Origin of the sequence: Quadrisphaera sp. RL12-1S (assembly GCF_014270065.1) — a bacterium.
Taxonomy (GTDB): domain Bacteria; phylum Actinomycetota; class Actinomycetes; order Actinomycetales; family Quadrisphaeraceae; genus Quadrisphaera.
The window spans coordinates 56,866-112,275 of record NZ_JACNME010000013.1 but is presented as its reverse complement, the minus strand read 5'-3'; the positions used below and the strand labels follow the sequence as shown (position 1 = coordinate 112,275).

At 76.2% G+C, this 55,410-nt stretch carries 56 protein-coding genes; 23 read left to right on the top strand and 33 right to left on the bottom strand.

The window, feature by feature from the left end; all coding sequences use genetic code 11:
* Nucleotides 1–54 precede the first annotated feature (54 nt).
* The 9 genes from H7K62_RS18585 to infC all read right to left on the bottom strand — a co-directional run bounded on the left by H7K62_RS18585 (nt 55) and on the right by infC (nt 9,270).
* A complete protein-coding gene (locus tag H7K62_RS18585; protein ID WP_186721373.1) occupies nt 55–888 on the bottom strand; it encodes an SDR family NAD(P)-dependent oxidoreductase in 834 nt (277 codons plus the stop codon).
* A complete protein-coding gene (pheT, locus tag H7K62_RS18580) occupies nt 885–3,506 on the bottom strand; it encodes a phenylalanine--tRNA ligase subunit beta (RefSeq protein ID WP_186721372.1) in 2,622 nt (873 codons plus the stop codon). Before pheT ends, H7K62_RS18585 begins: the two co-directional genes overlap by 4 nt.
* The gene (gene pheS / locus H7K62_RS18575) at nt 3,506–4,567 is read right to left on the bottom strand and encodes a phenylalanine--tRNA ligase subunit alpha (RefSeq protein WP_186721370.1); all 1,062 of its coding nucleotides are present in this window, start codon (nt 4,565–4,567) and stop codon (nt 3,506–3,508) included. Before pheS ends, pheT begins: the two co-directional genes overlap by 1 nt.
* A gap of 78 nt (nt 4,568–4,645) precedes the next feature.
* Entirely contained in the window at nt 4,646–5,851 is a 1,206-nt protein-coding gene (locus tag H7K62_RS18570) for a sensor histidine kinase (protein WP_186721368.1), read from the bottom strand.
* A gap of 83 nt (nt 5,852–5,934) precedes the next feature.
* Complete coding sequence (locus H7K62_RS18565; RefSeq protein WP_186721362.1) at nt 5,935–6,315, bottom strand: ATP-binding protein; 381 nt, start codon at nt 6,313–6,315, stop codon at nt 5,935–5,937.
* On the bottom strand, nt 6,308–7,351 hold the full coding sequence (locus H7K62_RS18560) for a TrmH family RNA methyltransferase (RefSeq protein ID WP_370591848.1): 1,044 nt from the start codon (nt 7,349–7,351) through the stop codon (nt 6,308–6,310). The genes H7K62_RS18565 and H7K62_RS18560 overlap by 8 nt, the downstream gene beginning before the upstream one ends.
* Nucleotides 7,352–7,384: 33 nt before the next feature.
* Nucleotides 7,385–7,771 carry a 50S ribosomal protein L20 gene (gene rplT / locus H7K62_RS18555; RefSeq protein WP_186721360.1) on the bottom strand — a complete coding sequence of 129 codons (387 nt, stop codon included), beginning with the start codon at nt 7,769–7,771 and terminating at the stop codon, nt 7,385–7,387.
* Nucleotides 7,772–7,820: 49 nt separating this feature from the next.
* Nucleotides 7,821–8,015 carry a 50S ribosomal protein L35 gene (gene rpmI, locus H7K62_RS18550; RefSeq protein WP_109775618.1) on the bottom strand — a complete coding sequence of 65 codons (195 nt, stop codon included), beginning with the start codon at nt 8,013–8,015 and terminating at the stop codon, nt 7,821–7,823.
* A gap of 124 nt (nt 8,016–8,139) precedes the next feature.
* A complete protein-coding gene (gene infC / locus H7K62_RS24260) occupies nt 8,140–9,270 on the bottom strand; it encodes a translation initiation factor IF-3 (protein ID WP_370591847.1) in 1,131 nt (376 codons plus the stop codon).
* A 351-nt stretch (nt 9,271–9,621) separates the two neighbouring features.
* Here infC and H7K62_RS18540 point away from each other — a divergent pair, with 351 nt between their 5' ends.
* Nucleotides 9,622–9,987 carry a DUF1844 domain-containing protein gene (locus H7K62_RS18540; protein ID WP_186721357.1) on the top strand — a complete coding sequence of 122 codons (366 nt, stop codon included), beginning with the start codon at nt 9,622–9,624 and terminating at the stop codon, nt 9,985–9,987.
* A 30-nt stretch (nt 9,988–10,017) separates the two neighbouring features.
* Here the strand turns inward: H7K62_RS18540 and hrpB are convergent, their stop codons facing one another.
* Both hrpB and H7K62_RS18530 read right to left on the bottom strand, forming a co-directional pair.
* Nucleotides 10,018–12,699, bottom strand: coding sequence for an ATP-dependent helicase HrpB (gene hrpB, locus H7K62_RS18535; protein WP_186721430.1), 2,682 nt, complete (start codon nt 12,697–12,699; stop codon nt 10,018–10,020).
* A gap of 164 nt (nt 12,700–12,863) precedes the next feature.
* Entirely contained in the window at nt 12,864–14,615 is a 1,752-nt protein-coding gene (locus tag H7K62_RS18530; RefSeq protein WP_186721355.1) for a putative PEP-binding protein, read from the bottom strand.
* 227 nt (nt 14,616–14,842) lie between these two features.
* On the opposite strand from H7K62_RS18530, the gene H7K62_RS18525 reads away from it, so the two are divergent.
* From H7K62_RS18525 to H7K62_RS18510, 4 genes are all read left to right on the top strand, one after another.
* A complete protein-coding gene (locus H7K62_RS18525) occupies nt 14,843–15,607 on the top strand; it encodes a DeoR/GlpR family DNA-binding transcription regulator (RefSeq protein ID WP_186721353.1) in 765 nt (254 codons plus the stop codon).
* Entirely contained in the window at nt 15,604–16,593 is a 990-nt protein-coding gene (locus H7K62_RS18520) for a 1-phosphofructokinase family hexose kinase (RefSeq protein WP_186721351.1), read from the top strand. The genes H7K62_RS18525 and H7K62_RS18520 overlap by 4 nt, the downstream gene beginning before the upstream one ends.
* 98 nt (nt 16,594–16,691) lie before the next feature.
* A complete protein-coding gene (locus tag H7K62_RS18515; RefSeq protein ID WP_186721350.1) occupies nt 16,692–18,767 on the top strand; it encodes a PTS fructose transporter subunit IIABC in 2,076 nt (691 codons plus the stop codon).
* 58 nt (nt 18,768–18,825) lie between these two features.
* Complete coding sequence (locus H7K62_RS18510) at nt 18,826–19,083, top strand: HPr family phosphocarrier protein (RefSeq protein WP_186721348.1); 258 nt, start codon at nt 18,826–18,828, stop codon at nt 19,081–19,083.
* Nucleotides 19,084–19,245: 162 nt separating this feature from the next.
* Here H7K62_RS18510 and H7K62_RS18505 read toward each other — a convergent pair whose 3' ends face one another.
* Nucleotides 19,246–19,689, bottom strand: coding sequence for an SRPBCC family protein (locus H7K62_RS18505; RefSeq protein ID WP_255480764.1), 444 nt, complete (start codon nt 19,687–19,689; stop codon nt 19,246–19,248).
* A gap of 167 nt (nt 19,690–19,856) precedes the next feature.
* Between H7K62_RS18505 and H7K62_RS18500 the strand changes: the two genes are divergently transcribed.
* From H7K62_RS18500 to H7K62_RS18480, 5 genes are all read left to right on the top strand, one after another.
* Nucleotides 19,857–20,783, top strand: a complete 927-nt coding sequence (locus H7K62_RS18500; RefSeq protein ID WP_186721346.1) for an ABC transporter ATP-binding protein — start codon at nt 19,857–19,859, stop codon at nt 20,781–20,783.
* Nucleotides 20,780–21,619, top strand: coding sequence for an ABC transporter permease (locus H7K62_RS18495; protein ID WP_186721345.1), 840 nt, complete (start codon nt 20,780–20,782; stop codon nt 21,617–21,619). Before H7K62_RS18500 ends, H7K62_RS18495 begins: the two co-directional genes overlap by 4 nt.
* A complete protein-coding gene (locus H7K62_RS18490; RefSeq protein WP_222437856.1) occupies nt 21,619–22,968 on the top strand; it encodes a sensor histidine kinase in 1,350 nt (449 codons plus the stop codon). Before H7K62_RS18495 ends, H7K62_RS18490 begins: the two co-directional genes overlap by 1 nt.
* The gene (locus H7K62_RS18485) at nt 22,965–23,582 is read left to right on the top strand and encodes a response regulator (RefSeq protein ID WP_186721344.1); all 618 of its coding nucleotides are present in this window, start codon (nt 22,965–22,967) and stop codon (nt 23,580–23,582) included. Before H7K62_RS18490 ends, H7K62_RS18485 begins: the two co-directional genes overlap by 4 nt.
* Before the next feature lie 122 nt (nt 23,583–23,704).
* Nucleotides 23,705–24,139 (top strand): protein-tyrosine phosphatase family protein, encoded by a 435-nt coding sequence (locus tag H7K62_RS18480; protein ID WP_255480730.1) that lies wholly within the window; start codon nt 23,705–23,707, stop codon nt 24,137–24,139.
* Nucleotides 24,140–24,192: 53 nt separating this feature from the next.
* On the opposite strand, the gene H7K62_RS18475 is transcribed toward H7K62_RS18480, so the two are convergent.
* The 4 genes from H7K62_RS18475 to priA all read right to left on the bottom strand — a co-directional run bounded on the left by H7K62_RS18475 (nt 24,193) and on the right by priA (nt 28,622).
* On the bottom strand, nt 24,193–25,017 hold the full coding sequence (locus H7K62_RS18475) for a nucleotidyltransferase domain-containing protein (RefSeq protein ID WP_186721343.1): 825 nt from the start codon (nt 25,015–25,017) through the stop codon (nt 24,193–24,195).
* Nucleotides 25,018–25,053: 36 nt separating this feature from the next.
* Nucleotides 25,054–26,712: an alpha-amylase family glycosyl hydrolase gene (locus H7K62_RS18470; protein ID WP_186721342.1), complete on the bottom strand. Its 1,659-nt coding sequence runs from the start codon at nt 26,710–26,712 to the stop codon at nt 25,054–25,056.
* Between the two features lie 57 nt (nt 26,713–26,769).
* Nucleotides 26,770–27,780: an SseB family protein gene (locus H7K62_RS18465; protein WP_186721341.1), complete on the bottom strand. Its 1,011-nt coding sequence runs from the start codon at nt 27,778–27,780 to the stop codon at nt 26,770–26,772.
* Nucleotides 27,781–27,854: 74 nt separating this feature from the next.
* Nucleotides 27,855–28,622, bottom strand: coding sequence for a bifunctional 1-(5-phosphoribosyl)-5-((5-phosphoribosylamino)methylideneamino)imidazole-4-carboxamide isomerase/phosphoribosylanthranilate isomerase PriA (priA, locus tag H7K62_RS18460; protein WP_186721339.1), 768 nt, complete (start codon nt 28,620–28,622; stop codon nt 27,855–27,857).
* 84 nt (nt 28,623–28,706) lie between these two features.
* On the opposite strand from priA, the gene H7K62_RS18455 reads away from it, so the two are divergent.
* Nucleotides 28,707–30,158 (top strand): DUF2252 domain-containing protein, encoded by a 1,452-nt coding sequence (locus H7K62_RS18455; protein ID WP_222437855.1) that lies wholly within the window; start codon nt 28,707–28,709, stop codon nt 30,156–30,158.
* Nucleotides 30,159–30,198: 40 nt separating this feature from the next.
* Here H7K62_RS18455 and H7K62_RS18450 read toward each other — a convergent pair whose 3' ends face one another.
* The 3 genes from H7K62_RS18450 to hisH all read right to left on the bottom strand — a co-directional run bounded on the left by H7K62_RS18450 (nt 30,199) and on the right by hisH (nt 33,401).
* Nucleotides 30,199–30,726, bottom strand: a complete 528-nt coding sequence (locus H7K62_RS18450; protein WP_186721337.1) for a hypothetical protein — start codon at nt 30,724–30,726, stop codon at nt 30,199–30,201.
* 309 nt (nt 30,727–31,035) lie between these two features.
* Entirely contained in the window at nt 31,036–32,703 is a 1,668-nt protein-coding gene (locus tag H7K62_RS18445; RefSeq protein WP_186721335.1) for an amidohydrolase, read from the bottom strand.
* Complete coding sequence (gene hisH / locus H7K62_RS18440) at nt 32,700–33,401, bottom strand: imidazole glycerol phosphate synthase subunit HisH (protein ID WP_186721333.1); 702 nt, start codon at nt 33,399–33,401, stop codon at nt 32,700–32,702. The genes H7K62_RS18445 and hisH overlap by 4 nt, the downstream gene beginning before the upstream one ends.
* A 162-nt stretch (nt 33,402–33,563) precedes the next feature.
* Between hisH and H7K62_RS18435 the strand changes: the two genes are divergently transcribed.
* Nucleotides 33,564–34,976 (top strand): D-arabinono-1,4-lactone oxidase, encoded by a 1,413-nt coding sequence (locus H7K62_RS18435; RefSeq protein WP_186721331.1) that lies wholly within the window; start codon nt 33,564–33,566, stop codon nt 34,974–34,976.
* Nucleotides 34,973–35,845: a glycosyltransferase family 8 protein gene (locus H7K62_RS18430; protein WP_186721329.1), complete on the top strand. Its 873-nt coding sequence runs from the start codon at nt 34,973–34,975 to the stop codon at nt 35,843–35,845. Before H7K62_RS18435 ends, H7K62_RS18430 begins: the two co-directional genes overlap by 4 nt.
* A gap of 51 nt (nt 35,846–35,896) precedes the next feature.
* On the opposite strand, the gene H7K62_RS18425 is transcribed toward H7K62_RS18430, so the two are convergent.
* The 3 genes from H7K62_RS18425 to H7K62_RS18415 form a co-directional block, all read right to left on the bottom strand.
* Complete coding sequence (locus H7K62_RS18425) at nt 35,897–36,205, bottom strand: DUF427 domain-containing protein (RefSeq protein WP_186721328.1); 309 nt, start codon at nt 36,203–36,205, stop codon at nt 35,897–35,899.
* 208 nt (nt 36,206–36,413) lie between these two features.
* Nucleotides 36,414–36,956: a DUF1440 domain-containing protein gene (locus tag H7K62_RS18420; protein WP_186721326.1), complete on the bottom strand. Its 543-nt coding sequence runs from the start codon at nt 36,954–36,956 to the stop codon at nt 36,414–36,416.
* Between the two features lie 100 nt (nt 36,957–37,056).
* On the bottom strand, nt 37,057–38,091 hold the full coding sequence (locus H7K62_RS18415) for a potassium channel family protein (protein ID WP_186721324.1): 1,035 nt from the start codon (nt 38,089–38,091) through the stop codon (nt 37,057–37,059).
* A gap of 163 nt (nt 38,092–38,254) precedes the next feature.
* Between H7K62_RS18415 and H7K62_RS18410 the strand changes: the two genes are divergently transcribed.
* The 3 genes from H7K62_RS18410 to H7K62_RS18400 are packed head-to-tail and all read left to right on the top strand — an operon-like array spanning nt 38,255 to nt 41,534.
* A complete protein-coding gene (locus H7K62_RS18410; RefSeq protein ID WP_222437854.1) occupies nt 38,255–39,454 on the top strand; it encodes an acyl-CoA dehydrogenase family protein in 1,200 nt (399 codons plus the stop codon).
* A 53-nt stretch (nt 39,455–39,507) separates the two neighbouring features.
* Nucleotides 39,508–40,758, top strand: a complete 1,251-nt coding sequence (locus tag H7K62_RS18405) for a CaiB/BaiF CoA transferase family protein (protein WP_222437853.1) — start codon at nt 39,508–39,510, stop codon at nt 40,756–40,758.
* Nucleotides 40,755–41,534: a crotonase/enoyl-CoA hydratase family protein gene (locus H7K62_RS18400; protein ID WP_186721322.1), complete on the top strand. Its 780-nt coding sequence runs from the start codon at nt 40,755–40,757 to the stop codon at nt 41,532–41,534. Before H7K62_RS18405 ends, H7K62_RS18400 begins: the two co-directional genes overlap by 4 nt.
* Before the next feature lie 28 nt (nt 41,535–41,562).
* Here the strand turns inward: H7K62_RS18400 and H7K62_RS18395 are convergent, their stop codons facing one another.
* From H7K62_RS18395 to H7K62_RS18370, 6 genes are all read right to left on the bottom strand, one after another.
* A complete protein-coding gene (locus tag H7K62_RS18395; RefSeq protein WP_186721320.1) occupies nt 41,563–42,465 on the bottom strand; it encodes a LysR family transcriptional regulator in 903 nt (300 codons plus the stop codon).
* The gene (locus H7K62_RS18390) at nt 42,462–43,370 is read right to left on the bottom strand and encodes a LysR family transcriptional regulator (protein WP_186721319.1); all 909 of its coding nucleotides are present in this window, start codon (nt 43,368–43,370) and stop codon (nt 42,462–42,464) included. Before H7K62_RS18390 ends, H7K62_RS18395 begins: the two co-directional genes overlap by 4 nt.
* Nucleotides 43,367–43,873: a hypothetical protein gene (locus H7K62_RS18385; RefSeq protein ID WP_186721317.1), complete on the bottom strand. Its 507-nt coding sequence runs from the start codon at nt 43,871–43,873 to the stop codon at nt 43,367–43,369. The genes H7K62_RS18390 and H7K62_RS18385 overlap by 4 nt, the downstream gene beginning before the upstream one ends.
* A 7-nt stretch (nt 43,874–43,880) precedes the next feature.
* Complete coding sequence (hisB, locus tag H7K62_RS18380; protein WP_186721315.1) at nt 43,881–44,501, bottom strand: imidazoleglycerol-phosphate dehydratase HisB; 621 nt, start codon at nt 44,499–44,501, stop codon at nt 43,881–43,883.
* A complete protein-coding gene (locus H7K62_RS18375) occupies nt 44,498–45,727 on the bottom strand; it encodes a histidinol-phosphate transaminase (RefSeq protein ID WP_370591846.1) in 1,230 nt (409 codons plus the stop codon). The genes hisB and H7K62_RS18375 overlap by 4 nt, the downstream gene beginning before the upstream one ends.
* 68 nt (nt 45,728–45,795) lie before the next feature.
* Nucleotides 45,796–46,635 (bottom strand): DUF2127 domain-containing protein, encoded by an 840-nt coding sequence (locus H7K62_RS18370; protein ID WP_222437852.1) that lies wholly within the window; start codon nt 46,633–46,635, stop codon nt 45,796–45,798.
* A 141-nt stretch (nt 46,636–46,776) separates the two neighbouring features.
* On the opposite strand from H7K62_RS18370, the gene H7K62_RS18365 reads away from it, so the two are divergent.
* A complete protein-coding gene (locus tag H7K62_RS18365; RefSeq protein WP_370591845.1) occupies nt 46,777–47,700 on the top strand; it encodes a DUF3626 domain-containing protein in 924 nt (307 codons plus the stop codon).
* Between the two features lie 21 nt (nt 47,701–47,721).
* Here H7K62_RS18365 and H7K62_RS18360 read toward each other — a convergent pair whose 3' ends face one another.
* Nucleotides 47,722–48,612, bottom strand: a complete 891-nt coding sequence (locus tag H7K62_RS18360; protein WP_186721309.1) for a hypothetical protein — start codon at nt 48,610–48,612, stop codon at nt 47,722–47,724.
* A 303-nt stretch (nt 48,613–48,915) separates the two neighbouring features.
* Entirely contained in the window at nt 48,916–49,530 is a 615-nt protein-coding gene (locus tag H7K62_RS18355) for a helix-turn-helix domain-containing protein (RefSeq protein ID WP_370591844.1), read from the bottom strand.
* A 78-nt stretch (nt 49,531–49,608) separates the two neighbouring features.
* On the opposite strand from H7K62_RS18355, the gene H7K62_RS18350 reads away from it, so the two are divergent.
* The 4 genes from H7K62_RS18350 to H7K62_RS24255 all read left to right on the top strand — a co-directional run bounded on the left by H7K62_RS18350 (nt 49,609) and on the right by H7K62_RS24255 (nt 52,915).
* A complete protein-coding gene (locus H7K62_RS18350; protein ID WP_186721307.1) occupies nt 49,609–50,628 on the top strand; it encodes an FAD-dependent oxidoreductase in 1,020 nt (339 codons plus the stop codon).
* Entirely contained in the window at nt 50,625–51,356 is a 732-nt protein-coding gene (locus H7K62_RS18345) for a class I SAM-dependent methyltransferase (RefSeq protein ID WP_222437850.1), read from the top strand. The genes H7K62_RS18350 and H7K62_RS18345 overlap by 4 nt, the downstream gene beginning before the upstream one ends.
* 84 nt (nt 51,357–51,440) lie before the next feature.
* Nucleotides 51,441–51,728, top strand: a complete 288-nt coding sequence (locus H7K62_RS18340; RefSeq protein ID WP_186721305.1) for a YciI family protein — start codon at nt 51,441–51,443, stop codon at nt 51,726–51,728.
* Between the two features lie 110 nt (nt 51,729–51,838).
* Nucleotides 51,839–52,915: a GNAT family N-acetyltransferase gene (locus H7K62_RS24255; RefSeq protein WP_186721303.1), complete on the top strand. Its 1,077-nt coding sequence runs from the start codon at nt 51,839–51,841 to the stop codon at nt 52,913–52,915.
* A gap of 13 nt (nt 52,916–52,928) precedes the next feature.
* On the opposite strand, the gene H7K62_RS18330 is transcribed toward H7K62_RS24255, so the two are convergent.
* Both H7K62_RS18330 and H7K62_RS18325 read right to left on the bottom strand, forming a co-directional pair.
* Complete coding sequence (locus H7K62_RS18330; RefSeq protein WP_186721301.1) at nt 52,929–53,438, bottom strand: hypothetical protein; 510 nt, start codon at nt 53,436–53,438, stop codon at nt 52,929–52,931.
* Nucleotides 53,435–53,704, bottom strand: a complete 270-nt coding sequence (locus tag H7K62_RS18325) for a helix-turn-helix transcriptional regulator (protein WP_186721299.1) — start codon at nt 53,702–53,704, stop codon at nt 53,435–53,437. Before H7K62_RS18325 ends, H7K62_RS18330 begins: the two co-directional genes overlap by 4 nt.
* A 153-nt stretch (nt 53,705–53,857) precedes the next feature.
* Between H7K62_RS18325 and H7K62_RS18320 the strand changes: the two genes are divergently transcribed.
* Nucleotides 53,858–54,793, top strand: a complete 936-nt coding sequence (locus tag H7K62_RS18320) for a GmrSD restriction endonuclease domain-containing protein (RefSeq protein WP_186721297.1) — start codon at nt 53,858–53,860, stop codon at nt 54,791–54,793.
* A gap of 42 nt (nt 54,794–54,835) precedes the next feature.
* Entirely contained in the window at nt 54,836–55,135 is a 300-nt protein-coding gene (locus H7K62_RS18315; RefSeq protein ID WP_186721295.1) for an antibiotic biosynthesis monooxygenase family protein, read from the top strand.
* Between the two features lie 16 nt (nt 55,136–55,151).
* Here the strand turns inward: H7K62_RS18315 and H7K62_RS18310 are convergent, their stop codons facing one another.
* Nucleotides 55,152–55,403, bottom strand: a complete 252-nt coding sequence (locus H7K62_RS18310) for a hypothetical protein (protein ID WP_186721287.1) — start codon at nt 55,401–55,403, stop codon at nt 55,152–55,154.
* Nucleotides 55,404–55,410: the final 7 nt, after the last annotated feature.

The following is a 55,410-nucleotide window of genomic DNA, read 5'->3' as shown; positions in this document are numbered from 1 at the left end:
GGACCGGGGCCACCCTGAGCCAACGAGGGACGGGACCAAGTCCACCCAGCGCGGTCAGCGCAGCGGGTCGTCGGCGCCCCACGGGCGCAGCCGCAGCGTGCGGTCGTCGTCGCCGAGACCGGCGGCGGCGCGCTCGGCGAGCGAGGCGGGGGTGTCGACCCCGGCACGGACCATGCGGCCCGAGAAGGCGTCGAGCTCGCCGCGGGCGAAGGCCACCGCCAGGGCGTCGACCTCGGCCTGGGAGGTCCACTCCCCGCGCTGGCGGCGCTGCTCGTGGGTGGCCATCGCCAGGGTCATCGGGGTCCGCACCACGCCCGGCGCGAGCTCCAGCACGGTGATGCCGTGCGCGGCGCCAGCCGCGTGCAGGTTGCCACCGAGGCGGAAGAGCCCCGCCTTGGCCGCGTTGTACGCCGAGTAGACGGCGGAGTCCTTGATGCCCGCACCCGAGTCGAGGTTGATGACGCGGCCGCCGCCGCGCGCCACCATGCCCGGCACGACCGCCCGGACGGCGTGGAAGGCGCCGACGAGGTCGACGTCGATGACGCGGCGCCACTCCTCGGGGTCGGCCTCCCAGACGGGCACCTCGCTCGCCTCGATGATCCCGGCGGCCGAGACGAGCAGGTCCGCGGGACCCAGCTGCGACTCCAGGTGGTCGACCGCCTGCTGGAGCGCGGGCAGGTCGACGACGTCGGCCGGCACGGCGGCGGCCCGAGCGCCGGTGCGGCGCACGGCCTGCAGCGCCTCGGCGAGGCGCTCCCCGTCTCGGCCCAGCAGCCCGACCGCCAGGCCGGCGGCCCCGAGGGCCTCGGCGAGGCCGCGCCCGATGCCGCTGGTCGCGCCCGTGACGAGCGCGACGCGGCTGGGCGCGGAGGACGACGCGGCGGTCATGCGCCGCGCAGCACGGCGCCGTGGCGGCGTGCGGCCTCGGCGACGGCGGCCTCGCGCACGGCCGCGGCGTCGGCCGCGGTGAGCGTGCGGTCCAGCGCCCGCAGGCGCAGGGAGAACGCCAACGAGCGGTGCCCCTCCGGGACGGGCGCGCCGGTGTAGACGTCGAAGAGGCGGACCTCCTCGACGAGGTCGGCGTGGCCGGACCCAGCGGCGCCCGCGAGCAGCGCCTGGCGGACGTCCTCGGCGGGCACGGAGGCATCGACGACGAGGGCGACGTCCTCCTTGCTCGGTGGGAACGGCGACAGCCGCGGTGCGGGCACCAGCTCCGGCGCGGCGACGACGAGCGCGTCGAGGTCCAGCTCGAACGCCACCGTGCGCGCCGGCAGGCCCAGCGCGGCGACCACCGCGGGGTGCAGCTCACCGGCGTGCCCGACCACGGCGCCGGCGGTCCCACCGGCGGCGCCGCCGGAGGCGGGCAGCGAGAGCTGCGCGCAGCGACCCGGGTGCCACGGCGCGAGCGCCCCGGCGCTCACCGCCAGCTCCACGCGCAGCGCCTGCGCCACCAGCTGCGCGGCGGCCACCGCGTCGGCGGCGTCGGCCACCCGGCCGGCGCCCCACCAGCCGTCGGGCTCCGCGCGCCCGGCGAGCACGCCGGCGACGTGCACGGGCTGCGGCGGCACCGCGGCGAGCAGGCCCGCCAGCTCGGCGTCGGAGGGGCGGCGGTCCACCCGCAGGCGGCCCGCCGCCCTGGCTCCCGCCACGGGGTTGACGACGCCGCCGACCTCGAACAGCGCGACGTCGGCGGCGCCGCGGGAGGTGTTGCGGCGCAGCACGTCGAGCAGGGTGGCCAGCACGCTGGTGCGCAGCAGGGGCTGCTCGTCGGACAGCGGGTTGGCCAGCCGCAGCGCGGCGCGCCGCGGGTCGTCAGCGGGCAGGCCCAGCTCGTCGCTGCGCGCGGCGGACGTGAACGGGTAGGACCGCACCTCGACGAACCCGCCGGCCGCGAGGGCGTCGGCGGCGCGCCGGCGCAGGCGCTGACCGCTGGTCAGGCCACGACCGGGCGGGGCCGGAGGCAGCTCAGACGGGACGGCCTCGTAGCCGTGCAGCCGCACGACCTCCTCGACCAGGTCGACCGGCTGCACGAGGTCGGGCCGCCACGTCGGCGGGACCACGGCGAGCACCCCCGTGGAGCCGGAGGACACGACGCAGCCCACCTGCTCCAGCAGCTCGGTCACCCGCGCGGCGTCGAGCTGCTCCGCGGGCACGCCAGACAGGCGGGACGGCAGGCCGACCGGCAGCGCGATCGCGGCGGGCTCCACCGCGGCGCCGGCGGCGACGACGTCGGTGGCGGCGTCGTCGGCCACGCCGCCGCCGTGCTCCACGAGCAGGCGGACCGCCAGCTCGGCGGCCGCGGCCTGCAGCGCCGTGTCGACGCCGCGCTCGAAGCGGCGGCTGGCCTCGCTGGGCAGCTTGTGGCGCCGGGCGGTCCTCGCGATGGACACCGGGTCGAAGCGGGCGGCCTCGACGAGCACGTCCCGCGTCGTCGTCGTGACCTCGGTGTCGCGGCCTCCCATGACGCCCGCGAGCCCGATGGCGCGCTGGCCGTCGGGTCCGTCGGTGATGAGGAGGTCCTCGGGGTCGAGCGTCCTGTCGACCCCGTCGAGGGTGACGAGCCGCTCCCCCGGGCGCGCGCGGCGGACGACGAGCGGGCCGTCGACGGCGGCGAGGTCGTAGGCGTGCAGCGGCTGGCCCAGCTCGAGCATCACGTGGTTGGTGACGTCGACGGCCAGGGAGATCGGCCGCATGCCGGCCTGCTGCAGGCGGCGCTGCAGCCAGAACGGCGACGGCGCCGTCGGGTCGACGCCGCGCACGACGCGCGCCACCAGCCGGGTGCAGCCGGGCGCGCCGTGGACCGGGGCGTCGTCGCGCAGCTCGACGCCGTGACCGGCCGCCGAGCCGGAGCCGCCGGCGGCGGGCACCTCGACGTCGGCTGGGTCGCGGAACGCGGTGGCCACGTCGAGGCCAGCACCGTGCGCGTACTCGCGGGCCAGGCCGCGGACGCTGAAGCAGTAGCCGCGGTCGGGCGTGACGTTGACCTCGACGACCTCCTCGGTGAGCCCGAGCAGCGCGAGCGCGTCCTGGCCCGGCTGCAGCTGCGACGCGGCGGAGTCACCGAGCAGGCGGGACAGCACGATGATCCCGTCGTGGTCCTCGCCGAGGCCCAGCTCGCGGGCGGAGCAGATCATCCCGTCGGAGACGTGGCCGTAGGTCTTGCGCGCGGCGATGGGGAACGGGCCGGGCAGCACCGCCCCCGGCGTGGCGACGACGACGAGGTCCCCGGCGGAGAAGTTGTGCGCTCCGCAGACGACGCCCCGGGGCTCCTCGCCGCGGGCGAGCTCACCGGTGTCGACCGAGCACCAGTTGATGGTCTTGCCGTTCTTCTGCGGCTCGGGGGCCAGGGACAGCACGCGGCCCACGACGACGGGGCCGGTGACGTCACCGCCGTGCAGGCCCTCCTCCTCCAGGCCCACGCGCACCAGCGCGGCGGCGACCTGCTCGCCGGTGGCGTCCGCGGGGAGGTCGACCCACTGGCGGATCCAGCTCAGGGGCGCGCGCATCAGAGGGCCGTCCCGAGGCCGGTGCCGAAGGCGCGCGAGAAGCGCACGTCGCCCTCGACCATGTCGCGCATGTCGGCGACGCCGTTGCGGATCTGCAGGATCCGCTCGATGCCCATGCCGAACGCGAAGCCGCTGTAGCGCTCCGGGTCGACCCCGCAGGCGCGCAGGACGTTCGGGTTGACCATGCCGCAGCCTCCGAGCTCGAGCCACCCGCTGCCCGAGCCGTCGGGACGCTCGAACCACACGTCGAGCTCCGCGGACGGCTCCGTGAAGGGGAAGAAGGACGGGCGCAGGCGCGTGCGGGCGCTCGGGCCCAGCAGCGCCGTCGCCAGGCGGTCCAGGGTGCCGCGCAGGTGGGCCATGGTCAGGCCCTCGTCCACGGCGATGCCCTCGACCTGGTTGAAGACGGGGGTGTGGGTGGCGTCGAGCTCGTCCGTGCGGAACGTGCGGCCCGGGCACACCACGTACAGCGGCGCCCCGCGCTCCAGCAGGGAGCGAGCCTGCACCGGCGAGGTGTGGGTGCGCATGACGAGACCGGACGAAGGCGGGTCGACGAAGAAGGTGTCCTGCATCTGGCGGGCCGGGTGGTCCACGCCGAAGTTCAGGGCGTCGAAGTTGAACCACTCCGCCTCGACCTCGGGCCCCTCGGCCACCTCGTAGCCCATGGCGGTGAAGACGTCCTCGACGCGCTCGGCCACGAGGGCGAGGGGGTGGCGGGCGCCGGCGCGGGTGCGCTGGACCGGCACCGTGAGGTCGACGGTCTCCTCCACGAGCACCCGGGCGTCGCGCTCGGCCTCCAGCTCGGCGGTGCGGGCCTCCAGCGCGGCGCGCACGCGGCCGCGGGCGCCGCCGATGCGCTTGCCGACGACGGCGCGGTCGGCCGGCGGCACGTCGGCCATGGCGCGGTTGGCCAGGGCCAGGGGGCTGCGGTCGCCGGCGTGCGCGAGGCGCACCTCCTTGAGGGCGTCCAGGTCGGGCGCTGCGGCCAGCGCGGCCAGCGCGTCGGCGACGGCGCTCTCGACCCTCCCCTCGCTGAGCGGGTCGTTCTCCAGTTCGGGCACCGGGCAAGCCTGCCAGAGCGGGCGCGGTGGTCCCCCCGTCGGCCCCGTCCCCCAGCGCAGGAGCCGCGGCGGGCGGCGTCAGCGACGGGGCTCGGGCGCGTCCGTCGTCGTCCCGCTCGCCGCGTCCGCCCTCGTCCGGGTGGCCGCACCGCGCTGGTCGACGCCCTCGGGCAGCTCCACGAGGAGCTGGCGGCGGTCACCACCGGAACGCCGGTCCAGCAGCGGGGTGCCCGGCAGCTGGACGAAGTCCGGGACGGACGCCGGCAGGGTGAACCGGAACCGGGCCCCGCCCGAGGGGGCGGCGCTGACCGTGATGCGCCCCCCGTGGGCGTCCACCAGACCGCGCACCACGTACAGACCCAGGCCGGTGCCGCCGCGGCGGGACCCGCGCCAGAACTTCGTGAAGACCACGCCGAGGTGCTCGGCGGGGATGCCCTCGCCCTCGTCGTCGACGACGACGGCCACGCCGTCGCCGTCCGGGTCGGGCGTCACCGAGATGTCGATCTGGCCGGCGCCGTGGCGCACGGCGTTGCCGACGAGGTTGCTCACCACCTGCTCGAGGCGGTCGGGGTCCGCCCACACCTCCGGCAGCGGGGAGGCGATGGCCACCCGGAACCGCTCGGCGGGCTGGCCGGTGGCCACCATCCGCTCCACCTGGCCGCGCACCAGGCCCGCCAGGTCGACCACCTGGCGCTTGACCTCCAGGCGGCCGGCGTCCATGCGGGAGATGTCGAGGAGCTCGGCGATGAGGCGGGTGACGCGGTCCGCGTCCGCCTCGACGGTCTCGAGCATGAGGCGCTTCTGGGCGTCGGTGAGCCGCTCCCAGCGGCGCAGCAGGGTGGACGTGAATCCCTTGACCGACGTCAGGGGCGAGCGCAGCTCGTGGGCGACGGTGGAGATGAGTCCGGCGTGGTCGTTCTCGAGGCGGCGCCGGGCCTCGGTGTCGCGCAGCTGCAGCACCACCCGCTCCACGGGGGCGCTGCGCGCCGGCCGCACGTAGCGCGCGGTGACGAGGACCTCGTGGTCTCCGGGGAGGACCAGCAGCCGCTCGCGGTGACCGGTGCGCGTGGCCAGGCCCGTGAACGGGTCGGTCATGGACCACCAGTCGCGGCCCGTGGTGTCCTGCAGCGGCAGCGCCGTGCGGACGTCGCGGCCGAGCAGGAGGTCGCGGGAGATGCCCGTGCAGCGCTCGGCGCCGGCGTTGACCAGCTGCACGCGGGCGTCGCCGCCCACGACGACGACACCGTCCGGCAGCTCCTCGAGCAGCCCCTGCGCGGCGTCCACGCTGCCGACCGTACCGCCAGCGCGCCCCTGGACGTCACTCCCGGTGACTGATCCACGGCTGTCGGTGGCCGGGGGGCGCTCGTTCACCCGGTCACGGGGTCGGCGCGGAGCTCGAACCAGACGACCTTGCCGATGCTGTCGTCCCGGACGCCCCACCGCGTGGTGAGCAGGTCGACGATGAACAGGCCCCGCCCGTCGAGCGCGCCGTCGTCGGCGGGCTGCAGCTGGGGGTGGCGGGAGTTGTCGTCACCGACCTCGATGCGCAGCCACCCGCTGTCCGTGCGGATCCACAGCCTCACGTCGGAGCGGCCGTGGACGATGGCGTTGGTCACCAGCTCGCTGGTGCACAGCAGGGCGCTGTCGCAGGCGTCGGGCGGCAGGGCGGCCGCGGTGCACGCCTGCGCGACCAGCCGCCGGGCCTGGCCGGCGGCCTCCGGCCCGCACGGCAGGACGGTCTCAGTCATGGGCCACCGCGGGGGTGCCCGAGGCTCCGCCGGCGCCAGCCCACGAGCGGGACGTGCGGTGCTCCACGGCGCCAGTGTGGCTGACGGTGCCCGCGGGGGCGACGAGGGGCTGCGGCGCGGCGCCGTCCCGGCCCCTGCGGCGGTGCGCGCGGGCGCTCGCGTAGAGGCAGACGGCGGCGGCCGTGGCGAGGTTGAGGCTCTCGGCCCTCCCGTGCAGCGGGACCCGGACGGCCAGGTCGGCCAGCTCCCGCTCGGCGGGGTCCAGGCCGCTGGCCTCGTTGCCGAACAGCCAGGCCGTGGGACCGGCCAGCGGCCCCGCACCGGTCTCGGCCTCGTCCAGGAGGTCGTCGAGGTCGGCGCTGCCGCGGCCGGGGACCCCGTCGGTGGCGAGCACCGCGACACCGGCGGCGCGCAGGCGCTCGACGGCCACGCCCAGCTCGACGCCCTGCACGACGTCGAGGTGGAACAGGCTGCCCGCGGTGGACCGGACCACCTTGGGGTTGTGGACGTCCACGCTGGCGCCGGTGAGCAGCACGGCGGAGGCGCCCGCCGCGTCGGCCACGCGCACCACGGTGCCGGCGTTGCCCGGGTCCTGCACGCGCGCCAGCAGCGCGACCAGCGCCGGGGGGCCCGCGCCGAGCACGTCGTCCAGACCGGTGCGGACGGCGTCGCAGACGGCGACGACGCCCTGCGGCGTGCGGGTGCCGGACAGCACCGCCAGCACCTCGTCGGTGCACTGCAGCAGCTCGGCCCCGGCGCGCTGCGCGCCGGGGCCGAGCTCGGGGTGCCTCTGCAGCGCCGCGGCCGTCGCGATGACGGTGCGGACGCGGTGCGGGGCGGGTGCGTCGAGGGCCTCGCGGACGGCCTGGGGGCCCTCCGCGAGGAAGGCGCCGGCGCGGGCGCGGCCCGAGGGCGTCGCGAGGCGCGCCAGCGCCCGCACGCGGTCGGCGCGGGGGTTGGACAGCCGGCCGGCCGCGGGGGCCGGGGCCGCCGCGGGGCGAGCACCGCTCCGGTGGTCCACCGGACCGGTGCTCACGCCGCTGCCCACGCCCCCGCTACCGGACCGGTGTCAGGCCGCCGAGCCGGCGGCGGCCGGCGTCGCGGGCAGGGCCTCGCGAGCGGTGGTGACCAGCGCCGTGAAGGCGCCCGGGTCGTTGACGGCCAGCTCGGCCAGCATGCGGCGGTCCACCTCGACACCCGCGGCCTTGAGGCCCTGGATGAAGCGGTTGTAGGTCATGCCGTTCTCGCGGACCGCGGCGTTGATGCGCTGGATCCACAGGCGGCGGAAGTCGCCCTTGCGGGCGCGGCGGTCGCGGTAGGCGTAGACGAGGGAGTGGGTGACCTGCTCCTTCGCCTTGCGGTAGAGCCGCGAGCGCTGGCCGCGGTAGCCGCTGGCGCGCTCGAGGACGGTGCGGCGCTTCTTCTGGGCGTTGACTGCCCGCTTGACGCGTGCCACGGGGTGCTCCTGGGTCTTCTAGAGGTCGGTGGGGAGGGGGCTCAGGCGCTCAGCGGCCGAGCAGGCGCTCGGCGCGCTTGGCGTCGGCCGGGGAGAGCTGCGCGTCGACGGACAGGCGGCGCGTGCGGCGGGTCGACTTGCCCTCCAGCAGGTGGCGCAGGTTGGTGCGCTCACGCATGAGCTTGCCGCTCCCGGTGACCTTGAAGCGCTTCTTGGCCCCGCTGTGGGTCTTCATCTTCGGCACGGCTGCCGTCCTCCTCGTTCCGGGCGGGCGCGCTGGCCCGCCCGCGTCTGGTCTGCGCCCGGAGGGGTCCCTCCGGGCGTCACGGGTGCTCGGTGTGTCTGGTCTGACCGACGGTTCCCGGCGCTCAGTCGCCCGAGGGCGGCGGAGGCGTCGGTCGAGCCGGACGGGGGGTCGGCCGCGGGGCGGCCGGGGTGGGGCGGGGCCCCGGTGCGGCGCCCGGGCGGGCGGCCGCGGGACGTGCCGCCGGCGAGGGGCCGGGGCTCGGGACCGGAGCAGCGCCCTCACGGGCGGGTGCGGCCGGAGCGGGCCGGGGACCGGGGGACGCCGAGCCCGGGGCGACCGCGGGACGCGGCATCGCCGGGCGGGCCGGGCGCACGGCCGGCGGGGGGCCGGACGGGCGCGACGGCGCGGACGTGGGCCGCGGCGGGCGGGCGCCGTCGCGGTCGCCACCGCGGTAGCCGCCGTCGCGGTCACCACCGCGGTCCGGACGGTCGCCGCCGCGGTAGCCGCCGTCGCGGTCACCACCGCGGTCCGGACGGTCACCACCGCGGTAGCCGCCCTCGCGGGCGGCCGGGGCGGACGCGGGCTGCGGTGCGCGGCGCACGAACAGCGGCTCGTCGCCCTCGGCGATGAGCGGGGACACCTGGGGCGCCTGGGGCGCCTCGGGGGTCGCCGCCTCGCGGCCCGCCTGCTCTTCGCGCTCCCGCTGGGTGCGCTCGGCGCGAGCGGCGCGGTCGGCGTCGCGGCGGCCGCGCTGCTCGGCCTTCTGCTCGGCCTTGACGTCCGCCTTGCGACGGGTCGGGCCGATGACCATGACCATGTTGCGGCCGTCCTGCTGCGGGCTCGACTCGATGGCACCGAGCTCGGCGACGTCGCCGGCGAAGCGCTGGAGGAGGCGCAGACCCATCTCCGGGCGCGACTGCTCGCGACCACGGAACATGATCATGACCTTGACCTTGTCGCCGCCCTCGAGGAACTTCTCGGCGAAGCCCTTCTTGGTCTCGTAGTCGTGCGGGTCGATCTTCAGGCGCAGCCGGACGGTCTTCAGGACGGTGTTGGTCTGGTTCTTCCGAGCCTCGCGGTCCTTCATCGCGGACTCGTACTTGAACTTCCCGAAGTCCATGAGCTTGCAGACCGGGGGCTTCGCCTGCGGGGCGACCTCGACCAGGTCGAGGTCTGCCTCCTGCGCGAGGCGGAGCGCGTCCTCGACGCGCACGATCCCGACCTGCTCACCGTTCGGCCCGACCAGCCGCACCTCGGGGACGCGGATGCGGTCGTTGATGCGCGGTTCGCTGATGTGCCTTGCTCCTCTGCGACGTGCTCGGAACCACCGTCGCGGGAGGGTCTCCCCCGGCGGACGCGTCGCGAGGGCCTGACCCGGCTCGTGCGCCGCGGGCGACGCTCGAGAGCCGCACGCCCCCTGGTGCTCACCAGGGCGGTGCGGTGGACCGGGGACCCGGCGGCCGGTGAGGGCCGACGCGGGTGGGAGGAGGCCTCCACTTGGCGCACCGGGCCCCGTTCTGCGGCGCCTCCGGCGCCCGGCGGGGCCGGGCAGAGGCGTGCGCGGTCACGGAGCCGCGGTCGGTCAGTCGCCTAATGTACCAGCGTGAGCACGTCCGAGACCAACGCCGACTCCGCCACCACCGTCAGCGCCGCCAGGGACCTGGCCGAGGTCCCCGCCGTGGAGGTGGTGACGGCCGCGGCGGTCCACCTCATGAGCGCGGCGGCCGTGAAGTGCGGGCTCGCGGAGGACGCCGAGGAGGGCGGGCACCTCGACCTCGGCGAGGCCCGCGTGCTCATCACCGCGCTGGCCGGGCTCGTCACCGCCGCCTCCCCCGAGATCGGCGACCACCACGCCCGCCCCCTGCGCGACGGGCTGCGCTCGCTGCAGCTGGCCTTCCGCGAGGCCTCCCCGTTCCCCGACGCGCACGGCGCCGGGCCGGGCGAGAAGTACACCGGCCCCGTCCGCTGACCCCTTGGGGCGTGCGCAGAACGCCCATGATCACGGTGGGGTGAGGGGGTCCTCGGGCCAGGCGTGCTTGGGGTAGCGGCCGCGCATCTGCGCCCGCACCTCCCGGTAGGCCCCGCGCCAGAAGCCGGCCAGGTCCGCCGTCACCGCGAGCGGCCGCCCGGCGGGTGAGAGCAGGTGGACGACGACGGCGACGCGCCCGTCCAGCACCCGCGGCGCCCCGGTCCAGCCCAGCACCTGCTGCAGCCGGACGGCGAGCACGGGCGCCGCGGGGTCGGACCAGTCCAGCCGGGCGCTGCCCTGGTCGGGGCCCCTCTGCTTCCCTCCGGCGGGCAGCGGCAGCCGCTCGGGGGCGAGCTCGTCGAGCCGGGCGGCCTCCGGCCACGGCAGCAGGCGCCGCAGCGCGGAGGTCGTGTCCACCCGGGCGAGGTCGGCCCGGCGGCGGGCGGCGGCGAGCTCCGGGCCGAGCCACTCGGCGGCGCGGGCGAGCAGGGCGTCGTCGTCGACGGCGGGCCACGGGTCGCCCAGGGCCGCGCGGCACGCGGCGAGGCGCTGCCGCAGCCGCACCGCCCCCTCGGACCAGGGCAGCAGCGCCAGGCCCGCCTGGGCGAGCCCGTCGGCGAGGGCCCGCGCCACGAGGGCGCGCTGGCGGTCGTCGAGGGAGCCGGTGAGCGGACGGCTGGACAGCTCGACGGCGCCGAGGCGCTCCACGCGCCGCGCCACCACGTCGCCGCCCGCGCCGCCCTGCCAGGCCACCTCCTCGACCTCGGCGAGCAGCTGGGGCGCGGCGGCCCGGGCGCCGTCCTCGTCCAGGGCCGCGGCAGCCCGCACCCGGGCCTCCGGGTCGCTGCCGGACCTGTCGGCCACGGCCACCGCCAGCCACGGCGCCCCGCGCAGCGCCGATCCGGGCGCCAGGCGCACGGCCGTCCCCCCCGTCGTGAGGTACGACTCCTCCGCCGACCCCGCCGACCCCGCGGGACGGGCGCGGGCGAGGCGCTCGGGGTGGGCCAGCCCGACCACGAGGGCCGCCGCCGCGTCGTCGGTCAGGCGCGCCGCCCGCACGGCCGCGGGAGCTCGCTGGCCGGGCGGCAGGTCCGCCAGCGCCCCGGCGAGGCGCCGCACCTCGGCGCGCCAGCGGGCCGAGCGGCCGGGGTCGTCGTCGCGGCGCAGGGCGCGCCAGCTCGCGGCCACGTCGTCGCCCCCTCCCCCGGGGCCGCCACCTCCCGGGCCACCACCGCCCACGAGGCCGTCCTCGCTGAGCAGCGCGACCACCTCGGCGGCGGTCCGCTCCCCCACCAGCGCCGCGCCGTCGAGCAGCGCGCGCCCCCACCGCGGTTCCAGGCCCAGGGACGCCACCGCCAACCCGCGCGGCGTGGGGCGGGCGGCGGCGGGGTCGTCGTCGTCGAGCAGGCCGAGGTCGTGCAGGACGCGGGCCGCGGCGGCGGTCGCGCCGGCCGGCAGCGGGTCGAGCAGCGGCAGGCCGGCGCCGTCGGCGCGCGACCAGGTGGCCAGCGCGAGCACGGCGCCGGTGAGGTCGGCGGTGGCCACCTCGGGCTGCGGCTGGGGCGCGAGGCGCTCGTGCTCCAGCGCGCTCCAGCAGCGGTAGACCGCGCCCGGGGCCTCGCGGGCGGCGCGTCCGGCGCGCTGCTCGGCGGCGGCGCGGCTGACGCGCACGGTGGCCAGGCCCCCGAGGCCGCGGGCGTGGTCGGTGCGCGGCACCCGGGCCAGGCCCGCGTCGACGACGGTCCGCACGCCGGGGACGGTGAGGCTCGACTCGGCGACGGCGGTGGAGACCACCACGCGCCGCCGGCCGGGCTCGGAGGGGCGCAGCGCGGCGTCCTGGGCGTCGGTGGACTGGCGGCCCGACAGGGCGAGGACGTCGACGGCGCCGCCGTCGCTGCCACCGCTGAGAGAACGCTCCAGCCGGGACCGCACCCCGCCCACCTCGGCGGCCCCGGGCACGAACACCAGCACGTCGCCATCGCGCTCAGCCAGCGCGCGACGGGTGGTCGCGGCGACGTGGTCGAGCAGCGCCGGATCGGTGCGAGTGCCCTCCGGCGGGCGCACGGGACGGGTGGGCGGGGCCCACACCACCTCGAGGGGGTGGACGGGCGCGGTGGCGACGACGACGGGCGCCGGCCGCGCTCCGTCGTCGTCGTCCTCGCCGGTGGAGGAGCCGAGGACGGCGGCGAGGCGGGCGGTGTCGGGGGTGGCCGAGGCGGCGAGGACGCGCAGGTCGGGGCGCAGCGCCGCGCGGGCGTCGAGGAGCAGCGCCAGGGCGAGGTCGGCGTCGAGGTGGCGCTCGTGGACCTCGTCGAGGACGACGACGGCGACGCCCGGCAGCTCCGGGTCGCGCTGCAGCCGGCGCAGCAGCAGGCCGGTGGTGACCACCTCCACGCGGGTGGCGGCGCTGGTGCGGCGCTCACCGCGGACGCTCCAGCCGACGCGCTGCCCGACGGGCTCGCCGACCAGGGAGGCCATGCGGCGGGCGGCGGCGCGCACGGCCACGCGGCGGGGCTCGGCGACCACCACCCGGCCGGCGCCGTCGGGGAGGCCGTCGGCGAGGGCGAGCGGCACGAGCGTGGTCTTGCCGGTGCCGGGAGGGGCCACGAGCAGGGCCGTGCCGCGGTCGGCGAGGGCGGCGGTGAGCTCGTCGAGGACCTCCCGGACGGGGAGGTCGGCGCCCGAGCCGGGTCGGCCGACGGGCGGCAGCATCACGCCGCCCATCCTCCCCCGCCCCCTTCCCGCACTCGCGAACCCCAGTGCGCGTTCACGGCCCCCTCATCCCGCACTCGGGTGCGCGAGTGCGGGATGAGGGGGCGTCGATGCAGCACTCGGGTGCGCGAGTGCGGGGTGACTCCGGGGCGGTGTGGGGTGGGTCAGCCGAGGAGGACCTCGCGGGCGGCGGCGCGGGCGGCGGCCGGGTCGTCAGCCTCGACGGCGGCGCGCGCTGCCTCCTGGCAGGCGGCCAGCTGCACCTGCGCCAGGCGCGCACCGACCGCGGAGACCGCGCTGGCCGCGCACGACAGCGACGTGATGCCCATGCCCGCGAGCACCGCTCCGAGCAGCGGGTCCGCGGCGGCCTCGCCGCACACGCCCACCGGCTTGCCGGCGGCGACCCCGGCAGCCGCGGTCAGCGCCACGAGCTGCAGCAGCGCCGGCTGCCACGGGTCGTTCAGGTGGGCGAGGTCGGCGGAGAGCCGGTCGGCGGCGAGGGTGTACTGCGCCAGGTCGTTGGTGCCGATGGAGAGGAAGTCGACCTCGCGCAGGATCCGCTCGGCGTGCAGCGCGGCAGCGGGGACCTCCACCATGACGCCGGCGGTCAGGCCGCGCGAGCGGACGCGCGCGGCGAAGTCCCGGGCCTCGGCGGCGGTGGCGACCATCGGCGCCATCACCCACGGCGACGCGCCCGTCTGCTGGGCGGCCAGCGCGATCGCGTCGAGCTGGCGCTCGAGGATCCCCTCCTGCTTCCAGGCGATGCGCAGGCCGCGCACGCCGAGGGCGGGGTTCTCCTCGTCCGGCGCGGTGGCGAACTTCAGGGGCTTGTCGGAGCCGGCGTCGAGGGTGCGCACGACCACCTTGGAGCCGGCGCCCGCGCCGGCCGGGCGGTCGGCGAAGGCGGCGAAGACCTCGCCGTAGATGCGGGCCTGCTCGGCGACGGACGGCTCGGAGTCCGCGTCGAGGAAGCACAGCTCGGTGCGGAACAGCCCCACGCCCTGCGCCCCGGTGGCGGCGGCCCTGCGGGCGCCGGCGCCGTCCTGGACGTTGGCGAGCACGTCGACGGTGTGGCCGTCCGCGGTGGCGCCCGGCCCGGTCCACGCCGCGACGGCGGCGGCCTCGCGCTCGGAGGCCTCCACCCGGGAGGCGGCGTGCGCGCGGTCGGGCTCGACGGCCACCTCACCGGAGGTGCCGTCGACCAGCACGAACTGGCCGGTGGCGACGTCGTCGAGACCGCCGACGGCCACCACGCAGGGGATGCCCAGCTGGCGGGCGATGATCGCGGTGTGGCTCGTGGGGCCGCCGCGGGTGGTCGCGATGGCCAGCACCAGCTCGGGCTGCAGGCCCGCGGTGTCGGCGGGGGCGAGGTCGTCGGCGAGCAGCACCGAGGGGTCGGCGGGGACCGGCACGCCGGGCTCGTCCTGGCCGGTGAGCTCGGCGACGAGGCGGTCGCGCAGGTCGGCGAGGTCGGTGACGCGCTCGGCCATGACCCCGCCGAGCTGGGTGAACATCGCGCTGAACTGCTCGGCGGCGCCGACGACGGCCACGTCGGCCGGGGCGCCGGCCTTGACGCGCTTGGCGACGGCAGCCAGCAGCCCGCGGTCTCGGGCGAGCCCGGCGGTGGCCTCCAGCACCTCCGCGGCGGCGCCGGAGGCGCGTGCTGCGCGCCCCTCCAGGCGCTCGGCGACGACGCCGGCGGCGGCTTGGAAGCGCTCGACCTCACCGGCGCGGGCCTCCTCGGCCACGGACGCCTCGCCGGTGACCTCCGGCAGGCGCGGCCGGTCGGCCGGGCGCACCACCGGCCCGGCACCCACGCCGGGCACGACCGGGATGCCGACCAGGGAGCGGCCCTCCGGGCCGGTGCCCGCGGACAGGCCGGTGGAGGCGGACGGAGGGGTGGCGACGCTGCTCATCGTGACTCCTGCGCTGGAGCGGGACCCGCCGCGGAGGCGGGCTGAGGGGTGGTGTCCGGGACCAGCGTGCACTGAACCCACCCCTTGACACAACAACATGAACGGGCGTAGAACCACACATCACAAAGTTGTTTCCCACACAAGCCCACATCGCAGCGGGCTCGGGACGCAGCTCCCCCACCGCGTCACGGCGGGGGTCCCACACGCAGGCACGAGGGAGTGCGCCGTTGTACGCGACAGAGCGCCACGAGGCGATCGCCGGGCTGGTCCGCCAGCACGGCCGCGTCGCCGTCACCGACGTCGCCGCCCAGTTCGGCGTCACCACCGAGACCGTCCGCCGCGACCTCGCCGCCCTCGAGAAGGCCGGCCTGCTGCGCCGCGTGCACGGAGGCGCCGTGCCCACCACGTCCCTGACCGTGGTGGAGCGCGCGGTGGCCGACCGCGACGTCGAGCGCGCCGACGCCAAGGACCGGATCGCCCGCGCCGCGCTCGACCTCGTCCCCTCCGGCGGCTCCATCGCCCTGGACGCCGGGACGACGACGGTCCGCCTGGCCCGGCTGCTGCCGGTGGACTCCCCCCTGCTGGTGGTGACCAGCGCCGTGCCGGTGGCCGCCCAGCTGGCCGGCGCCGGCCGCATCGACCTCCACCTCGTGGGCGGCCGCGTGCGCGGCACCACCCACGCCGCCGTGGGCCCCGACGCGCTGGCGCAGCTCGGCGCGCTGCGCGTCGACACCGCCTTCGTGGGCACCAACGGCATCTCCGCCGACCACGGCCTCACCACCCCCGACCACGACGAGGCGGCCCTCAAGCGCGCGCTCGTCGCCGCCGGCCGCCGGGTGGTGGTCCTCGCGGACGCCTCCAAGCTCGGGCAGGAGCACCTCGTGCGCTTCGCCGGGCTGGACCAGGTGGACGTCCTCATCACCGACGCGAGCGCCCCCCGGCGCGAGCTCAAGTCCCTCGAAGCCCGTGGAGTGGAGGTGCTGGTCGCGTGATCGTCACCCTGACCGCCAACCCCAGCCTGGACCGCCTGGTCTCGCTGGCGGGCCCGCTCGAGCGCGGCGCCGTGCTGCGCTCGGCCGCCGCCGTCGACCAGCCCGGTGGCAAGGGCGTCAACGTGGCCCGCGTGGTCTCCGACGGCGGGCGCACCGCCGTCGCCGTCCTGCCCGGCCACCCCGACGACCCGCTGCTGCTGGCGCTGCGCGAGCTGCACCTCGTGCACCGCGCGGTGCCCATCGCGGCGCACGCGCGGGTCAACCTCACCCTCGCCGAGCCCGACGGCACCACCACCAAGGTCAACGCCCCCGGCGCCCCGCTGGACGCCGCCGCGCGCGCCGGCCTGGTCGAGGCGCTGCGCCGCGAGGCCGCCGGCGCCCGCTGGGTGGCGCTGTCCGGCTCCCTGCCCCCCGGTGTCGACGACGACTGGTACGGCCAGCTCGTGGCCCGGCTGCGCCCCACCGGCGCGCGCGTGGCGGTGGACACCTCCGGCGCGGCGCTGCTGGCGACCGCCGGGCCGGACGCGGCGTCGTCGTCCTCGGGTCGCCCGGCGGCCCTCCCGCACCTGCTCAAGCCGAACGCCGAGGAGCTGGCCGAGCTCACCGGCCTGGCAGCACCCGGCCGCGGCGGCGCGGCCGGGGCCGAGCTGGAGGCCGACCCCGTGGCCGCCGCCAAGGCGGCGTCGACGCTGGTCGACCGCGGTGTCGAGGCGGTCCTGGTGACCCTCGGCGGGGCGGGCGCACTGCTCGTCACCGCCGACGGCGCCTGGCACGCCGTGCACGAGCCCGTGACGCCGGTGAGCACCGTCGGTGCCGGTGACTCCACCCTCGCCGGCTACCTGCTGGCCGAGCTGGACGGCGCCGACGAGGCCGAGCGCCTCGCCGTCGCCGTCGCCCACGGCACCGCCGCCGTGCAGCTGCCCGGCTCGACCCTGCCCGGGCCCGAGCACGTGCAGCGCGACCGGGTCACCACCCGGCGCCTCTGAGCCCTTCCCCAGCAGCACCCAGATCTCCCCGCAGCACCCAGATCTCCCCCCAGCACGGACCGCCGACGCCGTCGGCCAGACCAGGAGGACCGGACCGCATGTCCACCGACACCACAGCGCCGGCGCAGCTGATCACGCCGCAGCTCGTGCGCCTCGACGCCGACCTCGGCTCCCGCAAGGAGGACGTCATCGCGGCCCTGGCCGCGACCGTCGCCGCCACCGGACGCGCCACCAGCGCCGAGGGCCTCCAGCGCGACGCCATGGCCCGCGAGGCCCAGTCCGCCACCGGGCTGCCCGGCGGCATCGCCATCCCCCACTGCCGCTCCGAGGCCGTGTCGACGGCGACGCTGGCGTTCGCGCGCCTGGCGCCCAAGGTCGACTTCGGCGCCCCCGACGGCGGGGCCGACCTGGCCTTCCTCATCGCCGCCCCCGCCTCCGGCGGCCAGGAGCACCTCAAGCTGCTCACCGCCCTGGCCCGCGCGCTGGTCAAGCCGGCGTTCACCACCGCGCTGCGCGAGGCGACGAGCGAGCAGGAGGTCGTGGACCTCGTCTCCGAGGTCGTCACCCCGAAGCCGGCCGCCAAGCCGACCGCGGCCGCTGCCGCGACGACGACGACGGCCGCCGCGGGCGCCGGGGCCGCTGCCGCGAGCGCTCCCGCCGCGACGGGGAAGGTCGTGGTGGCGGTCACCGCGTGCCCGACCGGCATCGCCCACACCTACATGGCCGCCGACTCCCTCGTGGCAGCGGCCGAGCGCGCCGGCATCACGCTGAAGGTGGAGACGCAGGGCTCCGGCGCCACCACGCCGCTGCCGGCCTCGCTCATCGCCAGCGCCGACGCGGTGATCTTCGCCACCGACGTGCCGGTCAAGGGCCGCGAGCGCTTCGCGGGCAAGCCCGTCGTCGCCTCCGGCGTGAAGCGCGCGATCAACGAGCCCGACGTCATGGTCGCCGAGGCGCTCAAGGCCTCGACCGACCCCTCGGCGGCCCGCGTGGCCGGCGGTGGCGCCGCCGCTGGTGCTGCGACCGCGCAGACCGGGCAGGGCGACGTGTCGTTCTGGGTGAAGGTGCGCCAGGTGCTGCTGACCGGCGTCAGCTACATGATCCCGTTCGTGGCGGCCGGCGGCCTGCTCATCGCCCTCGGCTTCCTCTTCGGCGGCTACATCATCACCAAGGTCGCCGACGACGTCGTGGTGCAGAACTCCCTGTGGAACCTCCCCGACGTCGCCGCCCTCAAGGCGTCCGACCCGACGCTCGTCGACTTGTCCAACAGCGCGCTCGCGGTCTACCTGGGTGCCGTGCTGTTCAAGATCGGTGCCCTCGCCTTCAGCTTCCTCGTGCCGGCGCTGGCGGGCTACATCGCCTTCGGCATCGCGGACCGGCCGGGCATCGCCCCCGGCTTCACCGCTGGGGCCGTGGCGGTCTTCGCCGGCGCGGGCTTCCTCGGCGGCATCGTCGGCGGTGTCCTGGCCGGCCTCGTGGCCTACTGGATCAGCAAGAGGGACGTGCCTCGCTGGCTGCGCGGCCTCATGCCCGTCATGATCATCCCGCTCGTCGCGTCGATCGTGGCCGGTGGCCTGATGTTCCTCGTGCTGGGTCGTCCGCTCGCCGCTGCCACCACCGGCCTGACCGACTGGCTGAACGGCCTCTCGGGCAGCTCCGCGATCATCCTCGGCGTCATCCTCGGCCTGATGATGTGCTTCGACCTGGGTGGCCCGGTCAACAAGGCCGCGTACGCCTTCGCCACCGCCGGCCTGGCGGCGCAGACCCCGGCCTCGTTCCAGGTCATGGCGGCCGTGATGGCTGCGGGCATGGTCCCGCCGCTGGCCATGGCGCTGTCCACCGCCGTCCGGCCGAAGCTGTACTCGGCCGCCGAGAAGGAGAACGGCAAGGCGGCCTGGCTGCTCGGACTCTCCTTCATCTCCGAGGGCGCGATCCCGTTCGCCGCGGCCGACCCCGTGCGCGTCATCCCGGCCTCCATGGTTGGCGGTGCGGTCACCGGCGCTCTCACCATGGCGTTCGGGACGCAGCTGCGCGCGCCCCACGGCGGCGCCTTCGTCTTCTTCGCGATGAACCCGATCTGGAGCTTCTTCCTGGCGCTCATCGTCGGCACGATCATCTCGGGCGTCCTGGTGACCGTCCTGAAGAGCACCGCCAAGCGCCCGGTCGCGGCCTGACCGCGGCTCTGATCGACTCCTCCCCGGACCCCGCGACCCCCTGAAGAAGGAGAGCACCGTGCCCAGCACCACCGTGACCGTCGGCTCCGCCGTCGGCCTGCACGCCCGTCCCGCCGCCGTCATCGCCCAGGCGGCGACGGACACCGGCGCCGAGGTGACCCTGACCGTGGACGGCCAGGAGCCCGTCGACGCCGGCTCGGCCCTGCTGATCATGACCCTCGGCGCCGCCAAGGGCGACCAGGTCACCGTCGAGTCCGACGACGAGGCCGCCATGAAGACCGTGGCGGACCTGGTCGCCAAGGACCTCGACGCCTGACGCACCCGCTCCACCTGACGAGGGCCCCCGCCGATGCCGGCGGGGGCCCTCGTGCGTCAGGAGGTCACGACGGCCGATCGCGGCGGCGACCGTGGACGCTGTGCTCCGGTCTGGGGCGCCAGACCGGAGCACAGCGTCCACGGTCGGCCGGCGTGCGGGCGGTCAGGCTGCGGTGCGCTCCGCGAGCAGCACCAGGCGCTCGAGGCGGCGCTGCTGGCCGTAGCCGGACAGCGGTGCGGCGAGGCGCTGCACCAGCGGGCCCAGCGGTCCGTGGACGGTGGCGGTGAAGACCACGCGGCTGCCGCTCCCGGGAGCAGCGCTGACCAGCTGGGCGTACCGCAGCTCGTGCCCGAGCGCCCGGGTGCGCCAGCGCATGCCGCCGCCGGGCAGCACCTCGGTCACCTCCATGGTGGTGGCGGGCCCGAACCACGGCTTCACGCGGCCGCGCCAGCCGGGGTGCACGCGGCCGGAGGCCGGGTCGTTCCGGACCACGTGCGGCGACCACAGCGGCCAGGACGCCACGTCGACGAGGAGGTCGTGGACGACGGCGGGGGCCGCCGTCGTCGTCCGCTCCCGGGTGATCGGGGGCGCCGGGCGCAGGAGCATCACCGCTCCACGGTGGCAGCGCAGGTCCCCCGCCGCGAGGTGGCGCGCAGCTGCGTGGTCGTCGCGGCGGGGTGTGACGGATGTCAGGGGCCGGGCCGTGAGGGACGCACCTGGACCGGTGAGCGCGCGCACTGCCGGGGGCGCTCCCGCGGCGGGAGCGTGGAGCCATGACCACGACAGCAGCCACCACCGGGGCGCAGACCGCTGCCGGCGCCGGCGACCTCGTCGTCGACGTCCGCGGGCTCGTCGTCGCCTACGGCTCCTTCCGCGCCGTGGACGGCGTGGACCTCGACGTCCGCCGCGGAGAGGTGTTCGCCCTGCTCGGCACCAACGGCGCCGGCAAGACCTCCACGCTGGAGGCGCTGCAGGGGTTCCGCCCGCGCGCCGCCGGCACCGTCGACGTGCTGGGCGACGACCCGGCGGTCTCCACCCGCCGCCTGCGCGCCGCCTCCGGCGTCATGGTGCAGGAGGCGGGCTTCGTGCCCGAGGCGACGCCCGTCACCGCGCTGCGCCTGTGGGCGTCGCTGAGCAGCCGCGTCGACGACGTCGACGCCGTGCTCGAGCGCGTCGGGCTGGCCCACCGCCGCGCGGTGCTGGTCAAGGACCTCTCCGGCGGCGAGCGGCGACGGCTCGACCTGGCGCTCGCCGTGTGGGGAGCCCCGGACCTCATCGTGCTCGACGAGCCGACCGCGGGCCTGGACCCGGAGTCGCGCGCCACGCTCTGGGGACTGGTCCGGGAGCTGCGCGACGGCGGCACCACGGTGCTCATGACCACCCACCACCTCGAGGAGGCCGAGCAGCTGGCCGACCGGGTCGCGATCATGCACCGCGGCCGCATCGCGGTGCGGGGCACGCTCGCCGAGGTGCTCGACCAGCGACCGGCGCGCATCACGGCGGTCCGCCGCGCGGGCGGCAGGCCGGACGAGCCGCTCGACGTCCGCACCCACGACCTCCAGGCCGACCTGCTCGCGCTGCTCCTCGACGCCCAGCGCACCGGCACCGAGCTGCACCGGCTCCGCGCCACCCCGGCCTCCCTCGACGAGGTCTTCCACTCCGTCGTCCGCTCCACCCCCGAGCAGGAGGCCTCCCGATGAGCACCACGAGCACGACGACGACGACGGCGACCGCGGCGGCGCCCGCCCGCCAGCGCCGGGCCGTGACGCCGACGCAACGCGTCCTGCGGCTGGCCCGCTTCGAGACGCAGATGCTGGTCCGGCAGCGCACCACGCTGCTGACCCTGCTCTGCGGCCCGCTCGCGATCCTCTTCCTGGTCTCGGTCTCCCCGGGCAGCTCCCCGGCGGCGCTGGCGGCGCTCACCGGCATGGGCGTGCTGGTGGTCATGGCCGTCACCACGCACCTGGCCGCCGTGATGCTCACCGTCAACCGCCGCGAGGCCCAGGTGCTCAAGCGCCTGCGGACCTCCGAGCTCAGCAGCCGCGAGCTGGTGGCCGGCGTCTACCTGCCGCTGGTGGTGGTCGGCGTGGTCGAGGCGCTCGCGGTGCTGGCCGTCGTCGTCGGCCGCGGTGGTCCGCTGCCCGACGCGCTGGGCTGGCTGCCGTGGGCGGCCGGGGTGCTGCTCGCCTCCGTGGGCCTGGTGGCGGCGGGCGTGGCGGTGGCCGGGATGGCGGGGAACGCCGAGAAGGCCAACTGGGCCGCGGTGCCGCTGCTGTTCGTCATCTCGGTCGCCGGGAACCTCCTCACCGTGCCCGGGATGCCCGAGGCCGCCCGCCAGGTGCTGCTCCTGCTGCCCTTCACCAGCGCCGTGGACCTCCTCGCCCGCACCGGCGGGGTCGGCGAGGGGCTCGTGACCGCTCCGCTCGTGGGCGGCGCGCTCCCGGCGGTGCTGGTCGACCTGCTGCTGCTCCTGGCGTGGACCGCCGTCTCCGCGTGGCTGGCGCGCCGCCTGTGGCGCTGGGAGCCTCGCGGCTGATGAGCAGCACGCACAGCGCAGCGCCACCACCGCGGACGGCCCACGACGGCCGGCCGCGGTGGTGGCGCTCCCCGCGCGCCTGGTGGGACTCGCTGGACCAGGTGCAGCGGGTGGAGGTCTACACCGCGCAGATCCTCTACTGGCTCGGCGCGATCTCCCCCGTGCTCCTGCTCCTCGTGGCCCGCGGGGCGGTGCCGGGGCCGCTGCTGGCGCTGGTCGTCGTCGTCTCCGCCGCGCAGGGGGTGGCCGCGTTCGTCGTCCTGCGCGCCGGCCTGGACCCGCGGCGCGCGGGGCAGCGCCGCCCGGGGCTCGTCGCGCTGGCCTCCACCACCGCCGGGCTCCTCGCGCTGGCCGCCGCGGTCCGGGCCGGCGAGTCGCTGGCGGGCTCGCCCCGGCAGGCCGTCGTGCTCTACACCGTGATGTTCTCCCCCGCCGCGGTCGCCGTGGTGCACCGCCGGGTCGGGTGGCTCGTACCGCTGGGAGCGGGCGCCGCCGTCCTCCTCTCCGCGGTGCTCTCGGGCCAGGACAGCGCCACGGGGGCCGGGGTCGGGGTGGTGACGGTCGTGGCGTCGGGCTTCATCGTGGTGACGCTGCGGCTGTCCGTGTGGCTGCTCGACGTGGTCCGCCAGCTCGCGGACGCCCAGGGCGACCGCGCCCGGCTCGCCGTGGCGGAGGAGCGCCTGAGGTTCGCCCGCGACCTGCACGACGTGGTCGGCCGGGACCTGTCGGCCATCGCCCTCAAGAGCGAGGTGGTGGCGCGCCTCGCCGAGCGGGGCCGCCCCGAGGCCGTGGCGGAGGCGATGGCCGTGCGCGAGCTGGCCCAGGCGTCGCTGGCCGAGGTCCGCGCCGTCGTCCGGGGCCACCGGCGCGCCGACCTGCTCACCGAGCTGGCCGGCGCCCGGGCGCTGCTCGCCTCCGCGGAGGTGGCGTGCGAGGTGCGCGTCGACGAGGCGGTCGCCACGGCCCTGCCCGCCCCCGCGCAGGAGGCCCTGGCGTGGGCGCTGCGGGAGGCGGTCACCAACGTGGTGCGGCACGGGCACGCCCGCAGCTGCGCGGTGTCGCTGGCGGTGGTCGGCGGTGCGGCGGTGCTCGTGGTCCGCAACGACGACGGCGACGGCGCGTCCGACGGCGCGTCCGACGGCGCGCGCGACGGCTCCGGCAGCGGGAGCCTGCGCCCCGGTGCGGGGCTGTCCGGGCTCCGCGAGAGGCTGGAGGCGCGCGGCGGGTCGCTCGACGTCCGCCGCGAGCGCAGCCGGGTGGTGCTGACCGCCACCACGCCGGCCGACGCCCGGACCGGCCCCTCCACCGGACCCCGCACCCGACCCCAGGAGCAGGAGGCGCACGCGTGACCCCGCCGTCCATCCGGGTGCTGCTCGCCGACGACGAGCAGCTCATCCGCACCGCCCTCGCCACTCTCGTCGACCTCGAGGACGACGTCGAGGTGGTCGGCCAGGCGGCGTCCGGGCCGGAGGCCGTGGCCGTGGCGCGGGCGGTGGAGCCCGACGTCGCCGTCCTCGACCTGCAGATGCCCGGCCTGGACGGCATCGAGGTGGCGGCGGCGCTGAGGGACGCGGTGCCGGGGTGCGGCGTGGTCATCGTCACCGGTCACGGGCGGCCCGGTCACCTCAAGCGGGCGCTGGCCACGGGGGTGCGCGGGTTCCTGCCCAAGACGACGTCGGCGGCGGTGCTGGCCTCCGTCATCCGGACGGTGCACGCGGGTGGACGGCACGTGGACCCGGAGCTGGCGGCTGACGCCATCGCCGCCGGGGACTCCCCGCTCACCCCCCGCGAGGCCGACGTGCTGGAGCTGGCGGCCGGCGGGGCGAGCGTGGAGGAGATCGCCGTGCGCGCGTCGCTGTCCCCGGGGACGGTGCGCAACTACCTCTCGGCGGCGGTGCAGAAGCTCGGGGTGGCCAACCGGCACGAGGCCGTGAGCCGGGCCCAGGCCGCCGGCTGGATCTGACCCGTCCTCACGTCTCCCGCGCCCCCGCCCCCGCCGCCGCCGCGGCGACGATCAAGGAATCCACGAACACCGGAGCGGTTGCGGATTCCTTGATCGTGGGGGCCCGGGGGGAGGATCAGCGGGTGGGAGACCGGCACGCGGCCTGGCCGCTGGACGCCCCCGACGTCGTCGTCCTTCCCTCGGGACGGCGGGTGCGGGGGCGCGGTGTGCGCCGCGGCGCTCCCCCGGCGGGTCTGGAGCCGGACGTGTCGTTCCAGTGCACGTGGGAGCGCCCGGCGCCGCAGCCGTGGCCGGTGCGGTGGGTGCGCTGGCCCGACTTCGGGCTGCCGCTGGTCCCCTCCGACGCCCGTGCCGCGCTGCGCGAGGCCTGGTCACGGGCACCCGAGGAGCGCGTGGAGGTCTGCTGCGGCGGCGGCCACGGACGCACCGGGACGGCGCTCGCGGTGCTGGCGGTGCTCGACGGGGTGCCGCCGGCAGAGGCGGTGGGGTGGGTGCGCGAGCACTACCGGCCGTCCGCCGTCGAGACGCCGTGGCAGCGGTGGTGGGTGCAGCGCTGACAGCACCGGGCGCTGAGCCGCCGCCGACGTCGCCGTCGTCGTCCTGCCCGACCTCAGCCGAGCAGGTCGTGCTCGGCCCAGTACCGCAGGTGCTCGGCGGTGGACCAGGCGCTGACGGCGTCGAGGTCGGGGTGCTCCGGCAGCGGCGAGCGACCACTGGCCAGCAGCTCCTCCAGCTCCGCCCCCCGGGCGTCGATGAGCGCGAGCGCCTCCTCCTGCGTGCGCTCGCCGCGCTTGACCTCCAGCACGAGCGTGCGCTCGGGCTCGGGCATCGGCAGCGTCAGCCGCCCGTGACGCACGACCTCGACGCCCTGGACGGCGAGCCGGAGGGCGTGGCTCGCGTACTTGGTGTCGTAGCCGTGGGCTGCGACGAGCTCAGGCCGGTTCGGTGCTCCGGACGCTGCGCCGAGCATCCGCTCCCGCTGGCTGCGCAGGTAGCCCGAGAAGCGGTGACCGGCGCGCTGGCTGAGCAGTGCGGGGCCCTCGGCGCGCAGGCGCTCCCCCAGCGGGGTGGTCAGGACGACGTCGGCGGCCGGGGTGAACAGCGGCAGCAGCGCGGTGGGGTTGCCCGTCAGCACCAGCGCCAGGTAGCGGCGCAGGGAGTAGAGGACCAGGTCGACGTCGCCGTGGTGGCTGCGGTGGCCCTCCGGCACCGTCCGCGCCACGTAGTGCCCGTCGACGTGCCCGACGCCGAGGACCGCCCGCGGGTGCTCGAGGTAGACGCCCATCTCGTCGTGGTCGTCGGTGCCCGCGAGGGCGATGCCGTGGACGCCGGAACCGACGACCGTGCGCAGGACCTCGCGCTCGGTGGCGGTGGGGTCACCGTGCTCGGTCAGCCAGGTGCGGTCGGCGTCGACGTCGTCGGTGCTGGTGGCCATCCGCCCATGATCACAGCGAGGTCAACAGGGTTGTGCTCACGTGTCGCCCAGCCAGGCCCTCCCGTAGCGGGGCAGCTCCACCTCGAAGGGGCCGTCGGGCACCGTGCGCGGCGTCGAGGTCAGCAGCTCCACCAGCTCCGCGCCGGGCGCCACGACCCCGTCGGGCACCGTCACGGTGACCGGCTCAGCGGAGAGGGAGTGCAGCGCCAGCACCGTGCGGCCCCGCCACGTCACCGTGTGCGCCAGCACGGACGGCTCCCCCACGTCCACCAGCCGCACGTCACCGCGCCCCAGCTCGGGGCGGCCGCGGTAGGCGCGCAGCATCCGGCGGAAGAAGTGCAGCAGCGACCCGGGGTCGCGCTCCTGGTCGGCCACCACCGGGCCGGGGCCGGCGTCGCCCGCCGCCCAGGCCATCGGCGTGCGCACGGACAGCCGTCCCGGCAGGGACAGGTCCTCCAGCTGGCCGACCTCCTCCCCGTAGTACAGGACCGGCGTGCCCGGGACGCTCCACGTCAGGCAGTAGGCGAGCTCCACCCGGTCGCGGTCACCGCCCACCATCGTCGGCAGGCGCAGCCGCAGCCCGCGCCCGAAGAGCTGGACGTCGGGGTCGGGGCCGAAGGCCGCGAAGACCTCGCCGCGCTCGTCGTCGTCGAGCTGGTCGAGGGTCAGCTCGTCGTGGTTGCGGACGAACAGGCCCCAGCTCTTGCCCTCGCTCAGCTCCGGGCGGGACTCCAGCGCGGCGCGCAGCGGGGCGGCGTCACCGCGGGCCATGGCCAGGTACAGCGCCTGGTTGAGCGTGAAGTCGAAGCACAGCGTCATCCGCTGGCCGCTGCCGCCGAAGAACGGCGCGACCTCGTCGCGGGGCAGGTTGACCTCGCCGAGCATCACCGCCTCGGCGCTGCGCCGGGACAGGAACGCGCGCATGACGTCGAGCATCGCCAGCGACTCGTCCAGGGCCGTGCTGTCACCAGGGCCGTCACCAGGGCCGTCACGAGGGCCGTCACGAGGGCCGTCGCGGGGGTCGGTGACGTCGTCGGCGTCACCGTCGCGGGTGGCGGTCTCGGCGAGGAACGGCGCGGCGTCCACGCGGAAGCCCGCCACGCCCAGCTGCAGCCAGAACCCCATGATCCGGCGGATCTCGTCGCGGACCTCCGGGTTGGAGGTGTTGAGGTCCGGCTGGTGGCGGTAGAAGCGGTGGCGGAAGTACATCCCCGCCGCCTCGTCGAACGTCCAGACGGAGTCCTCGGCGTCGGGGAAGATGATGTCCGCGTCGTCGTCCTCCGGGTCCGGCTGCTCGCGCCACACGTACCAGTCGCGGTACGGCGAGGCGGGGTCGGAGCGCGCCGAGCGGAACCACGCGTGCTCGGAGCTGGTGTGGTTGACCACCAGGTCCACGATGACGCGCATCCCCCGCTCGCGGGCGGCGCGCACCACCTCGACGAACTCCCCCAGCGTGCCCAGGCCGTCATCCACGCTGTAGTAGTCGGAGACGTCGTAGCCGTCGTCCCCCTCCGGCGAGGCGTAGAACGGCTGCAGCCACAGGAAGTCCACCCCGAGGTCCACGAGGTGGTCGAGGTGGCTGCCGAGGCCCGCGAGGTCGCCGCGCCCGTCGCCGTCGGAGTCGGTGAAGCGCTTGACGTCCAGGCAGTAGCCGACACCGGTCGCCCACCACTCGTCAGCGGTCGTGGTCAGCACCCCCGCGACGGTAGGGGGGCACGGGCCGCGCGGCACCCCGGAGATCAGCCCCGCACGTCAGCCCGCCAGACCGGCCCCGCACCACCGGCAGCCCGTCCCCCCGGGAGCGGGCTCGTGCCCGCCGTCCTCCGCGCACCACTGCGCCGCCGCCGCGCGGGCCGCGGCCTCGCTGCGGTGCGACGTCGTCGTCCTCGGCGGCCGCCCGGGGGTGGTGCCGACCGGGTGCACCGACCAGCGCCGCAGCACCCCGCCCTCGCGGGGCCGCACCACCAGCAGCGCGCGAGGGAGCTCGCGCGCCACCAGCTCCACGGAGTCCACGCGCTGCGCGAGGAGCTCGTGCTGCCCGAGCCGCTGCGCCACGGCACCGCGCGCCGCGTCGGCGCGCTCGCCCGCCCCCGCCGCGAGGTGCACCACCACGCGCAGCTCCCGCCCGGCGGCCGCGCCGGCGCCGGGCTCGGCGGTGACCTCGACGACGCCGTCGAGCCCGTCGCCGAGCCGGGCGACGGCGGCGGCGACCTCGGGGTCACGGGGCGAGGGGGTCCACGCCTCGCCCTGGGCCAGCGCCCACAGCGCAGGACGGGGGACGACGACGGAGCCGCCCGGCCCGGTGACGCCCGGGTCGAGCACGAGCAGCTGCTGGCCCTCCTGGACGGCGCTGACCGCGGCGCGGCGGGCCTCCACGGGCACCGGGCGGGCCGTGGCGCTCCAGGCGGTCAGCGTCGCGACGGACGTGAAGACGGGCAGGGCGTCGCGCCCGTCGGGCGAGCGGAGCGTGGGGATGGCCATGTCGGCCCCCAGGTCTCCCCCGGTGGCCTCGTCCGTCCCGGCGGAGACGGCGGTGACGGGCACGAACAGCCGGGCCCCCGGCAGGGCCGCCACCAGCGCCGCCACGTCGACCGGCGTGTCCTCGGCGCGGGCGGCGTCGAGCAGGGACGCGACCGCGGGGGCCACCGCGCCGTCGTCGCCCGCGAACGGGCTGTCGGTGAGGGTGCGCCCGGCCCAGGGGGTGCCGGCGGAGTCGCCGTGGGCGTCGCCGTGACGGCCGGGGAGGTGGCTACCTGGGGGCACCTCCCGCTTGTGGGGGTCCATGATCACGGCTTGAAAGTGCTTCGGAGGTCCATGATCACGGTCGGGGGGGCGGGTCAGGGGCGGCCGGCGACGTCGAGCGCCTCGGGCAGCGTGAACGCCCCCGCGTACAGCGCCTTGCCGACGATCGCGCCCTCCACGCCGTCACCCACGAGGGCGCGCAGCTCGCGCAGGTCGTCCAGGGAGCTGATGCCCCCCGACGCGATGACCGGGGCGTCCGTGGCGGCGCACACCTGGGCGAGCAGCTCGGTGTTCGGGCCGCGCAGCGTGCCGTCCTTGGTGACGTCGGTGACCACGTAGCGGGAGCAGCCGTCGCGGTCGAGGCGGGCGAGCACCTCCCACAGGTCGCCGCCGTCCTTGGTCCAGCCGCGCGCGGCCAGCGTGGTGCCGCGCACGTCCAGGCCCACGGCGATGCGGTCGCCGTGGCGGGCGATGGCGCTGGCGGTCCACTCCGGGTCCTCCAGGGCGGCGGTGCCGAGGTTCACGCGGCGGCAGCCGGTGCTCAGCGCGCGCTCGAGGGAGGCGTCGTCGCGGATGCCGCCGGACAGCTCCACGTCCACGTCGAGCGCGCCGACCACGGACGCGAGCAGCTCGGCGTTGGAGCCGCGGCCGAAGGCGGCGTCGAGGTCGACGAGGTGGATCCACTCCGCGCCGCCCTCCTGCCAGGCGAGCGCGGCGTCGAGCGGAGCGCCGTAGTGGGTCTCCGAGCCGGCCTCCCCCTGCACCAGGCGGACGGCCTGGCCGTCGGCCACGTCCACGGCGGGCAGCAGCTGCAGGCGGGCGGCGCTCGAGGGGAGGGTGGTCTCACTGCTCACGGGCGCCATCCTCCCAGCCCCGCGGGTGCCGCCCGTCCACGGGCCGGGCTGGTCGGGTGGTCGGCGGCGGCGGACGCCACCAGGCTGGGCGCCGTGTCCAGAGACAGCGACGCGCCCGCCCCCCAGACCGCCTCGCAGCAGGACCACCCCGTCGTCGCCGCGGTGCGCCGGCGCGAGCCGGAGGAGCGCCGCGAGCACGTCGTCGCCGTCCTCCTCGACGCCTTCGCCCCGCTCATCGAGGGCGACCCGGTGGCCTTCCGCAAGCGGTTCCGGAAGATGGCGGGCAGCCCGTGGACCTTCTACCGCGGCAGCGCGTGCCTGTTCTACGCCGACGTCGCCGCCCCGGAGGTCGCGGGGACGGACCGGTGGGCCGACGAGCGCACCAGCCGGGTGTGGATCCAGGGGGACCTGCACGCCGAGAACTACGGCACGTACATGAACGACCAGGGCCAGCTGGTCTTCGACGTCAACGACTTCGACGAGGCCTACCTCGCGCCGTTCACGTGGGACGTGTGGCGGATGGCGGCGTCAGTGGCGCTGCTCGGGGTGGCCAAGGCGTTCGCCGACGCGGACATCCAGCGGATGGTGGAGGCCTACTGCGGCGCCTACACCGCGCAGGTGCGCGCCTTCGCCACCCGCGACGACGACTCGGCCTTCGCCCTGCGGCTCGACAACACCACCGGCCCCGTCCACGACGCGCTGGAGGAGGCGCGCGCCTCCCGGCGGATCGACCTGCTCGACGCCGAGACGGAGATCGCCGACGCCGGGCCCGAGGCCACGGTCGACCGGCGCTTCCGCGACACCGCGCTGCACCGCCGCCTCGACGACGCCGAGCGCGCCACCGTGCTGGAGGCCTTCGACAGGTACCTCGAGACGATCCCGGAGGCCAAGCGCGGCGAGCGGATCGAGTACCACGTCAAGGACGTCGTCGGCCGCTCCGGCATCGGGATCGGCAGCGCGGGCCTGCGCACGTACAGCCTGCTGCTGGAGGGGCGCACGCAGGCGATGGAGAACGACGTGCTCCTGTCGATGAAGCAGGGCGTGGTGGCCGCGCCGTCACGGGTGGTCGGCAGCCTGATGGCGGAGGGCGGGTCGACCGCGCTCTTCACCGACCACGGCCACCGCACGGCTGTCAGCCAGCGGGCGCTGCAGGCCCACGCCGACCCGTGGCTCGGCCACACGCAGATCGACGGCGTCGGCTACGTGGTCAGCGAGGTCTCGCCGTACACCGCTGACCTCGACTGGGACGACGTCGACGAGCCCGACCAGGCCGTCGCGCTGCTGCGCGACCTCGGCCGGGCCACCGCCAAGGTGCACTGCGTAGCCGACTCCTCCAGCGACGGCGGGGAGGTGCCCTTCCAGGTGGAGGAGGCCGTCGTCGCCGTCCTCGACGCCGCCGGGGAGGACGACGACGCGGGGCGCAGCGGCGACGAGCTGTTCGCGGCTGACGCCGTGGCGTTCGCGCTCGGCTACGCCGAGGTGGTCCGCGACGACTTCCGCCTGTTCGTGGACAGCTTCCGCAACGGGGCCTTCCCCGGCCTCTGAGCTGCGCTGACCTGGGCCGTCCGCGAGCTGACCAGCTCGGTCAGCCCGCGGACGGCGACGTGGAGGCGGCCGGGCAGTTGGCGTCCGACCACGTCTTCAGGCGGTCCTCGACGGCCTGCGCGTCGGGGTGGGCCGCGACCGCCGCCTGCACCTTCGCCTGCAGGGCGGGGTCCTCCGGGGACCCGTCCCGCAGCGCGTCGCTGATCGAGGCCCACGCGGCGCGGTACTCGGTGAAGTCGGCCTTGACGGCGTCCGGCGGCTGGATGGCGTCCATGCGCTGGACGAACTCCGGCAGCCGCTGGATCGCCGCCGGCAGACCGCCCGCCTCGATCTGGGAGCCGAGGTCGGTCAGCTCAGCGCGGTCGGAGCAGAACTTGGCGACCACCTGGTCCTGCGTGCCCGCCGCGCCGGTGCTCGACGAGGTCTCCAAGGGCGCCGGCGCGGAGGTGGCGCTGGAGGTCGGCCCGGCGGCGGTCGGTGCCGCCTGGCCGCCGGACCCTCCGCTGCAGGCGCTCAGCGCCAGGACGGCAACGGCGAGCACGGCAGGGCGGGTGAGGGCGCTGATCACCGGACCGACGGTAACGCGTGGTGGCAGAGACGCCCGACGGCCAGCGGCCCCCCTCCTCCACGATCAAGCACCTCAGCGCCACCACCGCCTCGTTCTCGGGGAGCCGGTGTGGCGCGCAGCTCCCTCGGTCGAGCGGGGTGGAGGGGCGATGGCGCCGGACGCTCCGGGCTACCAGGTGCCCCGCCGCGTCAGGAGGTGTCGGAACCCCGTCTCGACGTGTCGGAACCCGGCCCCGGTTCCGACACGTCTGGGCAGAGTTCCGACACCACAGGGCGGGGTTCCGACACTTCCGGGCGTGGGGCGCTCCCGTCAGACGGCGCGGTGCACGGGGGTTCCTCCGACCACGGTCAGCAGCACGGGCGCGGCCGCCAGGTCGGCGGGCGGCGCGGTGGTCGGGTCGGCCCCCACGGCCGTGAGGTCCGCCGCGGCCCCCACGCGGATGACCCCGCGCGCCGCGTCCCCCGCCGCCAGCGCCGGGGCGCGGGTGAACCCGGCCAGCGCCGCCGCGGCGCTGATGGCCTGGTCGGGGCCGACGGGCGCGGCGTCGTCGTCCTCGACGGGACGGCGCAGCTGGGCGGCGGCCATGATCGAACGCACGTCGAAGTCGGCCACGGGCCAGTCAGAGCCGAGCACCACCAGCGCGCCGGACTCCAGCAGGTCGCGGACGCGCCAGCCGTGGCCCGCACGCTCGGGGCCCAGGCGCACCGACCAGTTGTCACTGCCGTCGGCGGCCACGAAGTTCGAGCAGTGCGTCGGCTGCATCGAGGCCGTGATGCCCGAGCGGCCGATGCGGGTGACGAGGTCGTCCGGGAGCGTCTCGAGGTGCTCGAGACGGTGCGCGGCCCGGCGTCCGGGCGGACCGTCCGGAGCTCCCGGCGGGCCCAGCGGCTCGAGCACGTCCAGCACGAAGCGCACCCCGCCGTCCCCGATGGCGTGGGTGACGGTGGGGACCCCGGCGGCGTCCAGGGCCCGCACGGCCCGCGCGTAGGCCTGCGGGTCGCGCCAGTACGAGCCGGTGCTCTCCCCGTTCGCGTCGGCGTGGTCCAGCCAGGCGGTGCCGCCGTCGATGGTCCCGTCGATCATGAGCTTGACGCCCGCCACCCGCCAGCGCCGCCCGGTGCGCTCCTGCCACGCGACGAGCTGGGCGAGGGCGTCGTCGTCGACCCCGGGCATGCAGAACGGGGCGACGCGCAGCCGCAGGGGCAGGTCACCGTCGCCCTCGAGCCGGTCGAGCAGGTCGAGCGAGGCGGCGTCGCCGTCCATGACCTGGGCGCCCACCAGGCCCTGCGCGGCCATGCCGTCGAGCAGCGAGCGCAGCCGGGAGCGCAGCTGCGCGTCCGGCAGCGCCGGAGCGAGCCGCTCCGCGAGCGCCATGGCGTCCCACTCCAGGAGGAACCCCGTGGGGGTGCCGTCGGGGTCGCAGACCACCTCGGAGGCGCTGGGGAAGCGCCGGGGCCCGTCGATGCCGGCGGCCCGCAGCAGCGACGTGCTCACCAGCGCGGAGTGGACGTCGGCCATCCGCAGGAACGCGCGGGCGCCGCCGTCGCCGTCGCTCGCGCCGAGCGCGTCGTCGACGAGGTCGGCGCGCGGCACCCCGCCGGGGAAGACGTCGGGCACGAGGCCCCAGCCCTGCACCCAGCCGTCGGTGCTCGTGCGGGCCAGCTGCGCGAGGCGCTCGCGCAGCTGGTCCAGCGTGCGGACGGCGGTGAGGTCGGCGCCCGCGGACATCGTGAGGCTGCCGACGGGGTGGGAGTGGCCGTCCACCCAGCCGGGGGTGAGCGCGGCGCCGCCGAGGGGGACGACCTCCGTGCGGGCGCCGCGCCAGCGCCGCGCCACCTCGTCGCCGCCGACGTCCACGACCACCCCGCGGGAGACCGCGACCGCGCGGGCGCGGGGCTGGGCCGGGTCGAGGGTGACGACGTCGGCGTCGACCAGGAGCAGGTCAGCCGTGCTGGTCCCGGAGGCGCCGGCGCTCATCGCAGGGAGGTGACCCAGTTGCGCAGCAGCTGGGCGCCGGCGTCGCCGGACTTCTCCGGGTGGAACTGCGTGGCCGACAGCGGCCCGTTCTCCACGGCGGCCACGAAGGGGGCGCCGTGCTCGGCCCACGTGACGAGCGGCCGGCGGCGGCGCAGCGTTCCGTCCTCCCGGACGTCGTCGTCCATCTCCCAGCGCTGCACGCCGTAGGAGTGGACGAAGTAGAAGCGCTCGTCGGCGACGCCGTCGAAGAGCACCGAGCCCTGCGGCGCGTCGACGGTGTTCCAGCCCATGTGCGGGACCACGGCGGCGGGCAGGCGCTCGACGGTGCCGGGCCACTCCCCCAGCCCCTCGCTCTGGACGCCGTGCTCGACGCCGCGGGCGAACATCACCTGCAGGCCCACGCAGATGCCGAGCACGGGGCGGCCGCCGGCCAGGCGCCGGTCCACCACCTCGTCACCACGCACTCCCCTGATGCCCTGCACGCACGCCTCGAAGGCGCCGACGCCGGGGACCACGAGGCCGTCGGCCTCCTGCGCGGCGCGCCGGTCGGCGGTGAGCTCGACGTCCGCGCCCACCCGTTCGAGGGCCCGCACGGCGGAGCGCACGTTGCCGAAGCCGTAGTCGAGGACGACGACGCGGGGGCGCCGGGTCCCGCCGGTGGTGGCGTTCGTGCTGGTCGCGGCCGTGTCACTGGTCACGCTCCCAGGCTAGGCGCTGGTGGGGTGTGACCCAGACCACTTCCCCTTCGGTCGGCGAACAGGGCCTGGCGCGGTTAGCGTCGTCGAGCACCCGCCCCTGCCCGCGCAGGACGACCCGCCACACGGGCGAGGTCGGTGGATCGCGCGAAGAGAGGTCAAGCCATGGCTCCTGAGCGTCCGTACCCCCGCCGTGACGTGTCCGAGGACGACGCCGGCCGTCTGTGGAACTGGGCTCGCAACTCCACCCTGGCCGACGCGTCGGCCCTGGTGCGGGCGAGCTCCGAGCTCGAGGTCCGCTCCCTGCTCGCCTCCCGACCCGGCCGGGTGCGGCTGGTGGGCAGCCGCATGTCCTCCGGCCGCATGCTGGCGCCCGCAGGCTCCTCGGGTGAGGAGGTCCTCCTGGACGTGCGCGGCCACCGCGGCCTGCTCGCCCACGGGGAGGACTGGGCCACCTTCGCGGGCGGCACCGTGCTGCAGGACGTCTACGACGCCCTTGCCGCGCTGGGCCGCATGCTCCCGTCGTCCCCCGGCGTCATCGCCGAGCAGACCCTCGCCGGGGCGCTGGCCACCGGCACGCACGGCCAGGGGCTGCAGCAGGCCTCCATCGGTGACGCGCTGCTGTCGCTGCGCCTGGTGATGGCGGACGGCTCCGTGGAGGAGTTCGGCGCCGACCACCCGTGGTTCGGCGCGCTGCAGGTGGGGCTGGGCACCCTCGGCGTGGTCACCGCGGTGACGCTGCGCACGGTGCCGGTGGCCGTCTACTCCTGCGTCAAGGGCGCCACCGGCGCCGAGACCCTCGAGGACGACCTGCTGGTCTGGAACCGCGGCCACGAGATGGCCAAGGCGTGGTGGTTCCCGGACGACGAGAAGGTGCACGTCTGGACCGCGCAGCGGGCCTCGGCGCCCGAGCTGGCCGCCTGGGAGGCCGGCGGGCGGCAGCTGGTGGAGCGCACCGAGACCAGCGACGCGATGAACCGCGCCGTCGACGCGGCGCTGGCGCACATGCGCGCCGACACCCGCATCCTCGACGCGCAGGGCAAGCCGTTCCGCACGGTGACCCGCTTCAAGGACTTCTCCGACGTGACCGGTGACGTCTACCAGGTCTTCATGCGCGGCATCGCGACGCCGCAGATCAACGTGGAGATCGGGGTGCCCCTGGACCGCGCGCCCGCCGTCGTGGAGAAGATCCGCGCCTGGCACGCCGAGACCAGCCCGCACCTGCACTACCCGATCATCCTGCGCGCCACCGGCGGGTCGCGGGCCTGGCTGAGCCCGTCGGAGGGCGGCGACACGCTGTACTTCGGCTTCGTCGTCTACTACGCCGAGGACGGCTCGCTCTCCGAGGAGGGCGTCGACTTCCTCGTGGAGGTCGAGAAGCTGCTCGCCGCCGAGGGCGGCCGCCCCCACTGGGGCAAGTACTTCGACGACTCCCTGTACGACTGGCCGTCGCTGTACCCGCGCTGGGACGACTTCCTCGCCGTCCGCGAGGCGCTGGACCCCGAGCGCGTCTTCAGCAACGCCTTCACCGACCGCCTCTTCCCGGCGTCGGCGGCCTCGCGAGAGGTCGCCGCATGACCCTGCTCGAGCGGCCGGCGGCGTGGGCGACGCTGCTCACGCAGCCGAGCTACCTCGTGGGCGTGCGGGCGCTGCACGCGTCCCTGCGCCGCTCCGGCTCCCAGCACCCGCTCGTGGTGATGGTCACCGAGGACGTCGACGACGACGCGCGCAAGGCGCTCGCCGACGACGGCGCCCTGGTGCGCGAGCTGCCGCGCGTGGGCCCGGACTCCTCCCTGGAGGCGCACTACGCCAACGCCCGGTTCGCCGAGGTGTGGACCAAGCTGGGCGCCTGGGGGCTGACCGAGTTCTCGCGCCTGGTGGTGCTGGACGCCGACATGCTCGTGGTGCGGCCGATGGACGAGCTGTTCTCCGTGGAGCTGCCGGCCGGCGGGATCGCGGCGTGCCACGCGTGCCGCTGCAACCCCAACCGGATCGCCAGCTACCCGGCCAGCTGGGTGCCCCAGAACTGCTTCTACACGCACTGCCGCGGCGGCGACCACGTCCGCGAGCCCGGGGTGGAGGAGTACTTCAACGGCGGGTTCCTCGTCATCGAGCCCGATGAGGCCGTCCACGCCGCGATGCTCGCGCAGCTGCGCGGGCTGGCGGACCTGTCGGCCTACCAGTTCGCCGAGCAGGACTTCCTCAACGAGTTCTTCGACGGTCGCTGGCAGCCGATGCCGTACGTGTACAACGCGCTCAAGACGCTGCCGCACCAGCACCCGCAGGTGTGGGACGCGTCCGAGGTGAAGAACATCCACTACATCATCGACAAGCCGTGGGAGCGCCGGCCCGAGCCCGGGTCGAGGTACGCCGAGCTCCACCAGCTGTGGTGGGACCTGGCGGACGCCACCCCCGCCCTGCAGGCCTCGCTCGCGCCGTCGTCCTGACGCCTCCTCCCCGCACCCTCCGAGGGGGGTGCGGGGAGGGACGAGGTCGGGTCAGGCGGTGACGGTGAGCTGGGCCTTGTCGAAGGCCAGGTAGCCGGAGTAGTCGGTGCCGACCCGGTCGAAGGAGCTCGGGTACGGCTCGGGGTAGCTCCACGCGCCGTCGGTGGCGGTGGCGCCGCCGTGGGCGGTGACGTTCCAGTACTGCGCCACGCCCTTCCACGGGCAGGTGTACGGCGTGGGGCTCTTCTCCAGCGCCCCGTCCACCACGCTGCTCGGCGGGAAGTAGGCGTTGCCCTCGATGCGCACGATCGCGTCGTCGTCGGCCTCGGCCACGACGACGCCGTCCAGCAGTGCCTTCACGGTGTCCTCCAGGTGCATCCGGTGGAACGGTCCTGCCTGAGGAAGAACACCGGCCACGCGTCCGGCAGTCCCGGCCCCGGCACGTCCGGTGGGCAGGCTGACGTCCGGTGGGCACGCTGACGTTCGCTTCCGGGGCCGGAAGCGGACGTCAGCCTGCCCACCGGAACTCACCTTCCCCACCGGGGAGCTCGCCCCGGGCGCGACGCGGTCAGCGGGTGATGCGGCGCAGGACGTCGATGACGAAGTCCACCGCCACGCCGTAGGCGACGTGCGAGCCGCCCTCCCACACCCACCACGCCCTCGGCAGCTCCGACGGCGCGGCCTGCACGCCGAGCGCGGGCAGCGCCGAGCCGTGGAAGGCGGCGAACAGCGCCGCGCCGCCCACCGCTCCCCCTCCGGCGCGCGCCAGCGGCACCCGGCGCGTCAGGACGGCGTAGAACACCGGGTAGCCGTAGGCGAGGGCGCGGTGGAACCACTGCGCACCGGCCTCGACCTCGTCGTCGTCCATCGCGTCGGCAGCGGCCTGCCCCTTCCGGGCGGCCACGAGCTTGCGGTAGAGCAGCGACGGCGGCATGCGGTCGCCGTGGTCGGCCGGGTCTGCGCCGTCGAGCTCCTTCTGGCCGGGCTCGGGCGGCAGCTTCCGCTCGCCCCACTCCTGCAGGGACGACTCGGCGGCGGCCTTCACCTTCTCGCCCACCCACCCCGCGGCCAGGCCGAGGGCGACGTCGGTCAGGAGCTTCGAGGAGGCCACCGCACCTGAGTACTGCACCGCCGATCACCCCGCACCCGGAGCGGCGCCGCTGGCCTCCCTCCCCCGTACGCAGCTTCCTTGATCGTCGCGGTGAGGGGGGTCAGCGCGTCAGGGGCGGCGGGTCGTCGCGGGAGGCGACGTACAGGATCCGGTCGTCCGCGCGCAGCGCACCGATCGACGGGTCGGAGTAGCGCAGCATGCGCCCGCCCCGCCACACCCCGACCACGGGCACGCCGCACGCGTGCGGCGGCCGCCCCACCTCGGACGCTTCCACGGGGCGCTCGTCGAGGTCGAGCCCGGACCCGAACGACAGCATGTCCTCCACCACGCTCACGGCGTCGGGGCTGTCGGTGGCCAGGCCCAGGAGGCGCCCCGCGGTCTCAGAGGAGACCACCACCGAGGTGGCCCCGCTCTCGCGCAGCAGCTCCGCGGTGGCCGACTCCCGCGACGACGCGAGCACCGTGACGTGCGGCGCCACCCGTCGCAGCGTCAGCGCGGCGAGCACGGCGGTGTCGTCCCGGTCGAGCGCGATGATGGCCGTCCGGGCCCGCGCCACCTGCGCCTCGACGAGCACCGACTTGTGCGTGGCGGAGCCGATGACCACGGCGTAGCCGTCGGCGCTGGCGCGGGAGGCGGCGGCGGGGTCGGCCTCGACGACGACGATCCGGTCTGCGGGGTGGTCGCGCAGCCGCAGCGCCCGCACCGCGTTGCGGCCCTTGGTGCCGTAGCCGAGGACGACGACGTGGTCTCGCATGCGGGCCTTCCAGCGGTGGACGCGGATCTCGGTGCGGGACCGCTCGGTGAGCGCGGACAGCGTGGTGCCGACCAGGATGATGACGAACATCAGCCGCATCGGCGTGACCAGGAGCGCGTTGACGAGCCGCGCCTGCTCGGTGACGGGCGTGATGTCGCCGTAGCCGGTGGTCGAGAGCGTGACGGTGGTGTAGTACAGCGCGTCGATGACGGACACGCGCCCGTCGGCGTTGTCGGTGTACTGGTCCGCCTCGACCAGCACCAGGGCCCAGTTGACCAGCAGCAGGAGCAGCGCCAGGCCGAGGCGCAGCGCGATGGACGTCAGCGGCGTGCGCCGGGGGGTGAGCCGGGGCAGCTTCAGCCCCTCGCGCGCCGCGGCCATGGGGCGAGCGTAGGGGTCGGGGCCGGCTCGCTGCCGCCGAGCCAGCGAGCAGCAGCCATAGGCACTGCCTGGGACCGGGGCCGCAGATCTGTCTTTGACGCGTGGCCCTGGCGGGGGTGTGCTGGAGAGCAGCAGACACCGGCCCCACCGAGGAGGACCAGCCGTGAGCTCCAGCAGCACGCGCATCGACAGCGGCGCCGTCGAGGGCGACTTCTTCCGCATCCACGACCTGCTCTCCCCCGAGGAGGCGGCCGTGGTGGACCGCGTGAGGACGTTCCTGCGCGAGCGCGTGCAGCCGGGCGCCGACGAGCGCTGGGAGCGCGCGCAGACGCCGGTGGAGCTCATCCCCGAGATGCGCGAGCTCGGCATCACCGGTGCCCCCGAGGACGACCCGTCGGTGGCCCCGAGGAGCGCCCTGCTCTCCGGCGTCCTCGCCATGGAGATGACCCGGGTGGACCCGTCGTTCGCCACGTTCTTCGGGGTGCACAACGGCCTGGCCATGGGCTCGGTGCGGGTCTGCGGCTCGGAGGAGCAGAAGCGCCGCTGGCTGCCGGACATGGTGCGGTGGGAGAAGGTCGGGGCGTTCGGCCTCACCGAGCCGCTGGTCGGCTCCGGCACCGCCGGCGGGCTCACCACCACCGCGCGCCGCGAGGGCGACACCTGGGTGCTGGACGGTGAGAAGAAGTGGATCGGCAACGGCACCTTCGCCGACCTGGTGGTGGTGTGGGCCCGCGACGTCGCTGACGACCGCGTCAAGGGCTTCGTGGTGACCAAGGGCACGCCGGGGTTCACCGCGGAGGCGCTGCCGGGCAAGATCGCGCTGCGCGGCGTGCAGAACGCCCACCTCGTGCTGGACGGCGTGCGCGTCCCCGAGGCCGACCGGCTGCAGGGCGCCAACAGCTTCCGCGACACCGCCGAGGTGCTCAAGGTGACGCGCGGCAGCGTCGCCTGGAGCGCGACCGGCTGCGCGCTCGGCGCCTACGAGGCCGCCCGGGCCTACGCCGTGGAGCGCGAGCAGTTCGGCCGCCCCATCGCGAGCTTCCAGCTCATCCAGGACCTCATCGCCCGCATGCTCGGCAACGTGACCGCCTGCCAGGCGCTGGCCGTGCGCATGGCCCAGCTGCAGGACGCCGGCCAGCTGGGCGAGGCCCAGGCGGCGATGGCGAAGATGTTCTGCACCACGCGCATGCGCGAGACCGTCGGCTGGGCCCGCGAGGTGCTGGGCGGCAACGGCATCCTGCTGGAGCACGGCGTCGCGCGGTTCTTCGCGGACGCCGAGGCCCTCTACTCCTACGAGGGCACCCGCGAGATGAACGCGCTCATCACCGCGCGCGCGGCCACCGGCCTCAGCGCCTTCGTCTGAGCCGCCTCCGCCCCGCCCGCCCCCTCTGCCCCCTCTGCCAGGAGGACCCCCCTGTGACCACCGCCCCCCTCGACCTCACCCAGAAGAGCGACGACGACGAGCGCGAGCCCCTGCTGGCCGGCGTGCGCGTCATCGACCTCGCCAGCGTGATCATGGCTCCCTACGCGTGCCAGGTGCTGGGAGACCTCGGCGCCGACGTCATCAAGGTGGAGCCGCCCACCGGTGACGTCGTGCGCCGCCTGCAACGGCGCGATCCCTCGGACCCCGACAGCACCGGCGCCATCGCGCTCAACCTCAACCGCAACAAGCGCAGCGTCCGGCTGGACCTCAAGAGCGACGAGGGCCGCGCCGCCCTGCTCGACCTCGTGGCCACCGCCGACGTGCTGGTGACCAACATGCGGCCCGGGGCGCTGGCGCGGCTGCACCTCACCCACGAGGACCTCGCCGAGGTCAACCCGCGGCTCGTCTACTGCAACGCGCAGGGCTTCCGCTCCGACTCGACCGCCGCTGACTCGGCCGCCTACGACGAGGTGGTGCAGGCCGCCTCGGGGATGGTCGACCTCATGCGCCGCACCACGGGCGAGCCGTCGTACGCGCCCACGGCCATGGCCGACAAGATCTGCGGCCTGACGATCGTGTACTCGGTGCTGGCGGCGCTGCTGTCGCGCCAGCGCACGGGGCGCGGGCAGCGCGTGGAGGTGCCGATGGCGGACACGATGTTCGCCTTCACCCTGGTGGAGCACCTGGGCGGGCGGGCGTTCGAACCGCAGACCGGGCCGGTGGGCTTCCCCCGCTCGCTGGAGCCGGGCCACGCGGCGCTGCCGACCGCTGACGGCTTCGCCGCGATCCTCCCGTACAGCTGGAAGAACTGCGTCGACTTCTTCGAGCTGGTCGGGCACCCGGAGGAGATGGACGCCTTCGAGCCGCAAACGCTGCAGCACCACCTCGGCGACCTCTACGCGGCGGTGGCCCGCTACTCGCGGCGGCACACGACCGCGCAGTGGCGCCGGCTGTGCTCCGAGCGGAGCATCCCGTTCGCCCCGGTGATGGACCTCGACCACGCCGGCGAGCACGACTACTGGGCCGACGGCCACATGCTCGACGTGGTCGAGCACCCCACCGAGGGCCCGTACCGCCTCATCGGCTCTCCGGTCCGCTTCTCCGGCGCCACCACCGGCGTGCGCCGCCACTCCCCCGCCCTCGGGCAGCACACCGACGAGGTCCTCGCCGAGCTCGGCTGGACCCCGGACCGCCTCGCCGCCCTGCACGCCCGGGAGGGCGCGGTGCCGGGGAGCGGTCGATGAGCGCGCTGCAGGACGGCCCTCCGGTGCGCACGGAGGTGCACGGCGCCGTCCTCGTCGTCGTCCTGGACCGCCCGCAGGCCCGCAACGCGGTCGACCTGGCCACGGCCCTGTCCGTGGACGCGGCCCTGACCCGGCTGGAGGACGACGACGCGCTGCGCGTGGGGGTCCTCACCGGAGCGGGCGGCGTCTTCAGCGCCGGGATGGACCTCAAGGCGCGCGCCCGCGGTGAGTCCCCCGTGCTGCCCTCGACCGGCTTCGCCGGCCTCACCCGCCGGCGCCGCAGCAAGCCGCTGGTGGCCGCCGTGGAGGGGTGGGCGCTGGGCGGCGGCACGGAGCTGGTGCTCGCCTGCGACCTCGTGGTCGCCTCCCGCGAGGCGCGGTTCGGCCTGCCGGAGGTGACCCGCGGCATCGTGGCGCCCCAGGGCGGCCTGGTGCGCCTGCCCCGCAGGATCCCCCGGGCCGTGGCCGCGGAGCTGCTGCTCACGGGCGCGACGCTCGGCGCGGAGCGCGCCGAGCAGCTGGGCCTGGTCAGCCGCCTCACCGAGCCGGGCGGGGCGCTGGCCGCCGCGCTGGAGCTGGCCGAGCGGGTGGTCGCCGCGGCGCCGCTCGCCGTGGCGGCGGTCCAGCGGGTGCTCGACGAGACCGCCGACCTGTCCGAGCCCGAGGCCTTCGCGCGGCAGGACGCGCTGGTGGCGCACGTGCTCCGCTCCGACGACGCCGCCGAGGGGGCGCGCGCGTTCGCCGAGCGCCGGGCGCCCCGCTGGCAGGGCCGCTGACACCCTCCGCTGGCGCCCGGGGAGCGGACTAGGGGCGACCGGAGCGGCCGCAGACCTCGCGCAGCGCCGCCACGAGGGCCTCTGCGGCCGAGGAGACCGCCCCGGGGGCCCGCACGGCGCCGAACGGCAGGAGCAGCGGGGGGTCGAGCGGACGCACGACGCCGCCGAGCGCCGCGGCCCGCTGCGCGTGGCGCCGGTCCACGAGCGCGGCCCCCGCCCCCGCCAGCACCAGGGGCAGCACGGTGGCCGGCTGCGGGGTGACCACCGACGCGCGGGGCAGGCCGGTCTCGGCCAGCTCGGCGCGCAGCGCCGCCCGCGCCGAGGCCCCGTTCTGCAGCGCCACCAGCGGTAGCCGCGCCACGTCCGCCCGCGCCAGCGGCTCGCCCGCTCCCCCGGACCCGGGCGGCAGCACGGCCCACACCTCCTGCTCCCCCAGCGCCTCCGCGGGCAGGTCGCACGGCAGCGGCAGCTGCACCACCGCCACCTCCGCGCGCCCCCGGACGAGGTCGGCCACCAGCTGCGCGTCGTCGCGGGCGTCCCGCACCCGGACGAGCACACCGGGGTGGGCGGCGCGGAAGAGCCCCACCGCCCCCGCCAGGGGGTGGGAGGCCACCGCGGCGTGGGCCACGACGTCGAGCGTCCCCGAGCGCAGGGCCACGACGTCGGAGACGGCCCGCCGCGCGGCGTCCAGGTCCCGCAGCAGCCGCTGGGCGGGCTCGACGAGGGACCGGCCCGCGGCCGTGGGCGCGGTGCCGCGGGGCGTCCGCTCGAACAGCGCGCACCCGGCGGCCGCCTCCATCGCGCGCACCGCCTGGGACAGGGACGGCTGCGCCATCCCCAGCAGCGCGGCCGCGCCCGTGATGGACCCCTGGTCCACCACGGCGAGCAGCACCCGGGCCTGGCGCTCGTCCGACAGCAGCGGGGCGCTCACGGGGAGCAGCCCCGCGCGACCTCGACCAGCGCCTGCGCGGCGGGAGACAGCTCCCGGTGCAGGTGCACCAGCGCGTGGCCGGCGGTCACCGCCGGCTCGGTCCGGCGCAGCACCACGCCCTCGCCGGCCGCCCGCTGCGCGAGCTCCCCGCTGAGGAAGCCCGCCCCCGCGCCGGCGAGCACCAGCGCGGCCACCGACTCGCGGTGGGCGGTCTCCACGGCTACCCGCGGGCGGGCCCCGGCGGCCTCCAGCGCCCGCGACACCAGCCGCTCCCGGCGGCTGTGGTCGGTCACCCCGATGACGTCGCGGCCGTCCAGCGCCGCCAGGGGCAGCGGGTCGGGCGCGTCGTCGCTGCCGGGCGGCAGACCCACCAGCACCTCCTGCGTGCCGAGCGGCAGCACCACCAGCCGGGGTGCGGCCCGGCTCGGGGTGGTGCGCCCCAGCGGCAGCGAGGCGACGGCCACCTCCGCCCGGCCCTCCAGCAGCGCCTCGAGGACCCGGTCGTCGTGCTCGGCGACGTGCACCTGCACGCGCACGCCGGGGTGGCTCGCGCTGAGGGCGCCGAGCAGCTCGCTGGCGGCGTCGGCCGCGAGGACCGCCTCGACAGCGACGTCGAGGACGCCGCCGGTGCGCGGCGCGTGCTCCTGCACGGCGGCGCGCACCGCCTCGGCGGCGTCACCGGAGCCGCGGAGCAGCTGGCGGGCGTGGGGCTCGAGCGCCCGGCCCGCGGCGGTGGGGGTGGTGCCGGTGCTCGAGCGGTGCACCAGGACGGCGCCGAGCTGCGCCTCCAGGGCGTCCAGGGCCTGCGCGACCGACGGCTGGGCCAGGCCGGTGGCCGCGGCCGCGGCTCCGAGGCTGCCGTGGTCGAGGACGGCCACGAAGAGGGCGAGCTGGCGCCGGTTCACCGGCGGCGGGCGCGGAGCATGCCGCGCACCGCCGTCCAGCGGCTGCGGCCGACGCTCGTGGCGGCGCCGGAGACGTCGGCCGCCTCCAGGCTGCCGAGCAGCAGCCGCAGCACGTCACCGGGCCACGTGGCCAGCAGCAGCCCCGCGGGCCGGCCGTCGGGGACCTGCTGGCCACCGCGCCACGTCTGCGCGGTGACCTGGCCCTCCTGCCCCTGCTCCCCCTCGGTGAGCAGCAGGACGACGTCGAGGCCCCGGAGCATCCGGCTGAGCCGCTCCGCGGCGTCCACCCCGGCCAGGCCGGGCAGCACGCCGTCGCGCGCCGCGGGCACGGCCACGACGCCCGCGCCGGAGACGGGGGCGCACTCCGCCGCCACACCGCTCATGGCGCACAGGTCGGCGGCCCGGTCGGCGTCGAGCACCGGGAGCACGAGCACCGCGCGGCGGGCGCCCTGCGACGGGTCGAACAGCTCCCCGCCGCCCGCCCCGGGGAACTCGTACTTCATGCGGCGCTCACAGCGCGCCCTTGGTGGACGGGACGCCGTCGACGCGCGGGTCGAGCGCCACCGCCGCGCGCAGCGCACGGGCCAGCGCCTTGTACTGCGCCTCGGCGACGTGGTGGGGGTCGCGGCCGGCGAGCAGCCGCACGTGCAGGCACACGTGGGCGTGCAGCGCGATGGACTCGAAGACGTGCCGCGTCAGGCTGCCGGCGTAGGGCACGCCGCCGCCCCCGCCGCCGATGAGCACGTGCTCGTAGCCGTCGGGCTCACCGGTGTGGACGACGAACGGGCGCCCGGACACGTCGACCACGGCCTGCGCGAGCGCCTCGTCGAGCGGCACCAGCGCGTCGCCGAACCTCGCGATGCCGCGCTTGTCGCCCAGGGCCTGGCGCAGCGCCTGCCCGAGGACGATGGCGGTGTCCTCCACCACGTGGTGGGCGTCGATGTGGGTGTCACCGGTGGCCCGCACGCGCAGGTCGATGAGGGAGTGCTTGCCGAGCGCGGTGAGCATGTGGTCGTAGAACGCCACGCCCGTGCTGATCTCGGTGCGGCCCGTGCCGTCGAGGTCGAGCTCCAGGGAGATGCTCGACTCGCTGGTGGCCCGCTCGATGCGCGCCGTGCGCTGCCCGCTCATGCCTGCTCCTCGTCGTCGTCCTGCTGGTCCTCGGGGTGCGCCGCGCGCTCCTCCTCCACGACCACCGCGGCCAGCGCGGCGAGCACCGCGTCGGTCTCGGCGGCGGTGCCCGCGGTGATGCGCAGGTGGCCGGGGATGCCGACGTCGCGCACCAGCACGCCGTGCGCCAGCAGCGCCTTCCAGGTGGCGGGGGCGTCCTCGAAGCCGCCCACCAGCACGAAGTTGGCGTCGCTGGGCAGGGCGACCAGCCCGAGGGTGGGCATCGCCGCCACCAGCCGGTCGCGCTGGGCCTTGGTGTCCTCGACCGTCGCCAGCAGCGCGTCGGCGTGGGCCAGCGCGGCGGTCGCCGCGGCCTGCGTGAGGGAGGACAGGTGGTAGGGCAGGCGCACCAGGCGCAGCGCGTCGACCACGGCGGGGTCGGCGGCGAGGTAGCCGACGCGCGTGCCGGCGAAGGCGAACGCCTTGCTCATGGTGCGCGTCACCACCAGGCGCGGGCGGCCGGGCAGCAGCGTGATGGCGCTGGGGGTGCCGCCGGCGCCCAGCGGGCGGGCGAACTCGGCGTACGCCTCGTCGACGATGACGATGCCGCTGGTCGCCTCGTACGCGGCCTCGACCACGTCGAGCGGGAGCGCCGTGCCGGTCGGGTTGTTCGGGCTGGTGAGGAACACGACGTCGGCGCCGTGCTCCCCCACCGCGCCGACCTGCTGCGCCACGTCGAACGGGTCGAGGGAGAACCCGTCACCGCGCTTGCCGTCCACCCAGGCGGTGCCGGAGGTCTGCGTGATGATCGGGTGCATCGAGTAGGACGGCGTGAAGCCGACCGCGGTGCGCCCGGGACCGCCGAACGCCTGCAGCAGCTGCTGCAGCACCTCGTTGGACCCGTTCGCGGCCCACACGTTCCCGCGGGTCAGCGGCACGCCGTGCGAGGCGGGCTGGGCGCGCAGGAACGCCGCGAGCGCGTCGCGCAGGGCGTCGGCCTCGCGGTCGGGGTAGCGGTTGAGGTGCGGGACCTGCTCGGCGATCGCGGCGACCACGGCCTCGACGACCTCGGCGGGGACGTCGTGGCTGTTCTCGTTGGTGTTGAGCCGCACGGCGACCTCGAGCTGCGGCGCGCCGTAGGGCGCGTGGCCGCGCAGGTCCTCGCGCAGCGGGAGGTCGTCCAGGGGGGTGTCCGAGACCAGGCCGCGCGCGGGGGCGCCGGCCGGGCCGGGGGTGCTGGGGCTCACGGGGGACCAGGGTAGTGATCCCGCGACGACCTGGCCTGAGGCATCAGACCGGGCGTCAGACCGGGGCGTCAGACCGGCTGGGTGGCGGACGGGGGCGCGGTGCGCTCCAGGGCCGACCAGCCGGCGTCCGCCTCGCGCTCCGCCGCCTCGGCCTTCCCCCCGCCGCGCAGCCCGAAGAGGCGCTTGGCGAGGAGGAGGTAGACGACCACGGCGAGGTTGAGGCCGAAGAGCACGAGCCCCGTCGCGCTGACGCCGCTGGCCAGGTCGGCGACCTCGGGGATCATGAGCAGGCTCGTGGCCACGAAGGTCAGGTACTCCGCCCACCGCTTGGCCAGCCACAGGCCCACCGCCTCGGTGGCCTCCAGCGCGGCGTAGGCGACCAGCCCGAGCCCGATGACCAGCAGGTGGCTCGACGGCGCCGAGAACCAGCCGGAGACCTTGGCCAGGAACCCGTGCGCGGTGTCGATGACCACGCCGTGCTGCTGCACGAAGTCCAGGCCCCACGTCCACCACCGGTCGAGGGTGGCGCGCTTGCCGGAGAAGACGAGCACGGCCGCGGCCAGGACGCCCAGGCCCAGCACGTGCACCACGCGGTCGAGGGCGATGAGCCGCAGGACGTACTTGTCGCGCAGGACGCGGCCGCGCAGCGGCAGCTCGATCTGCTGGCGCGGCGGCAGCTCCTCCCTGGTCGCCTCGGCGGCGGAGGGCGCGGCGGCCGGGAGCCAGGAGTCGCAGCGCAGGCAGCGGTGCCAGCGGAAGCCGTCGGAGTCCTCCCGGAGCACCAGCGCGTCCTCGGGGCGGACCCGGGCGACGTCGTGGCCGACGGTGTGGTGGCCCTGCAGCGCGCAGTCGAGGAGGTCCCACCGCACCCGCGGGAGCCAGCGCCGCTTCTGCTGCACGGAGGTCACAGCGGACGGTAGTACCCGCGTTCGCTGGGAAGCACCTGGATGCCCGCGGCACGCGTCCTGGGCGCCACCTGTCGCGGTCGAGGCCGGCGACCGGGCGAGCGTGGTCGCCACCACCCGGGCGGGGTCGGCGACCATGGCCGGGTGCAGGCGTCGCAGCGGGCGGTCTCGCACGTCGCCGCGCGCGTGGACGCCGCCGGAGGCGGGCCGCCGCTGCCCGCGGGCGCCGTCGTCGTCGTCCACCTCCACCCCGACCGGGTGGTCTCGGCCAGCGGCCTGCCGGCGCTCGCCGCCGTCGCCGCTGACGGCCGGTACCGCTCGCAGTTCGAGACCGGGACCAGCGCCGGCGGACTCACCGCCCGTCCCGGGGGTGACCGCTGGCGGTGGGAGTCGGAGCTGTTCGGTGGCGCCTACGACGCCGCGCCCGCGCGCCTGCGGCCCGTCTACGGCGCCCTGGCCCTGCCGGGCGGGGACCCGCGCGGTCCGGCTCCGCGGTTCGGCTCCTGCCAGCTGCGGCTGCGACCGGAGGTGCTGCAGCGGGTGACGCTGGCCTTCCCGGACAGCGCTCTCGGCCCGGAGGCGCTGGGGACGGCGGCCGCTGCTCCCGCGCTGACCGCCGCGGCTGCGGCGCGGGCAGCGGGGAGGTTCGACGCCCTCGACGACTACGTGGAGGCGCACGTGCACGGGCAGCTGCTGCTCGCCCGCGACGTCGAGGCGGTGGTGCTCGACCCCTGCTTCCGCGGCACAGCCGTGCACTCCGCTGCCGAGGAGGTCAGGACGACGACGGGCGCCGCGCTGGTGTGGGGCGCCGGCTGCGCCGTGAGTGCGGCCGAGCTGGCGGCGCGGGCCGAGTGCGCGGCGTACCGGGGCCGCGAGGTGGTGCGCGTGGCGCGGGAGGTCGCGGCGGCGGTGACGGCGGACGGCGTGCTCGACACGGCCGCGGTCGGGCGGGCGGCGGCCCTGGGCCGCTGGGACGCGCAGCACCTCAAGCAGGTGTGGCACTGCGTGGCCCGGTTCGGCGTCCCCGGCGGCGCGGAGGCGTCACGGGCGTCCCGCCGCCGGGGGTGACGGGACGCCCGTGAGCACCGGTCAGGGGTTGGGGACGGAGATCACCGTGAACTCGGGGCGGGACACCAGCTGGCGGTTGACGTTGTTCCAGCGGACACCGCCGACGTTGTACCTGGCGACGTCCGCCCCGTCGAGGTCGATGGCCGCGAAGAGGCGCTCGAACGTCTCGATCATCTGGTTGTAGGTGGTGAGGTAGGTGTTCTGGAGGTTGGCGATGTTGCCGATCGCCGCGATGCCGCCGGTGGCGGCCGCGGCGATGAGACCGATGATCGTCAGGGGGTTGGCGCCGGTGACGATGAGCGCACCGATGCCCGTGACCACGGCCGGGGCGAACCCTCCGACGTACTGCCGGACGCCGTTGCGGTAGTTCTGGTACTGCAGGTTGAGGGTGTTGGTCTGGTCGACGAAGGTGTTGAGCAGGGACTGCACGTTGCCGGGGTTGTTCCAGCGGGCGAAGTCCGCCTCGTGGCGCTGGCCGTTCGCCCCGATGACCTGCAGGCGGATCCGCTGCTGCGGATCGCCGTAGGCGACCACGCCGAAGCCGGCGACGTTGATGCGGTAGTGCTCGTAGGGGTTGTTCTCCCTGAAGATGCCCCCGTTCGTGTCGATCGGCTGCTGCGGGAGCGCACGGCCCTCGCGCGGGCTCTTGGTCCAGTACTTGACGCCGGAGTCGGACACGTCCATGCGGGCCTGGTCGACGATGGTGCGGCCCTCGGCGTACGTGGCGCCCAGGACGCCCCACGCCCCGTAGAACGTCACCAGATCACCGCCCCCGGGGACCCCGCTGAAGGTCACCTGGGCCCAGCGCGCGTCGGCCGCCGCGGGCGCGGCGCTCAGCAGGGGCAAGGCTCCGGCGCCGGCGACGGAGGCGACGCCTCCCAGCAGCAGGTGACGACGGTTCAGCTCCACCATCTCGATGCACTCCTCGTGGTTCGGCGAGAGGGTCCCGGTGGCGTGTCCACCGGCGGACGGCCGCCCGCCCCTGGGGGGGTCGTGTCCACCGCAAGGGGGGGGTGCCGGTCGGGATCTTGCACCTGGCGAGGCCCGCGGTCCAGCGCTCGAGCGGCCCTGCACGAGGAGGTGGACGGAAGTGGGAACGGCGGTGAACTGCTGGCGAAGACGTGCTGGGAGACCGCGGTGACAGGCCCGAGGAGAGGCTGGGCGTCGCGCCCGCCGAGGCCTTCCGGTGGCCGGGGGCGCCCCTCGCTCGACGCGTCAGTCGCGGCGGGTGCGGGCCCGCACGTGCATCCGCTCCCCCTGGGGCCCGAACAGGCTGAGCAGCTCCGCCGGTCCGGGCCCGGGGTTGTGGAACCAGTGCGGCGTGCGGGTGTCGAACTCGGCGACCTCGCCCTCGCGGAGCACGAGGTCGTGCTCGCCCAGCACCAGGCGGACCTTCCCGGCCAGCACGTAGAACCACTCCCAGCCCTCGTGGACCTTGAGCCCGTCCCCCTCGGGCGTCCGGTCCGGCTCGGGCGCCATGACGATCTTCCAGGCCTGCAGCCCGCCCGGCTGCCGCGTCAGCGGAACCACCGTGCGCCCGTGCGCGCGCTGCGGGCGCAGGTGCACGCGGGGGTCACCCGTGGCGGGCGCACCGACCAGCTCGTCCAGGGCCACGGCGTGCGCCTTCGCCAGCGGGAGCAGCAGCTCCAGGGTGGGGCGGCGCTGCCCGGACTCGAGCCGGCTGAGCGTGCTCACCGAGATTCCCGTGGCCTCGGACAGCTGCGCGAGCGTGGCGCCGCGCTGCTGGCGCAGCGCCTTGAGCCGCGGACCGACGGCGTCCAGGACGCCGTCGAGGTCGTCGCCGGAACCGTCGGTCGCCCTGTCCACCACGGGCCCAGCGTGCACCCGCCGTTGCTGTTCCGGCAACAGCGCTTGCCGAAACGGCCGCCCCGGCCTCAGGGTCGGGACATGACCTCAGCACCGCTGCCGCAGCAGCTGGACGAGCAGTACGACGCCGTGGTGGTCGGCGGTGGTGCCGCCGGACTGGCGGGCGCCGTGGCGCTGGCGCGCATGCGGCGCTCGGTGCTGGTGGTCGACGCCGGCCAGCCGCGCAACGCCCCCGCCGACGGCGTCCACAACCTGCTCGGACGGGAGGGGACGCCACCGCTCGAGCTCGTCGCCGCGGGCCGTGCGGAGCTGGCGGGGTACGGCGGCACCGTGGTCGACGGCCGCGTCACGTCGCTGCAGCGCAGCAGCGGGGACGGGGAGCCGCTGCGCTTCGCCGTCGTCCTCGAGGACGGGAGGGCGACGACGGCGCGCCGCCTGCTCCTGGCCCACAGCGGCACCGACGTCCTCCCGGACCTGCCGGGACTGCGCGAGCTGTGGGGCAGCCGCGTGCTGCACTGCCCGTTCTGCCACGGGTGGGAGGTGCGCGGCCGGTCGGTGGCGGTGCTGTCGACGGGCGCGATGACCGCCCACGCCGCGACGCTGTGGCGCCAGGTCAGCGACCGCGTGCTGGTGCTGTCGCACACCGGTCCGGAGGTCGAGGAGTCGCAGCGGCAGCAGCTGCAGGCGGTGGGGGTGGAGTTCGTGGCCGGCGAGGTGGTGGCCCTGGAGCCGGTCGACGACGACGACGTCGACCACGGCGGCGGCGTGCGCGTGCGGCTGGCCTCCGGCCGCGCGCTGGAGGTCGGCGCGGTGGTGGCGGCCTCGCAGGTGCGGGTCGACGCGTCGCTGACCGCGGCGCTGGGCGTGGAGGTCGCGGACGTGGAGCTCATGGGGGTGGTCGCGGCCACGAGCGCCGTGGTGGCGGACCCGACCGGGCTGACGAGCGTCCCGGGGGTGTGGGCGGCGGGCAACGCCTCCGCCCCGATGGCGACGGTGCCCGCGGTGACGGCGGCGGGGATGCAGGCCGGCGCGGCGATGACGATGGACCTGGCCCGCGAGGACGTCGCGGGCGCCCTCCTCCTGCAGGGAGCAGCACGATGAGCGACCACCAGCACGGGCACGACCACGGGCACGACCACGGCCACGGGCACGGGGGGCCGCCGCGCGAGATGCCGCCGCTGCCGGACTCGGCCGAAGGCCTGCCGGCGTGGTGGGAGGAGCTGTACAGCGGCGACGGCACCCGGTGGAGCGGCAACGCCAACGCCCGGCTCGTCGAGGCCGTGGCGGCCCTGGAGGCGCGCGGTGTGACGGCGGGGCGCGCGCTCGACCTGGGCTGCGGCGAGGGCGGCGACGTCATCTGGCTCGCGGAGCGCGGGTGGGCGGTGACGGGGGTGGACGTCGCTCACGCCGCCGTGGCGAAGGCGCGCGGCCTGGCGGCTGCGCGGGGCGTCGACGTCGTCCTCGAGCGGCACGACCTGACGCGGACGTTCCCCGAGGGCGAGTTCGAGCTGGTCAACGCCCAGTTCCTCCAGGCGCCGGTGGGCTGGCCGCGGGCGGAGGTTTTGCGGCGCGCGGCCGCCGCGGTGGCCCCCGGCGGGCACCTGCTGGTGGTGGACCACGCCGAGCCGCCGCCGTGGTCGCAGCTGGACCGCGAGGCGGTCGGCTGGCCCACGCCGCAGCAGGTGCTGGCCGACCTGGCCCTCGACGCCGGCGGGGGCCACGGGTGGGAGGTGGTGCGCGCGGAGGTCGCCGGACGCCCGGCCGCCGGGCCCGGCGACCAGCACGGGCACCTCGAGGACAGCGTGGTCCTCGTCCACCGCCTCCCCTGACCTCCCCCCTCCCACGACGACTTCCTTGATCGTCACGGGGAGGGGGCGGGGAGGGGCTGCCGGGCGGTGGGCGAGACTGCAGGCATGGCCGTCTTCGTGGTGACGTACTCGTACACAGCCGACTCGGCACGGCGCGACGCGCTGCGCCCGACGCACCGGGAGTGGCTCGGCACGCTCCCGGGCCTGCTGGTCTCGGGCCCCACCGACGCCGACGGCGCGGTGCTCGTCTTCGAGGGCGCGTCCGCCTCGGAGGTCGACGCGACCGTCGACCAGGACCCGTTCGTCACCGACGGCGGCATCGTCGCCGAGCGGCGCACGGTCGGCTGGACCGTGGTGGGCGGCAGCCTCAAGGGCGCCTTCCCCACCTCCTGACCCACCCGCCCGTCCGTGATCATGGACTTCCGAAGCACTTTCCGACCGTGATCATGGACTTCCGGAACACCTGCTCCGGAAGTCCATGATCACGGTGAGAGGGTGGGGGCGTGCTCGTGGTGCTCAGCGGCCTGCCCGGGGTCGGAAAGACGACGCTGGCGCGGGAGCTCGCCCGCTCCCTCGGTGCCCCGCACGTGCGCGTCGACGCCTTCGAGGCCGCCCTGGGCGTGCGGGACGGGGACGGCGACGCCACCGGCTACCGCCTCGCGCACGCCGTGGCCGGGGACGCGCTGCGCAGCGGCCGCCACGCCGTCCTCGACGCGGTGAACCCCGTGCGCGCCGCCCGCGACGGCTGGCGGACGCTCGCCGACGAGGTCGGGGTGCCGCTGCTGGAGGTGGACGTCGTCTGCTCCGATCCCGCCCTGCACGAGCGGCGGGTGCGCGAGCGCACCGCGGACCTGCCCGGCCAGGTCGTCCCCACCTGGGAGGACGTCACCGGCCGGCCGGCGTGGCGGCGCGATCCCGACGAGCCCGCCGCCGTCGTCGTCGACACGGCGACGACGACGGTGGCCCGCGCGGTCGGGGACCTGCGCGCCCGCGTGCACGCCCGTCCCGAGCAGGTGGCCGTGCCGGCGTCGCTGCTCGCAGCGGGCCACCGCTTCGGCGGGTGGGCGGCTCGCGGCGAGCCGGAGGTGGTGCTCAGGACCGAGCGGCTGCTCCTGCGCCGCTGGCGAGAGGCGGACCTGGAGCCGTTCGCCGCGATGAACGCCGACCCCGAGGTCATGGAGCACTTCAGCTCCGGTCCGCTGGACCGCGCCGCCTCGGACCGGCTCGCCCGGTACGCCGACGCCTGCTTCGAGGTGCACGGGTTCGGGCTGGCGGCCGTGGAGCGCGTGGGCGACGGCGCGTTCCTCGGCTTCTGCGGGCTCGGCCGGCACCGCCGCCGCCCGGAGTCCGTGGAGGTGGGGTGGCGCCTGGCCCGCCGCGCCTGGGGCCACGGCTACGCCACGGAGGCGGGCCGGGCGTGGCTGGAGGCGGCACCGCGGTTCGGGCTGGAGCGCGTGGCTTGCTTCGTCGCCGCCACGAACGGGCGCTCGCTCGCGGTGGCGCAGCGGCTCGGGCTGGTGGTCCAGGAGGAGGACGTCTGGGCCGGCCAGCCCGTCGTCGTCCTCTCCACCCCCTCGTGACCGCGGCGGGTGGTCAGTCCTCCTCGTCGGGGAGGGTCCAGGCGAGGTGCCAGGTGGAGAGCAGCCAGCTCGCGAACCACAGGGCGAAGCCGACGGCCAGCCCTGAGGCCGTCCCGCCGCCGTGCTGCGCCACGAGCACCGCGGCCACCACGGCGAGCAGCCCCAGGACGACCCGCAGCGGGTTCACCGCGGAGGTCGCCGCGTCGCGCATGGCGCGCTGCACCTCGTCGAGGGTGGTCTCGCGGCGGTCGAAGACCCCTCGGACGCCGAGGTTCACCACCGAGTGCACGGGGATGAACACCAGGCACGCCGCCACCCAGCAGACCACCGGGGCGGCGCCGTCCGCTCCGCCGAGCGCGGCCACGAGCGGGACCCCGGTGAGGAACCCGACGACGGCGGCCTCCACCCCGACCGCCGCGCGGCGCACGGTGCGCCGGCGGGTCCAGGTGTAGCGCTCGTCCTCGAAGGTGGCGGCCAGGCCGGTCGTGCGGCTGGTGGAGCGGGAGCGGGTCGCGGCGTTCATCGGGCTGTCCTTCCGTAGAGCTCGGCGCTGAGCGGGGGCAGGGGCTCGAGGCTGAACACGGCCTCGACGGGCAGGTCGAAGAACCGGGCGATGCGCAGGGCAAGGGCCAGTGACGGGCTGTACTCGCCCCGCTCGAGGTAGCCGATCGTCTGCGGGTGCACGCCGACGGCCTCGGCGAGCTCCTTGCGGCTGGCGCGCCGCTCGGCCCGCAGCACGGCGATGCGGTCGTGCACCGCATCTTCACTGCTGCGCGGGGTCCTGCCCATGCCTCTATTCGTAGCATTAATGCTACGAATGGTTCAAGAGGTGCTGCCATGCGTCCACAGGTCGACGACGACGACGAGGCGCACGGCCTCGCCCGTCCACAGGTGCCGGCGGTGGCGCTGCGCGGGGAGGGGCTGGCGTGACAGGCTCGGCGCGTGTCCCGGACTTCCCCCCGGGGGGCCACCCGTCCTGTGCGGTCGCGCGTCGGCGTCGTCGTCGTCGCGGTCGTCCTCGTCGTGCTCCTCGTGCTCATCGCCCGCTCCGCCGGTGGCCTCGGCGGCCTCGCGGACCTGCTCGGGTCCGGGCAGCGCAGCACGCAGCCGGCACCCGCGGGTTCCGCCGCGGCCGCGCTGGCGACGCTGCCGGTCAAGGGCAAGGCGCCGAAGACCGGGTACTCGCGCGAGCAGTTCGGGCAGGCGTGGCAGGACGTCGACGCGAACGGCTGCGACACCCGGGACGACGTGCTGGCGCGGGACATGACCGACGTCGTCTACAGCCGCACCGATCCCTGCCAGGTCTCCAGCGGGGTGCTGGTGGACCCGTACACGCCCAAGCAGATCCGGTTCCAGCGCGGGCCGCGCAGCTCCGAGGTGCAGATCGACCACCTCGTGGCGCTGTCCGACGCGTGGCAGACCGGGGCGCAGCAGTGGCCGCTGGAGAAGCGGGAGCAGTTCGCCAACGACCCGCTGAACCTGCTCGCCGTGGACGGGCCGCTGAACGCGGCGAAGGGCGACGGCGACGCCGCCACGTGGCTGCCGCCCAACAAGGGCTTCCGGTGCCAGTACGTGGCGCGGCAGATCGCGGTGAAGGTCAAGTACGGGGTCTGGGTCACGCAGGCCGAGCACGACGCGATGGCCGACGTGCTGAGCACCTGCCCGGGCGAGCACCTGCCGCGCGACGACGGCGGGGTCGGCCCGCGACCGTCGACTGCGCCGTCGGGGGCGACGACGACGGCGTCAGCCTCGGCGACGACCGCTCCGTACGGGAGCTGCTCCGCCGCGAAGGCCGCCGGGGCGACCCCGCTGCACAGCGGCGACCCGGGCTGGAACCCCCGGCTGGACCGGGACGGGGACGGCGTCGCCTGCACCTGACCACCAGGGGCGGCAGGAGCCGCGGCGTGCGACCGTGGCCCGGTGATCCGCAACGTGGTGGTCGGCAAGCTCCGCGAGGGCGTGGCCCTGGCGGAGGTGCAACCGGGGCTCGACGCCGTCGCGGCCCTCGAGTCCGCTGGCCGGCTGGCGTGCCGGGTGGGGACGGACCTGCGCCTGCGCGACCAGCCGTGGGACTTCGCCATCACCAACGACTGGGTGGACGAGGCCAGCTACCGCACCTACGACGTCGACGAGGAGCACAACCGCATCCGCCGGGAGCTCTTCGCGCCGCTGTGCGAGCAGATCGTGAGGGTGCAGTTCGAGGTGCCGGACTCCCCCTGAGCGCCGTCGCTCCTCGTCACTCCTCGTCGCCTGCGCCCTCGCGCGACGGCGGCTTGGAGACGAGGTACGTGCGGCCGGTGGCGTCCCGGTGCACCTCGAACTGGCCCTGCACACCCGTCAGGCGGTGCTCGGCGCGGGCGGCCTGGGTCCCCGCCTGCTGCTCGTCCACCTGGGCCCCTCCGTAGACGGCCTTCAGGTTCTGCTCAACGGAGCCGACGGCGCGGTCGAGCCGGCCGAACACCCTGCGCAGGAACGACACGTCGCCCACTCCCCCA

What these genes read in the sequence shown, in the direction of transcription:
- H7K62_RS18585 (WP_186721373.1), bottom strand. Translation starts at nt 888, where the DNA reads ATGACCGCCGCGTCGTCCTCCGCGCCCAGCCGCGTCGCGCTCGTCACG.
- pheT (WP_186721372.1), bottom strand. Translation starts at nt 3,506, where the DNA reads ATGCGCGCGCCCCTGAGCTGGATCCGCCAGTGGGTCGACCTCCCCGCG.
- H7K62_RS18565 (WP_186721362.1), bottom strand. Translation starts at nt 6,315, where the DNA reads ATGACTGAGACCGTCCTGCCGTGCGGGCCGGAGGCCGCCGGCCAGGCC.
- hrpB (WP_186721430.1), bottom strand. Translation starts at nt 12,699, where the DNA reads ATGCTGCCGCCCGTCGGCCGACCCGGCTCGGGCGCCGACCTCCCCGTC.
- H7K62_RS18530 (WP_186721355.1), bottom strand. Translation starts at nt 14,615, where the DNA reads ATGAGCAGCGTCGCCACCCCTCCGTCCGCCTCCACCGGCCTGTCCGCG.
- H7K62_RS18515 (WP_186721350.1), top strand. Translation starts at nt 16,692, where the DNA reads ATGTCCACCGACACCACAGCGCCGGCGCAGCTGATCACGCCGCAGCTC.
- H7K62_RS18505 (WP_255480764.1), bottom strand. Translation starts at nt 19,689, where the DNA reads ATGCTCCTGCGCCCGGCGCCCCCGATCACCCGGGAGCGGACGACGACG.
- H7K62_RS18500 (WP_186721346.1), top strand. Translation starts at nt 19,857, where the DNA reads ATGACCACGACAGCAGCCACCACCGGGGCGCAGACCGCTGCCGGCGCC.
- H7K62_RS18495 (WP_186721345.1), top strand. Translation starts at nt 20,780, where the DNA reads ATGAGCACCACGAGCACGACGACGACGACGGCGACCGCGGCGGCGCCC.
- H7K62_RS18490 (WP_222437856.1), top strand. Translation starts at nt 21,619, where the DNA reads ATGAGCAGCACGCACAGCGCAGCGCCACCACCGCGGACGGCCCACGAC.
- H7K62_RS18475 (WP_186721343.1), bottom strand. Translation starts at nt 25,017, where the DNA reads ATGGCCACCAGCACCGACGACGTCGACGCCGACCGCACCTGGCTGACC.
- priA (WP_186721339.1), bottom strand. Translation starts at nt 28,622, where the DNA reads ATGGCGCCCGTGAGCAGTGAGACCACCCTCCCCTCGAGCGCCGCCCGC.
- H7K62_RS18445 (WP_186721335.1), bottom strand. Translation starts at nt 32,703, where the DNA reads ATGAGCGCCGGCGCCTCCGGGACCAGCACGGCTGACCTGCTCCTGGTC.
- H7K62_RS18435 (WP_186721331.1), top strand. Translation starts at nt 33,564, where the DNA reads ATGGCTCCTGAGCGTCCGTACCCCCGCCGTGACGTGTCCGAGGACGAC.
- H7K62_RS18430 (WP_186721329.1), top strand. Translation starts at nt 34,973, where the DNA reads ATGACCCTGCTCGAGCGGCCGGCGGCGTGGGCGACGCTGCTCACGCAG.
- H7K62_RS18415 (WP_186721324.1), bottom strand. Translation starts at nt 38,091, where the DNA reads ATGGCCGCGGCGCGCGAGGGGCTGAAGCTGCCCCGGCTCACCCCCCGG.
- H7K62_RS18400 (WP_186721322.1), top strand. Translation starts at nt 40,755, where the DNA reads ATGAGCGCGCTGCAGGACGGCCCTCCGGTGCGCACGGAGGTGCACGGC.
- H7K62_RS18385 (WP_186721317.1), bottom strand. Translation starts at nt 43,873, where the DNA reads ATGAAGTACGAGTTCCCCGGGGCGGGCGGCGGGGAGCTGTTCGACCCG.
- hisB (WP_186721315.1), bottom strand. Translation starts at nt 44,501, where the DNA reads ATGAGCGGGCAGCGCACGGCGCGCATCGAGCGGGCCACCAGCGAGTCG.
- H7K62_RS18360 (WP_186721309.1), bottom strand. Translation starts at nt 48,612, where the DNA reads ATGGTGGAGCTGAACCGTCGTCACCTGCTGCTGGGAGGCGTCGCCTCC.
- H7K62_RS18350 (WP_186721307.1), top strand. Translation starts at nt 49,609, where the DNA reads ATGACCTCAGCACCGCTGCCGCAGCAGCTGGACGAGCAGTACGACGCC.
- H7K62_RS18345 (WP_222437850.1), top strand. Translation starts at nt 50,625, where the DNA reads ATGAGCGACCACCAGCACGGGCACGACCACGGGCACGACCACGGCCAC.
- H7K62_RS18340 (WP_186721305.1), top strand. Translation starts at nt 51,441, where the DNA reads ATGGCCGTCTTCGTGGTGACGTACTCGTACACAGCCGACTCGGCACGG.
- H7K62_RS18330 (WP_186721301.1), bottom strand. Translation starts at nt 53,438, where the DNA reads ATGAACGCCGCGACCCGCTCCCGCTCCACCAGCCGCACGACCGGCCTG.
- H7K62_RS18325 (WP_186721299.1), bottom strand. Translation starts at nt 53,704, where the DNA reads ATGGGCAGGACCCCGCGCAGCAGTGAAGATGCGGTGCACGACCGCATC.